The following is a 57,671-nucleotide window of genomic DNA, read 5'->3' as shown; positions in this document are numbered from 1 at the left end:
GAGGGGAAAACATCGCTGGTGCTGTGCCCCAATTCCAATTTGTTTATAGAAGATCGTCTCCCGGATGTGGAAATGCTCCGCTCCAACGGCCTGAACATCTGCCTGGGAACCGACAGTCTGTCGTCCAATCATTCGCTGTCGGTACTCGACGAAATGATTACCCTTCACCAGTATTTCCCGGACATACCATTCGGTGAACTGGTGCAATGGGCCACCGGAAATGGAGCCCGGGCACTCCGAATGGACGGAAAACTGGGCACTATTAAACCCGGGAAAAAACCCGGCCTGAATCTCATCACCGGCATGGATTTGCAACAACTGAAATTACTGCCCGGATCGCGGGTAAAACGGCTAATCTAAATTGACGAAGAATTTCCCATCTTTGTAGCAAATTATTACCATGTCCACATTTCTTTTCGACCAAACTATTTTCGGCCCCGTCAAAAGTCGGCGACTGGGGGTTTCGCTCGGCATCAACCTGCTACCCAACGACACCAAAGTCTGTTCGTTCGACTGCATCTACTGCGAGTGCGGATGGACTCCACACAAACGGGAAAAGAAAGCCGAACTACCTTCACGGAAAACCGTTGCACAACTGCTGCGCAAAAAGCTGGAGGAGATGAGAAATGCAGGAGAAGCTCCCGACGTGTTTACCTTTGCAGGAAACGGAGAACCGACACTTCATCCCGCTTTTGCTGATATTATCGATGACACCATCGTCATCCGGAACGAATACTTTCCGAATGCCCGAATAGCAGTGCTATCCAATTCGACCATGTTGCACAAACCGAAAGTGGTAGAAGCACTGAAAAAAGTGGACGACAACATCCTGAAGCTCGATTCGGCTATCCCCGACACCATTCAACTGCTCGATTGTCCGCTGGGTCGTTTTCACTTGGTGGAAGTCGTGAATAACATGAAGAAATTCGAAGGAAAGCTCACCATTCAGACCATGTTCATCCGGGGAGAATTTTCCGGACATCGAATTGACAATACCACCGAAGAAGAGCTTTCGGCCTGGTTGAAACTACTAGCAGAAATTAGCCCCGAACGCGTGATGATATACACCATTGCCCGCGATACGCCCACCCAGAATCTCTCGAAAGTGACGACTGACGATTTGGAAAAAATTGCCACTCGCGTGAAAAATGAATTGGGTATCGACGTGCAGGTAAGCGGCTGAAACAGGCATAAAAAAACCTGCCGAGGATCGACAGGTTAGGTTCGTTTATCTTTCGGGGAAATCAATCCCGTTTCATGATACCATAATTGATGATGCGGACAATCGCGTCCACACTTTTCTCCAGGTCAGTTGATTTGTAAGGGCCGGCCGAAAGCGGCATTTCCAGTCCGCGAATAGCAGTGGTAATCCCGATAGCCACCAGCGTAAAATCGCGTACGGCAAATTTCCCACGACGGGCCCCTTCCAGCAAAATACGCTTCATCATCCGAATTTCTTCCTGGTCATATTGCGACTTGATTTTATCCACAAACTCCACCGCAGCCAAATCGTTTTCAATGGCGTTGTAGAAATTGGCCAGCTGCCGGTAGGTGGTAATTTTGGTCATGATATAGTCCTTCAGCTTCTCTTCAGGACTGATATTCTTCAAGAGCACCTTCGATAATTCAGCCCGGAGTATGTCGGCTTCCTTCTGCACCACTTCCTGGAACAAATCCTCTTTACTGCTGAAATAATAATACAGGGAGCTTTTACCTTTCCTGACGGCGTTGGCTATGTCGTCAAGTGTGGTTTTTTTGTAACCGTATTTACTAAAAATCTCCTGTGCAATGGTCAGAATGTTTTCCCGAACGGCATCGCGCTTTGAACTTCCGTTTTCAGTACTCATTTCTATTTTACTTACTATTGGGCCAAATATAGATGATTTTTTCGAACTTTCGCCCCGACTGTTCACCACAAGATAATGAAAACACCTGTAAACCAACCCAAACCACGGGTAATTTCATGGAATAACGAAAAAAATATGTTATTCACCATCTTCTACCAAACGAAAATCCATTTGTTTCTTCTGTAGGTTGGTACGAACAATTTCCACATTTACTTCATCGCCCAGTTGGTAGCGTTTGTGCGTATGACTTCCGATAATGCAATAGTTTTTCTCGTCAAACTCGTAAAAATCGTCGGTCAAATCGCGTAGAGGAACCATACCCTCGCATTTGTTTTCTTCCAATTCAACGTAAATCCCCCAGTCAGTTACACCGGAAATAACGCCTTTGAATTCTTCTCCAACATGGTCACTCATGAACTCAACCTGCTTGTATTTCACCGACGACCGCTCGGCATTACTGGCCCGCACTTCCATATCGGACGAATGTTTACACATCTCTTCCCATTTCTGGGCCACTACCGAACGACCACCATCGAGATAACGGGCCAGGAGGCGATGCACCATCATATCCGGATAACGGCGAATAGGCGAGGTAAAATGCGTGTAGTACTCGAAAGACAAACCATAGTGACCGATGTTCCGGGTTGAATATTCGGCCCTAGCCATGGTACGAATGGCCAATGTTTCGATCACATTCTGTTCTTTCTTCCCTTCGACATTTGTCAGGAGTTTGTTCATCGAATCGGAAACAGCTTTCGGATTATTGGTTTGAATACCATAACCAAAACGTTTGATGAAATGGTTGAACGAATCGAGCTTATCCGGATCGGGCTTATCGTGAATACGATACACGAACGTTTTCGCTTTTTTGTTCGGCGTTGGCTTTCCAATGAATTCCGCCACATATTTGTTGGCCAGCAACATGAACTCTTCGATGAGTTTGTTGGCATCTTTTGATACTTTGAAAATAATGCCCAGCGGTTTTCCGTCCTCATCGATATCGAATTTCACCTCGATGCGATCGAACGAAATGGAACCGTTCTGGAACCGTTGATTCCGCAACTCTTTCGCCAATCGGTCGAGCGTCAGGATTTCCTCTTTCATATCTCCTTCGCCCGTTTCGATCACTTCCTGCGCCTCTTCGTAAGCAAAGCGCCGGTCGGAATGAATGACCGTCCGTCCAAACCACCGGTGATGAACTTTCGCGTTATCGTCCAACTGGAAAACGGCCGAAAAGCAAAGCTTATCCTCGTTGGGCCGCAGCGAACAAACGCCGTTCGAGAGTCTTTCGGGCAACATGGGCACCACGCGATCGACCAGGTAAACCGAAGTTGCCCGGTTGTACGCTTCTTCCTCGAGAATCGAATTCGGTTGCACGTAATGCGTCACATCAGCAATGTGCACCCCGACCTCCCAGAAACCGTTGTCAAGCTTTTGAACCGAGAGCGCATCGTCGAAATCCTTGGCGTCAGCCGGGTCGATGGTAAAAGTTGGAACCTTGCGGAAATCGCGCCGGTTGGCATATTCCTCTTTCGGGATTTCCAAGGGAATTTGCTCAGCTGCTTTCTCCACCTTACCGGGAAATTTATACGGCAAGTCAAACTCCGCCAGGATAGCGTGCATTTCCGTTTCATTTTCGCCCACATCTCCCAGCACTTCTACAATTTCGGCATACGGATTTTTAGCACGTTCGGGCCACTCCAGAATTTTCGCAATAGCTTTTTGTCCGTTTTTCGCACCGTTTAGTTTTTCTTTCGGAATAAAAAGATCGAACGGCGTCTTTTGTGTCGGAATCAGGAAAGCATGAAATTTCGAAACTTCGACCGTTCCCACGAAAGTGGTTTTGGCCCGTTCCAAAATCTCGACCACTTCGCCTTCCGGGTTGTGTTTCTTCCGTCGGGCATAAAGGTAAACCTTCACCTTGTCGCCATGCATTGCCCTTTTCAGGTTGGCTGCCGAAACGAATACATCCTGATCGATTTCATCGGAAATCACAAAACCAAAGCCTTGCTGCGTCAGTTCGACCACTCCGTTAATGTAACCGCCTTTCGAGCGCAGCTTATATTTACCCCGACTAATTTCCTCGAGGTTTTCATTATCTCTCAACTCCTCCAGCACGACATGAATCAGCTTTTTGGTCGGCATATCGCGGATGAAAAGTTCAGCTGATAGCTGTTTGTAGTTGAAAGTCTTTTTCGGGTTGGCGTAAAAAATATCAAGCACCGCCTTTTTCAGGCCGGCTTTATTGAATCTTAGTTTCTTCTTCTTTTTTTTCTTCTTGACCATATATGGGTTATGATTTTAACGAATGAAGTTAACGGAAATTTCCTAATTCTGTTATCATAAAATGAAAAAGGAAAGGCAAACCTTCATTCTCCATTTTCAACAGTTTTTTTTGAGGTTCGCGGTTTTTCCAGGAAACAGAATCACGGTAGTAGAAAAACGCTGTTTTCATGACCTTCCGGATACTTCTCACTCAAACACTAAAGCTCTTCGTTGAGTTTTCAATCGGATATTAACAAAACCATAAATCGTTCAACAGGCGATCATTTTTCAGGCAACAGATCCTACCTTCATCACGGTAATTATCCGCAACAATGAATACAACAACATCTATAGATCTTCGTGCCATGACACAGGAAGATTGGCCGGAAGTCGCCCGCATTTACGCTGAAGGCCTCGAAACCGGAAACGCCACCTTCCAGCAAACCGTTCCAACCTGGGAAGAATGGAATAGCGGACACATTCAATCCTGTCGGCTTATTGCCTCTGTTGGAAAAACAGTTGCCGGATGGGCTGCATTATCGTCTGTTTCGTCAAGGCCGGTTTATGCTGGTGTAGCCGAAGTGAGTGTTTATATCAGGAAAAATTTCCGCGGCCGGGGAGTTGGAAACCGACTTATGCAGAACCTCATCGAAGCAAGTGAGAAAGCAGGATTCTGGACGCTGCAATCGAGCATTTTTCGGGAAAACGAAGCCAGTATCAAACTTCACGAAAAGTATGATTTTCGCACCGTGGGCTATCGCGAAAAAGTGGGCAAAATGAATGGCATTTGGCGCGACACAGTGATCATGGAACGACGCAGCAAAGTGATCGGAGTGGATTAAAAATAGCCTGCCTCCAAACAAGAGACAGGCTACCTGTTCGAATATTTTTTAGTCGTCAGAATACCGCTTTGGCAATTTGCCGTGTATTATCAGAGATTCCGTATGTGTACACATGCAAGCATGGCGCGTTGTGGGCAATCAAATCCTTTGCCTGGTGAATGGCCCATTCGGTTCCCACTTCACGGGCTTCATCATTGTTTTTACACTTCCTCACTTCTTTGGCGAACTCTTCCGGAATATCGATGCTGAAGATTCCCGGCAACACCGACACCTGGTTCTTCCTTGAAAGAGGTTTTATGCCCGGAATAATCGGAACCGTAATACCGGCTGCCCGGCACTTATCGACAAAATCGTAGTATTTCTGATTATCAAAAAACATCTGGGTAACAATGTAATCGGCACCAGCTTCTACCTTCCTTTTCAGGTTCAGCAAATCCACATCCGGGTTGGTTGCTTCCGCATGTTTTTCGGGGTAACCCGCCACGCCAATACAGAAATCCATGGGAGTGTTGTTTTTCAATTCCGGGTCAAGGTATTTTCCATGCCGCAAATCGACAATCTGCTTCACCAAATCGCTGGCGTAAGCATGACCTTCCGGCTCCGGCTTAAATATATTCTCCGACTTCAGTTTATCACCCCGAAGAGCCAACACATTTTTAACGCCCATAAAATTGAGGTCGATAAGCATATTCTCGGTTTCTTCCTTCGTGAATCCACCACAAACCACATGCGGAACAACCGGCACGCCATACTTATACTGGATGGAAGCAGCAATAGCTACCGTTCCCGGTCTTTTCCGGATGGTCCGCCTTTCATGCAATCCGTTGGGCAATGTGCGGTATTCCATCTCATCGCGATGGGTGGTAATGTTGATATATTTGGGGTCAAACTCCAGCAAATCTTCGATAGTTCGATAAAGTTTATCGGCATTCTGTCCTTTCAGCGGCGGCAAAAGTTCAAAAGAAAAAACCGTTTTATCAGACTGGGTGATAATGTCGCTTACGTTCATTCAAAAATTATTTTTTCGTCCACACAAAAACCATCTTAATCTGATGATCTCCTTCTTTCAGTTCTTCATTAGTATCTCCTTACAAAATTACAAATTGCAATGAAGTGAAGCGACTCAATAGGATAACAAATGCATAAGTTAGTATTATAATAACATTTTGTTTGACTGGAATTTTCTATATTTAGCCGTTCTATGATGTAACTGACATATTGTATATGAGGTACCTTTTTTCCCTTGCCTTTACCTTGCTTTTTACCTCATATTCTTACTCACAATCCTTGACGATGTCCGTATCAGGCGGAGAAAAGCATCAGGGAAGCACTGTTATGCATTGGAGAATCGGTGGCTTTTCAGGAAGCAATGCAACCGGTTTTCAGCTGTTGGGATATCCAATCCCGGCAATGAAAACACAAGCAAATTTCGTTGACGAAAAAGTAAAATCAAAAAACCGGTTTTATCCAAATCCGTTTAGCGAAACGCTGAACATCAAGCTGGTCAACAACCTTGCCCCCGTGGACATTACCATTTACGACATAACCGGCATGGCCATTTCAACTATTTCCAACGTAACCAATAGTCAGGAATTAAATCTCTCGGGGCTAGCCGATGGAATATATCTTCTTCGATGCGTCGACAGACAGACACATCAGGTTGTCGATACGCGAAAACTCATAAAGAAACATTAATCCCTATCCTTTTCCTCATGTTGAAATCAAAGCTCACATTATTGCTTTTCTTGTTAGTGATATCAATATCGCAGGCACAGGAAAGGCCCGGATTTCTTTATCAGACACAATTAACCGATGAGAACAACCAACCGGTGATCAATCAAAATATTGATTGCCAAATTGAATTAACGCAAGGCGAAAATTCGTCCACTCCGATTTATTCAGAATCACAAAATCTAACGACGTCACCAACCGGGATGCTTGAACTCGTTGTCGGAAATGGCACAGATGCCAGTGGCAGTCTTAACGACATTGACTGGACACAGGGAACAGTATTCATACAAATCTCCATCGATATGAAAGATGGTAACGGATACCGTGTTTTTAAGAAAGAACCCATCCATGCGGTTCCTTTTGCACTTGCTGCCGGCAACTCCAATCCCGGATGGAAGTTGCAAAGTAACCAACTTTCCTATACTGCCGGGAATGTAGGAATCGGTACAGACAAACCGGAAGAGGCTCTCGATTTCGGTGTAAACAAAGCGGTTCGTTTTAAAACAACCTTGACCCGCCTGAATGAGAGCGCCATGATAAAACTCAAATGGAAATCCGACTCCGCCAAACCCGCCATTATGTGGGTGGATAAGAACGATAATCCCCGGGCAGCGCTTTATACTTACCGTTTGGGCATCAACGGAGAACCCGACAGCGTATTTTGCATCGCAACCTCCGATTCGAAAGGAAACCTGATTCCCCGTTTTAACATTCCATGGGGATACAATAAAGTGGAACTCTCTACCACCAACAGTGAATTCAAGGTGAGCGGCAGTAAAAAATTCATCGTCGGAACGAGTGGTAGTCCCGGCCAAACCGCATTTTACGGTGACGTATACATTGGTGCAGGGAAAAAGCTGGGAATTGGTGACAAGGACTGGGAAAATACGGGAGTAGAGGAATATGCCGAAATGGAAATATACCAGGAATCAAAAAATGCGCAACTGCTCCTCAACCAGGCAACCGGAAGTGCACCAGCTGCTATTTTGCTTAAAAAAGGAGACAATACCTGGAAAATTGAGAATAACGACAACCTGCATATTTTCTATAATGACCAGGATGTAATAACCATGGCACAAAATGGTAACCTGGGAATTGGCATCGTCGCTCCGACTGAAAAAGTAGATGTAGCAGGAAATGTAAAAGTTTCTGTTGGAAACAGTTTTATTTCAGGAACCAGAGGCACCGCATCCTATATGACATTATCTGGCAGTTGTCCGGCCGGAGATTTGGTTGGACTAAATCCAGCAACCGGAGAACTGAGAGATTACCAGGCAGGAGATGAGTTCATCGGTGTGGCTACCGAAAACGCTGCTTTTATTGCCAACCATCAAAACTCCACCGGAGATATTCTGGTAGGCACGCATGGTCAATTTACAGTCAACTCGGGCGCTATTCAAATCGACGGACACAAGGCTCTCACCCCAGACGGGAAACTCATTGGTTATATTCTCAGTAACGGAAACCTATTCATCCGCTAAGCTATGCAGAAGACAATCGTTATTATCGCCATGTTTCTGTTACCATTCTTAGCAATGGCACAGTCGCCTTACTATCTCCCGTTTGAAGGAATAATACAAAATGATGATGGTACGGTTCCTGCTAACGAATCGCTGGAAATGGATTTCCAACTTGTTTCTGCTGTCGACCATTCGCAAGTTGTGTACGAAGAACAACAAACCGTAACAACTAATCAGGCAGGATATTTCTACGCATCCATCGGAGCAGGCACACCGGTTACCGGGAGTTTCGAAAATATCGACTGGAGTCAGTCCCAAAACTACGTGTTTCATATAACAGCCCATTCGGTGAGCGACCGAAATACTTTTGACCTGGGTTATGCCGATCTCCATCCGGTTCCAATTGCTTTACATGCGAAAACCGTTATTGATAGTTCCAACTGGCAGGTTTCAGGAAACAATCTTTATACACAAAGAAAAGTATCGATTGGCTCGGCAGATTCAACCTTTGCATTGGAGATAAGAGATAACGGAAGAATGCGTTTACAGACCGATCAGTCGCATTTGCCGGAATCGGCGCTTATTAAAATGAAATGGCCAGCCGATACAGCGAAAACAGCTGTGGTGTGGTACAACAAACATGATGATGGCAAAATAGCCATGGTCGCACACTATTATCTGCATTACCCAACCCGTTTGCATCAACATTTTTCCATTGAAAGTGAAGATTCTTCAGGCTTCATTCAAACCCGTTTTGAGTTTCCGTGGGGGAACGATACTGCCCGCATCGAAACGCACAGTGCTGACCTGCAGATTAACGGCAAATTCTCTACCGGATCTCCCTCTACACCATCGGAAAATGACATCTATGCGGACACATGGATTCACGGTAAAGCCTCGGAATTGAACATGGGCACGGCACAATTACACACCGGAAACTATCCGGTCACCATTCAATCAGACAATGGTCCTGCCAATATCCTCATACAGTCTGTTGCCACCGGTAAACGTTCCATTTTAATGTTGAAGAAGGGCGATAATGAATGGGATGTGGATAATAACAACAATCTGTTCCGCATCACCAATACGAATTCAGGCAACTTTCTGCATCTGACGACCTCCGGAAAGTTCACCTTCGATGCAGAATCTGACACCTCTGAAGTTTTCAATATCAACGAAAATATCACGGTTAACCAACATGCATTTATCAGTGCCGGCCCAGGTTCTTACGCTGAATACATGCCCGCTGAAGGAACCCTGTCAGTAGGCGACATTGCCGGAATCGATCCATCGACAGGTAAAATCAGGACATACCAGGCCGGGGATTTTCTGGCCGGTGTTGTTAGTTCCACCGCCACAAGAATTGGCAATGCTAAGCCAGACTATGTTGGAAGCCCCGATTATGCTTTGGTTGTCATAACCGGAACAGCGAATTATAACAGCAATCAGGTGACAACTTCGGGAAGAGTAGTGTACACCACCGACAATCAGAAAATCGGTGTTGAAATTACAGCCGGGAAAGTATTATTGAAATAAGAGGGAACCTTTCTTTGATTCCCTCTCTTCATCTCAATCTTATTTGTAATTCAAATTCACCGGAAGGAATTTCTCGATGAATTCAACCGATTCGTTCTTCCTTCGGGCATAATCTTCCACCTGTTCTTTTCCGACTTTATCCACACCAAAATAGATCGAGTCGGGGTGCGAGAAGTACTGCCCGCTCACCGAAGCTGCCGGGTACATCGCATAGTGCTCCGTGAGCTTTATGCCGGTATTTTTCTCTACATCCATCAGGTTAAACAAATTGGCCTTTTCGGAATGTTCCGGGCAAGCCGGATAACCCAGTGCAGGTCGGATTCCCTGGTATTTCACCCGAATCAGCTCTTCATTGGTCAGGTTTTCATCGGGAGCGTACGCCCAAAACTCTTTCCGGACCCTTTCGTGCAGCCTTTCGGCGAAAGCCTCGGCCAAACGGTCGGCGAGTGCCTCAATCATAATGGCCTTGTAGTCATTGTGATCCTCCTTGTATTCTTTCACCCATTTCTCCAAACCGATTCCGGCAGTTACCGCAAATCCTCCGCAGTAATCTTTCACGCCGCTATCCTTGGGCGCTACAAAATCGCTGAGACAAAAGTTGGGCTTGCCCTTTTCCTTTTTGATGGTTTGCTGACGCAGATGATGGAAAGTTCCTACTTTTTCGGTCCGTGATTCATCGGTGTACAACTCGATATCTTCGCCTACCGAGTTGGCAGGCCACAAACCAAACACGCCGCTCGCCTTCAACATTTTCTTCTCTATAATTTCATCGAGCATGGCGTTGGCATCGGCAAACAACTTGCGCGCTTCTTTACCCATTTTCGGGTCGTCCAACACATCCGGGAAATGTGCCCGTAGCTCCCAGGCCAGGAAAAAGAAGGTCCAGTCGATATAATCGCGCAATTCTTCCAGCGGATAATCGTCAAAAACTTTCACACCTGTAAAATTGGGCGTGTAAACCGGTTGTGTTTTCCAGTCAGGGCGAAAGGCATTTTTCTTCGCCTGCTCAAAAGTGAGGTACGATTTTGGCTTTTTATTTCCATGGAACTCTCGAATTCCTTCGTACTCGGTTTTGATATCGTTGATGTATTTCTGTTCACGATTAACAAGACTCTGCACCACACCAACCGCACGTGAAGCGTCCTTCACATGAACAACCGGCTGACTGTATTCCGGCTCAATTTTTACTGCTGTATGAATTTTTGACGTTGTCGCCCCACCGATAATCAGCGGCATATTCATATTCCGGTTTTCCATTTCGCGGGCCACCAAAACCATCTCTTCCAGCGAAGGCGTAATCAAACCACTCAGGCCAATCAAATCCACCTTTTCCTCTTCGGCTTTCGCCAGAATGGTTTCCGTTGGGACCATTACGCCCAGGTCAATCACCTCGATGTTGTTACAGGCCAGTACCACCCCGACAATGTTTTTACCAATGTCGTGTACATCACCTTTCACCGTAGCCAGCAGAACTTTGGTGCGGTTCTTCGCTTCTCCTCCGTTTAGCGCCTTTTCCCGCTCGATATGGGGTTGTAGCCAGGCAACCGCTTTTTTCATCACACGGGCCGATTTAATCACCTGTGGAAGGAACATTTTCCCATCACCAAACAGGTCGCCCACTATGTTCATCCCGTCCATCAACGGACCTTCGATGATATTCAGTGCCGCATCAAACTTCGGTAGAATTTCTTCGAGATCTTCTTCCACATGATCCGGAAGTCCTTTCACCAGCGAATGTTCCAATCGTTTTTCTACGGGAAGTTCGCGCCATTCGTCTTTCTTCTCCTCTTTCTGTCCGGTGCCTTTTACCTTCTCGGCAAATTCCAGCAACCGCTCCGTAGCATCCGGACGACGGTTCAGCAATACATCTTCCACGTGTTCCAGGAGGTCTTTCGGAACTTCGTCGTATATCTGCAGCATTCCCGGGTTGACGATCCCCATGTCCATACCAGCTTTGATCGCATGATACAGAAATGCCGAGTGCATCGCTTCCCGGACTACATTGTTTCCGCGGAAAGCGAACGACACGTTGGACACACCGCCACTTACCCTTGCTTCCGGCAGATTTTCCTTAATCCATTTCGTTGCCCGGATATAATCGATCGCATAATTATTGTGCTCATCAATACCAGTTCCAACCGTCAGAATATTGGGATCGAAAATAATGTCCGTTGCCGGGAATTGAACGTCTTCCGTAAGGATACGATAAGCCCGCTCACATATTTGAATTCGGCGTTCGTAGGAGTCAGCCTGACCTTCTTCATCGAAAGCCATGACAACCACTGCGGCTCCGTACTGCTTTATTTTATGGGCATGTGCTTTAAATTCTTCCTCGCCTTCTTTCAAGCTAATGGAGTTGACTATCGCTTTCCCTTGCAAACACTGCAGCCCAGCTTCAATCACCTCCCACTTGGAAGAGTCGATCATGATTGGCAGGCGTGCAATATCCGGTTCAGCCATCAACAGGTTCAGAAAGCGAACCATCTCTTTTTTGGCGTCCAACATGGCATCATCCAGGTTCACATCGATGACCTGGGCACCACCTTCCACCATTTCACGGGCAATGGAAAGCGCTTCCTCATACTTTTCTTCCCGAATCAAACGGGCAAATTTTCGTGAACCTGCTACATTACAACGCTCTCCCACGTTGATGAAATTCGCCATTTGATTCACCGTAAGGGGCTCCAATCCACTCAGGCGCATCGCTACTTCGGGATGTACTTTTTCATGTGGCTGGGCCTTTTCGGCCAGCTTCGCCAGTTCCCGAATGTGGTCTGGCGTGGTACCACAGCAACCGCCCACGATATTTACCGTGCTCTTGTCGAGAAAACCTTTCACCTGCTCGGCCATCATTTCCGGCGTTTCGTCGTATTCACCAAACTGGTTGGGTAAGCCGGCATTCGGGTACGCACTGATGTAAAACGGTGCTTTCCGCCCCAGCTCTTCCAGGTATGGACGCATGTCTTTCGCTCCCAGCGAGCAGTTCAGCCCGATGGTCAGCAAATCCATGTGTGAAACGGAGTTCAGGAATGCCTCAACCGTTTGCCCGGAAAGAGTTCGTCCGCTGGCGTCTGTAATTGTTCCGGAAACCATCACCGGCTTACGAATGCCACGTGCTTCCAACGCTTCATCAATCGCCATCAGCGCAGCTTTGGCGTTCAGGGTATCAAAAATCGTTTCTACCAGCAGCAGGTCAACACCGCCATCGAGGAGGCCTTCCACCTGTTCCCGGTAGGTTTCTTTCAAATCGTTGTAACTAACGGCACGAAAACCCGGATCATTCACATCGGGTGACATGGATGCCGTTTTGTTTGTCGGTCCCAGCGAACCTGCCACAAAACGAGGTTTATCCGGCGTTGAATACTTTTCGGCCGCTTCGCGGGCTACTTTCACCGAAGCGACATTCAGTTCGTAAACCAACTCTTCCATGCCGTAATCGGACTGGGAAATGCGGTTGGCATTGAACGTATTGGTCTCCAGAATGTCGGCACCCGCTTCCAGAAATTCTTCATGAATATCACGAATGATATCGGGGCGAACAATGGAAAGGAGGTCGTTATTTCCTCTCAACGACTGTTTCCAGTCGGCAAAACGGGTCCCCCGGAAGTCTTCCTCTTCCAGCTTGTATTTTTGAATCATCGTTCCCATGGCTCCATCGAGCACCAGGACACGCTTTTTAATTTCTTCCTGTATATTGTATTTGCTTGTCATATCGATTGTATCTATTCAGCTAAATCAAGTCTTTTCTTTGCTTTCACAAAACTATGAGTTTCAAAAAAACATCTCACAATTATGAGATTAAACCTCCCGAGGTCACTTCAACCATTTCCTTAACAGTGAACCCCCTGTCCGGTTCATTTTCCTGTGTGACAGGCGAAATCGAAACACCCAGCACATTGCTTCAAATAACAACATTGCACGAAAATCAAAAAGTACATAGTTGTAGCTTCAATTGGCTATTTCCGTGCTGTACACGAACAGTTGTCGGAGAAATCCGGGAGATGAGTAAATGGAGTAATAAACAGCGCTAATCAGCGCATGCACCGATTGGAGAAATGTATATGACTAACCATGAAAAGCCCATTCCCATGAGACCTCCGGGTGACTAGTTCCTGGTTTTCGATGCTTATTCTTTCAATCATTTGGAAGACAGAAAAAGATTTGTTTCAGATCATCAGTTTTTAAACTGAATAAAAAATAATTTCGCGCAAATATAGCATATTGTCCAATAGTTTACAACAATCAAAATTACCATGAAGGAGCCATCTGCATTAACGCAAAAACCGTTTTACAAAGTTGCATAAAAAATGCCGCATCCTCCCGAACGCGGCATTTTCATTTTTTGCAGTCTTACTTCTGAAGTAAGTAGCCTTCACAAACCAACGATGAAGGTAACTACTGCGTATCCTTGCTTTTTTACCTGTCGGCAATTAATACATTCCTGAACAAACAGAAAAAAATTTTTGACGAACGGCCGATTTTATGTGGTGAACGGCACGATCTGTTCATTAAACGGAAAAATCAATTGCAAATTCCAGCCAAAAAATCATACAATTTTTAGTCACTCCTGGTTAATATTTCATCACTTTCCGGGTTTCCACATTGCCGGAAGTGGTAATTACTTTTACAATATAAGTTCCCTGCGGCCAACCATCGGATTGAATCGCTACGGATGTTTTTCCGTACCCGGGAAAGCTTTTATCGAGCAATACCCGTCCGGTAATGGAATATACGGTTACACGATTCATATCTTCATCTGCAGACAAATTCAAGCTGTTCTGAACCGGATTGGGCCACACCTGCAATGGGTTATCATTAGCCGAAACAGTCGGTACATCGGTTACAATATGGTCCTTCGTAAATTTCTCTGTTGAATACAACCGGTACTCGCCGGGCGCCAGATGAGCCATGTACGAATTGCTGGTCAGATCGATGGAATCGCCGGTAAAATATTCATACCACTTTCCGGTAACCGGAAAATCAACAGACAGATCGGCATCGGTCAAACCAAAGTTTCCCTCGACCACTACGTGCTGATTGTTTTTATTCAGCTTTATCCACTTCGTCACACCATTCAATGAATACGTAAAATCGGTGGTTGAGAAGATGTCGTAATTGCGCTTCAGATAAAATAATTTGGCATATGTCTGGAAAACATCGGTACGATTGGGATCGTCCACGTAGCTCCACAAAGGTTCTTTTTCACCGGTACGACTCGGGACATTAATATCCTTGTCGTTACCCAACTCATCAAACATGTAGAACATTTTCGGGCCGGGAATAGTGAAAAATAGTGCGGCATTCAACTCGATTCGTTTCAACGCCGTAGGAACGTCTTTTATATTGTAATCGCCATTTGCCAAACCTGAGGTTTCGGCAACATAAGCCACCCGCTGCTCATCATGGCTTTCCATATAACCAACCAGTCTCGATTTATTCCAACCGCGTTGTGTATAGGAGCCCCACGAAAAATCTGCCTGGTTATTTTCAACGTTACCTTTTGCAGCATTTTGAGCCGCACCCGACATATTACCCCAAAGAAGAATCCCTTTGTTGTAGTCAGCCAAAACGGTCTCTTCACTATTGTCAGCCAAATGCTCGAAAATAACCAGCGCATCCGACTTCCGTTTCCATATCTGATCGGCCATTCTTTCCAATATGCGAATCCGATCAGCATCGTATTTACTTCCCCACGGATCGGTTGCCAACGGTTTGAAATTATTCGAAAAACCTTTTGTAAAGTCGAAACGGAATCCATCGACTTTATACTGACTCATCCAAAAGGAATTGATACTGTCGACCAGCTCCTGGGTAGCCGGGCTTTCGTGGTTGAAATCGTATCCCCACTGAGCATCCGGATTTTCGAAGTTACTTTGCTGATTATACCAGGGATTTTGGGCAGTTGGTTTCCCGTCTTTGAAATAAAGCTGAACAAACGGACTCTGACCATACGAATGGTTCAGGACCAAATCAATAACAACAGCCATTCCTCTTTTATGGCATTCGTCAACCAGCTTTTTCAGTTCATTCTTCGGACCGTAATATTTATCCGGAGCAAAATAGAAATCGGGATTATACCCCCAACTGCTGTTTCCTTCAAATTCATTTACCGGCATTAATTCCACAACATTCACGTTCAAATCCTGTAAATAGTCGAGGTGGTCAATCACTCCCTGAAAAGAATGTGATGCATCGAAATCCCTAACTAATAACTCATAAATGACTAAAGAATCAGCTGCTGGCGGTGTAAAATTAGTCACCTGCCAGTTATAAGGTGTCTGTGCCGTTTGAAAACTGGAGGTAATTCCGGTCGTTTTCCCGGTAGGATATGCAATTAGATTGGGATAAGTTGTACTGGAGATGTACTGGTCATTCCACGGATCGCTTACCTTCTCTGTATAAGGATCTGCAATCTTGATGGAATCGTCAACCAGGTATTGATACAGATACTCTTTCCCTTTTTCAACATTTAAGGTAATCCAATAATAGTCACTATCCTTGTGCATTTGATAAGCCGCCTTCGGCTGCCAGTTATCAAAATCACCCAACACGTAAACATTGTGCTTATACGGAGCCCAAAGCACCAACCCAACAGTCGTATCATTCACATAGTTAATTCCTTTTTTATATCCGTCCGGAAGCAGTCCGGTCAAATCCTGTCGAATGGTAACAAATGTTGAATCATAAGAAGTCTGAGTGGCAGTTACAGCTTTTGATATCAGCCAGTGGTCACCCGACTGTGGCAATGTAACCGTGTCCGATAGTGTGACACTATGAGCCATTTTCAATTCCGTATTATCCAGGAACAGATAAATATCGGCCGTATCGCTGGTTGATACAGTGACCGGAAGCTTTTCACCTGCTGTTCCAATGTAAGGCGATGTAACGGAATTTTGAATTTGTAAAACTCCTTCCGGCGAAACATCCAACATGTGGTCCGGATAGGTTTTCTTTTCTCCCGAGCCCGTATCTGAGCCATCTTTTGCCTTCGCAATCACACCAATAGTCTTGATGGTTGTCGGATCCACATTAGGCCAAAGCGCCGAAGGGGTGAAGGTGAATGAATACTGATTATTTCCATCGTTTGTCATCTTGTAGGCATCAGCAGTATTCGACCAGGTTCCCTGATCGGAGGGATTTCCATCATTCGGGTCCGAAAGCCAAATCCATAAATAAACATCTCCCCATTGGTTGGGAGTGTCGAATCCCTTCAAATCGAAGGTTACTTTTACCTGCTGATTGGCCGTGAAAAACGTTGGATCAGTAGTAACAGAATAGTCTGTTACCGTTTGTGCTCCTGCTGTCAGACTGACAAACAGGGCCGCTATCAGGAATAGTGTTTTCTTCATCAGTGTCATCTGGTTCTCAGTATTATGATTGGTAAAAATTTTCTATTGTTTATGAAGTTTATCGACCGGTACATATAGGGATATACCTCTTGAAGGTGCTTTTAGTTCCACAAATCCATCGTTAGATACATTCACTTCATCACCGGGGTGGAGCAAATTAATGAGCTTTTTACCAGCCCAATTAGAGTAGCCTTTTGCTTTCGTGTCAGCCATGCAACTTAGCTCTCGTGAATCATTATTATTTAAAACTAAAATGGCACCGGAGTTCTCTTCTCCACCTTCCCGTCTTGCCACAAACAGATTATTTGCAGAAGCACACTGACTAAATTGCAATGTCTTCATCGAGCCACCGAGGTAGTCTGCCCGAATGTTAATCATTTTATCGATAAAGGCTCGTAGCGTATCGGATGCCTGTACTGAAAATTCCTTATGGTTGAAGTCGTGTTGTTTCACACCGTAATAATGCGGATAGAAAATGCAAGGCCTTTCAGGCGCAAACAAAATGTATGCATAAGCCATTCGCCAGTCTTTCACAATCCATTTATCGTGTTCTTTTCCGGTATCGTGATTCTCGGCAAAGCTGACAACCGATGATGCCGGGAGTTCATATTTCCCATTATCACTCATCGAAGCCGTTGCCAGGCGCTTCATCGAAAAAGACTTCCCATCGCCGTTACACATGTCGGTCAAGGCTTTCTTCAGCGGAAAATCAAAAGCCGTCACATTCGGATGTTTTCCTTGAAAATGGTAATTATTAACACGGTTCACCCAATCAAATATCCTATCGGGATAATTGGTGAAATATTCGCTGACAATGAACGGCTGTTTTCCTGTTCTGTCCGGAGGCAGGTTGGTCACCCATTTAGCCACCATTTCCGGTTGGTAACCCTGGACAAAATCGAGCCGATAACCATCGAAACCAATGGAATCGGCCAACCATTTGCCCCAATCCATCAACCTTTGCTGAACTTCAGGATTCAGGGTATTCAAATCGTTCCCAAACCACTTCACATTCGTCATCAGGGTGTCACGGTTTCCCGGAAAACCGAGTGAATCAGTTGCATCGGACGGGTGAAAATCGGAGTAGTGCCATTTCAGGTTCGGAAGGTTTCCGTGATCGACATAGTGGATACCGGTATGCGTCAGCGCAAACAGTGAGTCGTTAACCGATTTTCCTGCCAAAGTAACATCAGCAACATAATAGGCATTGGTTTGGTCGATCCACTGAAAGTTCTTGCCATCAGGACTCTTTTGCGCAGTCAAACGAATTTCGACCGTTTGGTTTATCTTATCTGCAGGCACATCAACCTGAAATTCCTGTTCACTTTCAGGTGATTGAATTGTCCTGTAATATTTTTTTTGAGGTGTTTCCTCAACTCCATTTCCGGCTCGTGCCGGAAGATTACATTCCAGTTGAAAAAAACGTTCCGATGCAGGCGCATCAAAGTTCAGATGAAATCCACGAATGTGGAAAATATAGTTGCCGGGCCGGGAAGGAACAAATTGCCAGACAATCTCATTGGTTGGGTAGGGAGCATGTGCTTTTCCATTTATTACAGCCTGTTCCTGCATGTATTTCTTCACAACAGGATTTCGCTCCAAATCTTTTTTCTGTGTAGAATACATATGGTTCATGACAATGTCAGCATAAATGTCCATTCGCTGACCTTTCGAGGTATCATGAGCCACTTGCAAAAGGTTCATCAATTCGGCCTTCGAACCGAAACGGGTTTCCACCGTACCACATTGGTTAAAATTACCGAGGTCGTAATGATCATAAATGCCATAGCCCATATCGTAAATTCCCCAGTTCCCTTTACAGGGAGAAGGAATCCATAGCGCTTTTATTCCGGCAGCTTCCAACTCCGGTATTTCACCGGCCAGTTTATCCCACCAAATGCCATTCAGATGTGCCGCATCGACTGGCGGATCCCAGTAGAATGCCTGCATCATGACATCGGACTGAGCCTGGCAGGAAACTCTGATAAAAAGAAGCAATGATAATATGACCAGAAAACCTCTCATGAATCAAATGTCAAGATCCTTATTCGATCAAATATGTACGCTACCGACTTTTTTTCACATACATGCTTAAAAAGCAACACCGTGCATATATAAAAAATTTCAATAGACGTTTAACTCTATTGAATTACCATGAATTTTCAGATTTAAAGAAAAATAAGGGCTGTCCGGAAACCCAGACAGCCCTTGTAATATAAGAGGATTAATTTGCCGTAAGTGTATACGTGCCATTAACAAGATCCAATGTGATAGTATAATTACCATCAGCAGGAACTGTAATGTTGGCACCACCCCAGGACAGTTCACTTGGAGTTCCACCCAAGTTGTAATCCCAGCCGTGATTAGCCCGGAACTTAAACTCGCCTGCTGTCAAATTAGCAGTAACGCTCCAGGTATTGTTGGCTCCAGGAGTCAAATCGATATCAGTACTCCAGTCACCTCCAGGCGTTGAACTACCAATAATGCTCCATGTAGTAAGTGCATACGTATAAACCAGTGGCTGAGAAAGATTCAGCATAACACTATAAGTACCAGCAGTAGAAAGAGTGAGATTGCCTGCCGATGGATCGCTGCTTAAAGTGTCCGCAGCTGCACCAGCTCCCAAATTCATCACATCCCATGATGAGTTTGCACGGAACTTATATTCTCCAGCAGTCATTGGAATGGTAGCGAACCACCGCTTCAGTAAGGGACTATAGGTCATTGGTTGATCTGAGTTCCAGGCATCGGCTGTTGCAGTACCAATAACACCCCAGGTCGTCTTGGTTGCGGTATAAGTCATGTCTGCCAAATTCAACTCAAAATAATAATAACCTGCTTCCGGCACATTCAAATTACCTGCATTTGCATCTGTACTTAAGGTACCAGCAGTCGCACCGGCTCCATAGTTAGGACCATCCCAGTTGCGCTGACTGGTAAACTTGAATCCATTAGTATTTGAGATATAAACAAATCCCCGAACTATTGAATTAGCCTGATCATTCATTATTGAATCAGTTGCAGCAGCTGGATCCCATCCCTGGAAATCACCGGCAGCATACAAGGTCACGAGTGCCTCAGGCGTAGTGAACGAAACTTCATTACCATAGGCTGTACCCGCACTGTTGGTTGCATAAGCACGAACGTAATAAGTAGTTTTACCACTCAGGCCCGACAGTGAACTGGTAAAGTCACCCATGCCATCACCATCCGTTGTTTTATCATTGGAAATTGTCGGATTGTGTTGCGTACTGTAACAAACACCGCGTACAGTAACGGCTGCTCCACCATTATTGGTAATACTACCACCACCTGTTGCTGATGTACCTGAAGTTGCGGTAAAATCAGCTGTGGTAACGGTCGGAACAACTGGCAGAGTAGTAAATGTCAATTGCTCTCCATAGATCGTTCCGGAAGCAGTGACACCATATGCCCTTGCATAATACTTGGTAGCATAATCCAAACCACCAATCTTCACGGTAAAAGCTGCAGTATTCTCATTACCGGAATAAACCGCTTTATTATCGTCAACTGTAGGAAGAGAATCTGTACTGTAACAGATACCCTTTTCAGTGATTCCCTGACCTTCTGACACGATAAATCCAACAACGGTTGCCGAATCAGAAGTGACGTTCATCTTTTCAGTTGTAGTCAGCTTTGCGTTCAAACGCACATCTGACATCTCCTTTGTACAGGCGGCAAAAACGACTGCCGCTGTAACAAAGGATGCTATCATCATATAAATTGATTTTCTTTTCATAGATAATCTCTTAAATACGTTTCACGCTAATTATTTTTCACAATGGTGTAAGTACCTGTTTCAGAACCCACCGGAGTTGCATTTGTAATGGTCAGCGAAATGGTGTAATTACCAGCCGTAACAGCAATGTTATCACCATTGTGAACCAGATTGTCCGGAGTTCCACCCAGGTTCCATGCCCAACCATCGTTCAAGCGGAATTTAATATCACCATCAACCAGGTCAATCGTGATATTCCAGGTACCGGTCTTAGCATCATAATCCATTTTCTGGTCCGGTGCATCCCAACCGTTAGGTGTTGCTGAACCTACCAAACCAATCATATACGGATCTAATTTGTAAGTAAGAGCATTCACATCAGCTGTCATTTCGTACCAACCACTTCCCGGATCACTTGGCACTGCAATAGGATTACCATCCACAGCAAGTGCGCCGCCGGCATCTCCGTAAGAAGTATTGGTATCCGGATCGCTCAACGTAAACGGATTGTTTACATTAAGTTTTACAAAACCACTGTAAACGCCGTCTCCCAGGACAGATTCAATTTTCTGATCGATACCTGAATTAATCAGGTTCAATCGTGGATAACCATAAGGAGTCACATTCACAGTTTTCACATCAGAGATGTAAGTCAGAGGCTTTGAGGTTGTACCCAAAGCACCGGTACCAGCGTCAACCACTAAATTAGCGCGTAGTCTCAAATCAACGGAAGTTGTTGCGTCCGCCGGGAACTTTTTCAAAAGTGCCGTATTTAAATCACTGACTTTAACTTTCATTACATCAGCCTGTACTCCGGAAAACAAAGTAACCGGATCGGCGAAGTCTGTCCCACTGGCGCAAGCTTCGAGGAAGTAGTTCGCTGATGCCTGGAAACCTGGATCAACAGCCGTTCCATTAAAAGTCAGCGTATCATTACCTGCTGTCCGCTGAAGGGTCAGATCAGGTACTGTTGTTAACGTAGGCGCAATTGGATTGTCCAGCATTACCACTTTCATGCCGTCGTTCTCACACGAGGTAAAAAGTCCGATCAATCCAATGAAAACCAATAATATTTTGAAATGCTTATTCATTGTTTCGAATTTTTAAGGATTAGTAACCTGGATTCTGCTGAATGTTCGGGTTAGCAGCCACCTCGTCACCCGGAATCGGGAAGAGATTCAAATGGCTATCTGTGCTGACACCTGCATAAGCGCCACCTTTCCAGGTCCAGTTATACGTACCGTCGGTAAACTGACCAAAACGAATCAAGTCGGTACGACGCTGACCTTCGTAGTAGAATTCACGTCCACGCTCATCCAACATAAATTTGTTGAATTTGGCAGGAGTATCAATATCAGCAGTACTGATATCACCACTATTATCACCGTAAGCACGTTCGCGAACGACATTGATGTCATTTACTGCATCCGCTGTGTTACCCAAACGGTAATTGGCTTCAGCTCTCATCAGGTAAGCGTCTGCCAGACGGAAAATCGGGAAGTCGGTACAAGCATAAGCCGGGTTGTAATCTGCCGGAAGTGTTCCATCATGATTGCGGGCTGTGAACTTATATACACCTACACCAAAGTCACCACTTGAAGAAGGACTTGGAATATTAATACTTCTCTTCTGTCTCAGGAATACGCGATGATCAGGACACTGAGCGAAAATGGTATCAGAAGCCGGAACCGGTTGATTACCATAAGTTGCGAGTGTATCGACCAAAACGTTCATGAAGTCTTTCCGGGTACGGTTACCGTTCCAGTTCGTGTTGGATGTTAATCCGTGATATTGCTCTGCCGGAATGTAAGTTGCATCACTACTTGACTCGATAATAAAAGTAGTTCCCACATAACCCTGTGTATGGATTCCATCTTGCTCGAAAGCAAAAATCATTTCCGGGTTATGGTTACCATCGTTGTCGGCACTAAAGTTCTGACGATAATCGGTAGCCAGTGAATACTGACCGCTGTTGAGCACTTTATCAGTATAAATCTTACAGCTATCCCATTTTGCTTGTCCGGTATAAACCTGGGCATTCAGGTAAACACGCGCCAGCAACATCCAGTCTGCAGCTTTATCGGCCTCAGGATACGAAAATCCGGGGTCGCCCAGTGTAGGCTCGATAGCGTGAAGCTCTGAGACAATGTAGTTGAACAAATCTGCCCGTTTAATTTGTTTGGGGAAGAATTTACCCACTCCATCTTTTTCGGTTGTAAAAGGCGGATTACCAAACAAGTCCATCTGGTAATAATAAGCCAAGGCTCTCAGAAAACGAGCTTCAGCGGTATACCGCTGTACTGTTGGATCGGTGTTACCTTCCGTTTTTGAAATAAAGTCATTGGCATAGGTAATACTCAAACTCAACCGTTGGTACAATGCTGTCAGGAACGGGTTACTCGGACTCCAGGTCTGGGTGTTCAGGTCGGCAATACCGATGTCACCCCAGGCACAAATAGCCTCGTCAGTCGTAATTTCCTGCAAGTTCCAGAGAGCTCGGGAAGTCGTGAAGAAGTTAGCATCCGACGCGCTGATATCAGCGTTGTCATTGCTCTGACCAGAAACGATGAAACTGGCGTAGATTTTTCCCAATACTTGCTTCATATAGACAGGATCGTCACCTAAGTTTCCCGCCATAATCGTATTGGGATCGATTGGCTTCACATTCAGATCTTTCACGCAAGACTGCATCAGCAGTGCGGAAAGAAATATTCCTAATATGATATGTATTTTCTTCATGTTACTTACTGTTCGTCGATTAATAAGTCAGGTTTACACCAAGAATAAAGGTACGTGCCCTGGGATAGAAATTGTTGTCAATTCCAGGTCTGCCATCGGAGTAAGGTACTTCAGGATCGACACCATCGTAATTGGTAATGGTAAACACGTTCTGAACGGTGAAACTTACCCTTGCACTCAATTTGTCAACCAGGTTATCCAACTGGTAGCCTGCGCTCACATTATCCAATTTTAAGAATGACGCATTCTGAACGAAATAATCACTGCTAAACTGGCGTTTCACGAAATTGGTATTATTCAAGGCTCTCGGGAAGTTTTTCCAGTAACCAATCTGCTGCATCTGATCCAGTGATGAACCAGCCTGCACCATGTTATAAACATAGTTACCAATGTTTGCCCTTGATGAAGCAGACAGATCAAACTTCTTGTAATTGAAACGCAGCGACAGTCCCATGGTGTAATCCGGAACCGGGTTGTGATAAATGTACTTGTCGTTGTTATTGCCACTTACTGTACCGCCGGCGCCTGAACGATCGACGTACAATCCTTCAATCGGGTTACCGTTGCTATCGTAAACCTGTTGATTTACGAAGAAGGAATATGCAGGATGTCCAACACGAGTCACCTGGTTTTGACCGGTCATTCCACTACCATACAAAATACCAAGATAGGTAGGATCATCTGTCAGCAACAGCTTGGTGATCTTGTTTTTATTATAGGTAAGGTTGAAGCCAACATTCAAAGACATGTCCTTTTTCGAAATAGGAACCAGGTTCAGTGAGAATTCTGCTCCTTTATTTTCAAGGCTACCTACGTTCGTCAACAACGTGTTGGAGAAGTTACTACCACTGGGAATGGTCACCTGGTTCAACAAGTTGTCGGTAACACGTTTGTAAACATCAATCGAACCATAAATACGGTTATCAAGGAAACCGAAATCAAGACCAATGTTTTGAGTAGTGGTCTGCTCCCATTTAATGTTCGGGTCATATGCATCCGGTCGCAAAGTTGGTAAGAACTCACCACCAATCGGATAATAATACCCCGCACTTGCCAACACATATTTTGCCTGAGCCGGGTAATCGCTACCGATATCCTGTTGACCGGTGATACCCCAACCTAAACGCAGTTTCATTTGAGAAATCGCATTTACATTTTTCAGGAATGACTCCTCTTTCATTTTCCAGGCAAAAGCAGCTGAAGGGAAGATACCCCACTGATTTCCTTTAGCAAACCTGGACGAACCATCATCACGAACAGTTACGGTAAGCAAGTATTTGTCAGCCAGTGTATAATTCAAACGACCGAAGAATGACACCAGGTAGTTTTCAGTAGCGAAAGCTGTACTGTCTACTTTCTGGTAAGGATGATCGGCATCCACAATACCGCGGGCATAATTAAAACTTTCGCGTTTGAAATGCTGCCAGGAATAACCACCGGTTACATCCACCTTACTATTGATAGACTCAATGTCCTTCGTGTAGTTCAGGTAAAAATCGAGCAGATTATTGTAATTCTTACCATTATAATCAGTCAACCGTCCCCACGTTGGATTTGTAAGTACCGAAGGTGCGGTCGTCGGGCGATTATTATGTCCCTCGCTTTTTGTGTAATCTGTTGCCACATTCAAATTGGCATGCATGTCAGGAAGGAACGGCAGCTTGTAGTCTGCCTGAATATTACCGACAAAACGTTTTACATTCGACTTGTTATCGACGGCCAAAGCTTGTTCCACCGGGTTAGGAGTACCCAGATTAGCACCGTAGTTGACCCATTGGAAATAACCTGCCGAACCTGTTTTTGTTGGGTCGTAAACCGACTGAGTCGGATCCATATTAATGGCCGAACCAATCGCTCCGGTATCACCGAAGTTATTATCAGTATTCATCCCCTTCGCACTCACGTTGAATTTCAAATCGCCATTCAGCAGCGTAGGATTAAGGTTGACGGCGGCTGTCATTCGCTTCAAACCGGTATTTTTCAGAATACCGTTTTGGTCGGTATAGCCTACCGATACACGGTAAGGCATGGATTTTACCGCACCGGATAAACTCAGGTTGTGTTCGTGAGAAATCGTAGTCCGAAAAATCTCTTTCTGCCAGTTGGTATTTTCCTGTCCCAGTTTACTCAGGGTCTCCGCACCAAACAAATCTATATGGTTGGCAGCGATTTGTCTCATCTCATCACCTGAATAAACGTCGACATATTTCTCGGGAGTCGCTACCGATACATTACCATCGTAGCTGATTTTCATCGGAGCACCGGCTTTCCCTTTTTTGGTTGTAATCAGGATAACACCATTCGATGCGCGGGAACCGTAAATAGCAGTAGCCGAGGCATCCTTCAACACAGTAAACGTCTCGATGTCATTCGGGTTGATGAACGACAGGAAGTTACCACTACCATCAATTTTATTGTTATCCAGCGGAACACCATCGACAATAATCAACGGATCGTTCGATGCGTTCAAAGAAGAACCACCACGAATACGAATGGTTGCGCCACTTCCGGGAGCACCACCGCCGGGAGTAATAACAACACCAGCACTTTTACCTACCAACAGGTCCTGCGGAGAGGTAATGGCCCCCTTATTGAAATCTTTCGAATCAACGGCGACTACCGAGCCGGTAGCATCGCTCTTTTTCACTTGACCATAACCAATTACAACGACTTCATCCAGGCCCTTGGTTTCAACTGAAAGGGCGACATCAAGTGTTTTTTGGTCACCTACAGTAATGGTTTGTGATTTGTAACCAATGAACGAGAATACCAGATTCTGTCCTTTGGCGACATTTAACCGGTAGTTACCATCAAAGTCGGTTGTTGTACCGCTTGTTGTTCCCTGGATCACAACTGTTACCCCCACCAAAGGCTCCTTGGTGGACGCGTCTGTGACCTTACCGGTAATTGTCATTTCTTGCGCAAATGACACGTTTGCCATGAGTAGTGCTGAGAACAGCAACAAAACATGCAATTTTCCAAAGACAAACTTCATAAGGATCAAATTATAGGTTCATAAAAACAGAATTAATACGATTGAAATAGTTCCTTTTTAGAAAGGAATTAAACAGTTGAAAATCATCCATTATTCTTTCCGGAAACAGAGCTGATCACACTAATTTCCGATTCAAATAAACATTTTTTAACCTTAAATAAATGTATGATTATGTTCATCAGGTCATGATTTCTTAACGCAAACGATTGCGATGACGTTTGCACTCAACATGTTTTACAACATATTCATTGAAAAATGCCCCTCTTCGTTAAAAAACCGAAAGGATATATTACAGCTCAGATGTTTTGGATTACTTTAAATTTTCTTTACTTTGACACAAGTAGTGCTTTTCATAATATTTGACCAGCGGAATAAAAAAAATGAAGGGTAGTCAGGTAACCATTAAAGACATAGCAAAAGAATTAGGTATTTCTGCATCGACAGTTTCCAGGGCACTGAAGGACCATCCCGATATCAGTGTGGAAACCAAGCGTATGGTAAACGATCTGGCTAAAAAGCTAAGGTACAAGCCGAACGCTGTTGCCCTGTCGTTGAAGAGTAGCCGCACCAACACCATTGGTGTTATCATTCCCGAAATCGTCCATTATTTCTTCTCTTCGGTCATTAGCGGGGTCGAAGATGTAGCCTACGAAGCCGGCTATAACGTCATGATATTCCAGTCGAACGAAAAGTACGAGCGGGAAGTAACCAATGCGCAGGCACTCCTGTCCAACCGCACTGAGGGCGTTATGGTTTCCGTATCGAAAGAGACCCACAATTTCGAACACCTTCACATGCTGGAAGACAGTGGCATACCACTGGTTTTTTTCGATCGGATAGCAACCGGTTTTACTTCCGATAAGGTTATTATTGATGATCACAAAGCCGCTTACACCGCAACACAACATCTGGTTAAAACAGGCTGCAAACGGATTGCTCACCTGGCAGCTCCGCAAAATCTGGCTATCGGTGAAAAACGCTTGGAAGGATACAAGAATGCATTGCGGGATGGAGGCCTTCCCTATAAAGAAGAATATGTTTACCCGGCCGATTCCGTCGAACTGGCCGAAAATGCCATTGAGTACCTGATGCATTTACCGGAGCCACCTGACGGAATATTCGCGAACAACGATTTAACGGCTATTGGTGCCATGAAGGCTCTCCAGCGCCGGGAATACCGGGTTCCGGAAGACGTCAGCATCATGGGATTTTCTGCAGGGCGGTTCTCGGATTTTACAACACCCAAATTAAGCTCGGTAGACCAGCATGGCTATGAGATGGGTGCCGAAGCCACTCGTATTTTATTGAAACGCATTGCTAATCCGAATTATAGCTACGGCGATACCAAGGTAGTCGATACCAACCTGGTGATTCGGGAGTCGACCCGCAGTATATAAAATCGCTATAAAACATGTTATGCATCGCAAACGATTGCAATAAGGTATCCTGAATAAGAAGACTATATTTTTTTGATATAAAAGCGGTTACCACTTGCAAAAAACGAGTGGCTTAACTATTTTTGAACCGAAAATCATTCCATTCTATTCTTTCCACTTAGCACGGAATTGCTTCCGGCGCAGAATTGATCTATCTACTTTCCAGGAACGAAACAACAGGCATTCTATGCTTTAGTGCATTGGTATGTTTTCCTGTTTCAATTATTAATTCAGACGATAATTATTAACGTATGGCAAAAAAACCACGCCTAAACTTTTGGCAGATCTGGAACGTAAGTTTCGGCTTTCTGGGAGTCCAAATCGGATTTTCTCTGCAAAATGCCAATGTCAGCCGTATTCTTTCAAATCTGGGTGCCGACTTGCATTCGCTTTCATTTTTCTGGCTGGCTGCTCCCCTCATGGGATTAATTGTCCAACCGATTGTTGGCGCTGCAAGTGACCGCACATGGAACCGGCTGGGACGGCGCGGTCCATACATCTTTGGAGGTGCGCTGGTAGCCACCATTGCCATGTGGCTTATGCCGAATGCATCGGCCCTGGTGGCCATCATACCTCCCATTATTTTCGGAGCCACGATGTTTGCCTTGATGGATGGTTCCTTTAACATTACCATGCAACCTTTCCGCGCATTGGTTGCAGATATGGTACCCGAAGGACAACGAACCCTGGGTTATTCCATCCAGAGTTTTCTCATCAATGCCGGAGCAATTTTCGGTTCCGTATTACCGTATTTCCTGACCAATATTTTGCATGTCCGGAATACGGCTCCCAGCGGCGAGGTTCCGCCTTCAGTTATCTGGTCGTTTTACATCGGAGGAAGTATTCTCCTGTTATCGGTCCTCTGGACGGTTTTCAGAACGAAGGAGTACCCGCCGGAAGTGTACTGCGAACAGAATGACTTGGATTATGAAACCTGGAATACTGACAAGACTGAAAAGAAATCTTTGGCGACCAGGCTGAAAGCTTTCTTTGAACTGTTTACCAAGATGCCCAAAACCATGGCGCAACTGGCAATCGTTCAATTCTTCTCCTGGTTTGCGCTCTATCTGATGTGGGTATATACTACGCCGGCAGTAGCGCAGCACATTTACGGAACGCCCATCGGGGATGCTTCCTCCGCTGCTTACAATGAAGCCGGAAACTGGGTCGGAATTTTATTTGGGGCATACAGCCTCTTCGCCGCCCTGTTCTCCATCGTTATGACCAAAATTGCCAGTCTCATCGGTAGAAAAGCGACCTATTCACTGGCACTGGCATTGGGCGGCTTAGGCTACATCTCCATGTATTTCCTGCATACACCCAACTCCCTGCTGATATCAATGGTCGGTATTGGGATTGCCTGGGCCGCTATTCTGGCCATGCCCTATTCCCTTCTGTCCGATGCACTTCCGGCAGATAAAATGGGTGTTTATATGGGAATTTTCAATTTCACGATTGCCGGTCCGCAAATCATTTCAGGAATTGTGGGAGCAACCCTCGTGCGCGACATTTTTGGCAACCATGCCATTTATATGATGATCATCTGCGGTGTATCCATGTTGTTGGGTGCTGCTTCCGTATTCTTTGTTAAAGTGAAAAAACACGAAGTTATAACCATCGAATAATTTTCATGACACAGATAAAAGCTTGTTTGTTCGACCTCGACGGGGTAGTTGTTGATACAGCTAAATACCATTTCATTGCCTGGAAAGAACTGGCAAACGAACTGGGATTCGATTTTACCGAAGCCGATAATGAGCGGCTGAAAGGAGTGAGCCGGGTACGTTCGCTGGAAATTCTGCTGGAAATTGGCGGTATTGAATTAGATGAGGAACGAAAAGAACAACTCGCAGCTCAGAAGAATGAAAACTACGTTAGTTATATCCGGAAAATGAAACCGGATGAAATCCTTCCCGGCGTGGAAGATTTTCTGAATCAATTAAGAAAAAACGGAATTCTAATTGCGCTCGGCTCGGCCAGTAAAAACGCGCCGTTAATCCTCAAACAGATTGGTTTGACGCATATGTTCGATGCCATCATCGATGGTAACAGCGTATCGAAAGCTAAACCGGATCCGGAAGTATTCCTGAAAGGTGCCGAAGCGCTTAACGTAAAGCCAACCGACTGTGTGGTTTTTGAAGATGCACAGGCAGGAATCGAAGCTGCACGCAATGCCGGAATGCATGTTATCGGTATCGGACATCCCGACAATCTAAAAAATGCCGATTTCGTTATGCCCGGATTTGAAGACATGAATATTGATAAATTGAATTTCAATTAAATATACTGGCTGCAACCGAACAAAGTAGCCATCCATATATAAAAGTGAATTAGGAGTTCGTCTGAGAATAGAGAAGACGAAGCCTGATAAAACCAAACGGAAGATGAAGAATTACCTGATCAATGACGAGTGGAAGATTGTAGAGGACAAATTTCACCCGGAATACAATAAAATATCAGAAAGTGTAATGAGCCTCGGTAACGGCCGGATGGGCCACCGGGCTAATTTCGAAGAGCAATATTCTGGTGAAACCCTCCAGGGTAATTACGTTGCGGGTATTTATTATCCCGACAAAACCCGCGTTGGATGGTGGAAAAACGGTTATCCAGAATATTTTGCCAAGGTATTGAACGCAGCCAACTGGCTGGGAATCGATGTTCGCATTAACAGTAACGTGCTCGATTTGGCTCAGGCCGACGTAAAAGCATTCCGGCGCGAACTAAACATGAAAGAAGGTCACCTCACCCGAACGGTAACAGCAGGTCTTTCTTCCGGTGAAGAGGTTTCCATTCATTCTCAGCGACTGCTCAGTATTGTCGATTCAGCCACCGGAGCCATCCGCTACACGCTGAAGGCAAATAACTTCTCAGGCGAAATTACGCTTCGTCCATACGTCGACTTCGATGTGATGAACGAAGACGCCAACTACGACGAGAAATTCTGGGATGAGGTAGGCAAAGAAGTAAAGGGCGGAGAAGGATATGTGACTGCCGAAGTTCGCAAGACTTTCTTCCACGTTACTTCAGGAATGAAATTCAGGGTACTGAAAAACGGCGAAGAAATCAAAGTTGAAGCAGCAACCGAAGAGCGGAATAAATACATCGCCAACACATTTACGGTAAACGTAGCAGAAGGAGATGAGATTACCATCGAAAAATTCGGTGTCAATCTCTCATCGGAATATCACCCGAAGCAAGGTCTTCAGGCGAAAGCCAAAGAGCTGCTGAACGGCGTTTATGCCAAAGGTTTCGACCAGATGATGAAAGAGCAGGCCGACGCCTGGGCTGTTAAATGGGAGACCAGCGATATCATCATCGAAGGTGATGTGTCGGCACAGCAGGGAATCCGCTTCAATATTTTCCAGCTGAATCAAACATACACTGGTGAAGATGAGCGTCTGAACATTGGACCGAAAGGATTCACCGGCGAAAAATACGGAGGTTCTACTTACTGGGATACCGAAGCGTACTGTGTGCCGTTTTATCTGGCCACCGCACCACAGGATGTATCGCGCAACCTGTTGCTCTACCGTCACAAACATCTGCAGAAAGCCATTGAAAACGCTGAAAAACTCGGATTCAAAAACGGTGCAGCCCTTTACCCGATGGTTACGATGAATGGTGAAGAGTGCCACAACGAATGGGAAATCACCTTCGAAGAGATTCACCGGAACGGGGCGATCGCTTTCGCCATTTATGATTACATCCGGTACACCGGCGATCAGGATTATCTGGCGCCCTATGGATTTGAAGTATTACTCGGCATCTCCCGTTTCTGGGCACAGCGCGTGAACTGGTCCGAAGCTAAACAGAAATATGTGATGCTCGGCGTTACCGGCCCGAACGAATACGAAAACAACGTCAACAATAACTTCCACACCAACCGCATGGCACAATGGACCCTGCGTTATACCCTGGAAGCAATTGATTTCCTGAAGAAAAATCATGCAGATACATATGCCGGATTAGTTAAGAAATGGAATCTTGATGAAACCGCAGAATTAACCAAGTGGGCCGACATTATCGAGAAGATGTACTTCCCATTTGATGAAGAACGCGGAGTATTTCTCCAACAGGATGGGTTCCTCGATAAAGATTTGACACCCGCTGCACAGCTTCCCGCAGAGGAACGTCCGCTGAACAAAAACTGGTCGTGGGATCGGATTTTGCGTTCATGCTACATCAAGCAGGCGGACACGTTGCAAAGCATTTTCCTGTACGAAAATGAGTTCGACAAAGAAACTATCAAGCGTCATTTCGATTTCTACGAGCCTATTACAGTTCACGAATCTTCGCTTTCGCCTTGCATCCATACCATTTTGGCTTCTACGTTAGGTAAGGAAGAAAAAGCCTACGAAATGTATTTGCGAACTGCCCGGCTGGATATCGACGATTACAACAGCGATACCGATGAAGGTTGTCACATCACTTCGATGGGCGGCACCTGGATGGCCTTTGTGATGGGCTTTGGCGGCATGCGTGTACGTGACGGCCGCGTAGTGCTCAATCCGTTCATCACGAAATCCTGGAAATCGTATGCATTCCGCATTAACTTCCGGGGTGCTTGGTTAGAAATCAAAGCCAGCCAGGGCAAAGTATACATCGAGAATCACTCAGCGACTGCTTGCCCGTTGACCATCTACGGACAAGATTACACGCTCGAGGGCAACCAGAATCTCGAAGTTGAACACCAAAGTCTAGTCACCAAATAATGAAAACAATGCCAAGGTATAAGAATCTACTAGCCATAATCACCCTGATGTTGCTGACGTCGTTAGCAACTCAGGCAGCCGTCAAGCCGAAACTTGACCGCGTTGAACCACCGAACTGGTGGGTCGGAATGAAAGACCCGCACCTGCAACTGATGGTGCACGGACAAAACATCTCGGATACGAAAGTAAAAATCGATTATCCGGGTGTTCGGGTAGAGGGTGTCACTTCCGTAGAAAATCCCAATTACCTGTTCATCGACCTGATGCTGGCCGATACCGTGAAAGCAGGCTCGTTTGACATCCTTTTCACGCAAAAAGGGAAGACGATTCAGAAGTACACCTATCAACTGGAAACCCGAAAAAAGGGTTCCGCCCAGCGAAAAGGTTTTTCCGATAGCGACGTAATCTACCTGATTATGCCCGACCGTTTTGCCAATGGCAATCCGTCGAATGACTCGATGGATGGAATGCTTGAAAAGGCAGACCGGAGCGATCCGAATGGCCGTCACGGAGGTGACATCCAGGGGGTAATCGATCACCTTGGTTACATTGCCAACCAGGGATACACCCAAATCTGGTTGAACCCCGTACTGGAAAATAATCAACCCAAATATTCCTACCACGGTTACTCAACCACCGATTTTTACAAGGTTGACCCGCGCATGGGAACCAACAAGGAATATTCAGAGCTTTCGGCGAAAGCCAAAGCAAAAGGGATTGGTCTTATCATGGATATGGTGTTCAACCACATTGGTTCCTCACACTGGTGGATGAAAGATATGCCGATGAAAGACTGGCTCAACGGTTATCCGAATTTTGAACTGTGCAACTTCCAGAAAACCGTAGCCCAGGACCCGCATGTATCGAAGGAAGATTACAACCAGATGTACGACGGCTGGTTCGTACCTTCGATGCCCGATTTGAATCAGAAAAACCCGTATGTGGCCAATTACCTGATTGAAAATTCCATCTGGTGGATTGAATATGCCGGACTAAGCGGCATCCGCATGGATACCTATTCTTTTCCCGATATGCATATGATGGCACGATGGACTTGCCGCATCATGAAAGAATATCCAAATTTCAATATCGTTGGAGAAGAATGGGACACTTCACCCGCCATCGTTTCCTACTGGCAGCGGGGCAAGAAAAATCCGAACGGTTACAAATCATGCCTTCCCAGCCTGATGGATTTCCCCATCCAGGATGCCCTCACCAAGTCGCTTACCGGCAACAGCTGGATGCCGCTTTACGGGACACTGGCTATGGACTTTTTGTACCCGGATCCGGACAACCTCGTGGTTTTTGCTGACAACCACGACACCGAACGTTTCTTCTCGAGCATCGGTAAAGATCTCGGCAAGTTTAAATTGGGAATGGCTTACATTTTAACAACCCGCGGCATTCCGCAGATTTACTACGGAACAGAAATCCTGAGTACCGGTGGTGCCAACGGTGAAGGTGACGGTTTCAAACGGAAAGATTTCCCGGGCGGTTGGGCCGGCGATAAAGTGAATGCCTTCACCGGCCAAGGATTGACAGCACAGCAAAAGACTGCACAGGAGTTTATCAAAAAATTACTCAACTGGCGGAAATCGAACGATATTGTGGAACACGGTAAACTGATGCACTTCATTCCGCACGATAACATTTATGTCTATTTCCGTTACAACGACAAAGGCACCATCATGGTCATTCTGAACAAGAATACCGAAGGCAAATTATTGTCGACGGCTCGTTTTGCTGAAATCATGAAGGGATTTACAAGCGGACATGATGTGGTTAGTGGTGAAAACATTACCGACTTGTCGACGATTACGGTACCGGCGATGTCGCCCATGATTATTGAACTGAAAAAGTAAGTAAACAGGACTAAAAACATATCGCAGTGAAGTATGTAAAACAACTTGCGGTTTTATTTTTACAGTTAGCTTTGATTTCTCCCCTCTTTGCAGGGGAGAATCCTTTTTTAAATCCACAGTATCGTTCATCGGTTTATTCCAACGGGCAACTGCAAATCAAGACTGATGAAGGCCTTCTTACGTTGACGCCTTTCGGCCCGGAAATGGTTCGGATTGCATTGACCGAAAACGGGGAGTTGCCACCATCGTATGCCGTCGTTGCTCATCCTGACACGACAGGTGTAACGGTCAGGGAAGACAAGAATTCTGTTACCATGAACCTGTCTTCGCTTCAGATTTCGGTCCTGAAGAACCCGCTTCAGATAGCTTTCATCCGCAAAGGAACAACCGATACCATCGCTGTACAGAAAGCCACTTTCTCGAAACAGGATACAGCTGGTTTTCGATTCCGGCTACAGCCAAGAGAAATGATTTTTGGCGGCGGAGAGCGGGCCATTTCCATGAATCGAAGAGGGTATCGTCTTCACCTCAACAACGAAGCGCACTATGGTTACGGCTGGGGTGAAGAGAATCTGAATTTCTCGGTTCCCTATTTTGTGTCGTCCAACGAATATGGCATCCTGTTCGATAATCCATCTATCGGCTATGCTGACTTGGGAAAGACAAATGCCGGCACCATGGAGTTGGGAGCAATAGGTGGTCAGTTGGTTTATTATTTCCTCGCGGGAAAAACCTTCGAAAACCTGCACCATTCATTGGCATATTTAACCGGAACGCAACCGATGCCTCCACGTTGGGCGTTAGGCAACCTGCAATCACGCTTCGGATACCAAACGGAGAAACAAGCACGCGATGTTGTTGACAGTATGCAACAGGCTGGTTATCCGCTCGACGGAATCATCCTCGACCTCTATTGGTTTGGGCAGGGCGAAAAAGACTGGCGCATGGGCGACCTTGACTGGTTCAGGAAGAACTGGCCGACACCGAAGAAGATGATCGCCGATTTCAAAAAGAAAGGCGTTCATACCATTTTGATTACCGAACCGTACATTCTGCAATCATCAAAAAACTTTCCGGAAGCCGACAGCCTGGGCATCCTGGCCGATGACGAAAGTGGCAAAACCGGTATCATCAAGAACTTCTATTTCGGAAAATCCGGTCTGATTGATATGTTCGATCCGGTAGCACAGGATTGGTTCTGGAAGAAATACAACAAGCAAATTAAAATTGGTGTTTCAGGCTGGTGGGGCGATTTGGGTGAACCCGAAACATTGCCATCCAACCTGGTATTTATTAACGGAAAGGCCAACAATGTAAAGAATGCGTTTGGTCTTGTGTGGAGCAAAATGCTACACGACAAATACGCAGCCAACTACCCGGATGTTCGGTTATTCCACCTCAATCGGGCTGGATTTGCCGGCTCACAGCGTTATTCCAGTTTCCCCTGGTCGGGAGACGTAGGGCACTCATGGGCCGGCTTGAAAGCTCAAGTTCCCATCATGCTGGGCATGAGTATGTGCCAGATTCCATACACCAGCTCCGATTTGGGTGGTTTCAGCATCGGGAAAAAGGACGAAGCATTGTATCGTCGCTGGTTGCAGTTTGGCGTATTCAATCCCATTTTCCGGCCACACTCGGGAACAGCACCGCCCGAACCCATCCACTATTCCGATTCAACGCAAACGATCGTGCGCAATTTCATTAAACTGCGCTACCGGTTGATGCCATACAATTATACCCTGGCGTGGCGACAGAGCGTAACCGGGGAACCACTGGCCTCCCCCGTTTTCTACAAATCGGCTTATCCGAAAAAATACTGGCCGAACAACGACCTGTATTACTGGGGCAACGCTTTCCTTGTAGCACCGGTGTTAAAAGCAGGAGTAAAATCGAAGGACATTTTGTTGCCTCGCGGAACATGGTTCGATTACTTCAGCGGAAAGGAATACGACGGCAATGGTTGGGTTCACTACAACCTGAATGACTCGACAATTCCCGTATTTGTCAAAGCCGGAAACTTCATTCCTTCGGTGCCGGTCTTCTATTCTACCAGCCAGTATTCAAGCCAAAAACTGACGGTTGATTATTACCATTCTCCGGAAGTAAAACAGGCTGAATATACGATGTACGAAGACGACGGTCACACGCGGAATGCCTACAAAAAAGGCGAGTATGAATTGCTGCACTTTACGCAGAAGTCAAACAAAAAAGGCATGACATTCCGCTTCACACGGGATGGAGGACATTATTCCGGTGCACCGGAAAACCGGGAGATGAAACTGGTTGTTCACCATGCAGAAGGCATACAAACCGTTCAAGTTGACAATGTTCAAATCCCGCTGAACGAAAACGCTGAGGGAACAGCCTATTCTGCCCAAATGAAAGAAAAGAATCTCGTTATTCGCTTCCCGTGGAAGATGAGTGATGAGGTGACCATACAACTGAATTAATCGTTATTCTAAAACAGAAAGTGATGCTTAGATTAAGAAACTTATTGGTATTGGCCCTGATGGCTGGCATGTTTTTTACGGCTTGCAACGGCACGTCGAAAAAGAAGGCCGAGAAAAAAGCTAATGAAAAAGAGGTTGCAGGTCCGGGCAAGGCAGAAGCCATCTTTCCAGATTGGTCTCGCGACGCGACCATTTACGAAGTAAATATTCGTCAGTACACCAAAGAGGGAACCTTCGCCGCATTTGAAAAAAGTCTTCCTCGCCTGAAAAAACTGGGTGTTGATATTCTCTGGATTATGCCGATTTATCCCATCAGTGAGAAGAACCGCAAAGGTACGCTGGGTTCGTATTATGCTGTCGCAGATTACAAGGGAGTTAATCCTGAATTCGGGAATCTGGCAGATTTCAAACACTTAGTGGACAAAGCGCATGAAATGGGCTTCCACGTACTACTCGACTGGGTGGCTAATCACACCGGCTGGGATAACAAATGGATTACTGAACATCCGGATTGGTACACACAGGATTCACTGGGTCACATCATTTCTCCGGTTCCGGACTGGACCGATGTTGCTGATTTGAACTACAACAATCCGAACATGCGCGCCGCTATGATCGACGCCATGAAATATTGGGTGAAAGAAGCCAACATCGACGGCTATCGCTGCGACGTTGCCGGTAGTGTTCCGGTTGACTTTTGGAACCAGGCACGTGCCGAGCTGGATGCCATCAAACCGGTGTACATGTTGGCGGAAGATGCCGATAATATGGATCTGCTGAAGAAGGCATTCAACGCTAATTATGGCTGGCCTTTCCTTCACATCATGAATGAGATATACAAAGGGAAAAAAACCTCAGCTGATATCGTCAATTACTTCGAGAAGACCTATGCTGCTTATCCGCAAGGTTCGTACCCAATGATGTTCACCACCAACCACGATGAGAACTCATGGAACGGCACCGCTTACGAGCGTCTGGGTGACGCAGTAAAAACATTCTCTGCACTCACGTTTGTTGTTCCGGGAATGCCACTGATTTACAGCGGTCAGGAAGCCGGTTTAAACAAGCGTCTCTCTTTCTTCGAAAAAGACGAGATCGATTGGAGCGACTTGTCGATGAGCACCTTCTTCCACAAACTGATTCAATTGAAAAAGGACAACAATGCGCTGTGGAACGGAAACTCAGGCGGCGACTTTGAGAACCTGCAGAATTCTGCTATGCCGAAAGTATTAACCTTCTCACGTAAGAACAATGGCAACGAGGTAGTATCGGTATTCAACCTTTCACCGGAAGCGGTGTCATTCGAAATTACCGGCTCCATTCCGGAAGGAACCTTCAAGGAAGCTTTCACCGGCCAGGAGCGTGAGCTCAACGGCATCTTCAAACTGAAACCGTGGGGCTACCAGATATTCGTAAAATAGTTTAGTTTGGTTTAGTTAGTTTTTATCGTTGAAGCATCTTCCTTTCGGGGAAGGTGCTTTTTTGTTTTCGAAAACTCAATCACAAATTTTTTCCCTTTCTAAATAAGATTGAACAACCAGTAATTTCAACGATTATACTGACCTGTAAGAAACTTCAGCCTGGCATTGAATCCTATGCTTCTTTTGTTTCTGGACGCTTCAGATTATCTTGTGAATTAAATAATTAAAGAGGAAGGATTCCCTTTGAGGTTATTCCGAATAGTGCAACGGATGATATGGATATTTACAAATTCCTGCGTCCCCTACAACCGACTGATTGGTTGCATTTTTATATATTGAAGCTGAAAAACCAACTAAACAATTAACAACATGTCAGAAGCTAAACTTGACCGCCGTCATTTTTTACGGCTGGGGGCTGCCGCTACGGCTGGATTAACAACTGCCGTTGCTTTCACTCCCGAAAATGCGAGGGCTTCATCAAAAGCCGACAAGAAAATCATTACCCGGAAACTAGGTAATACCGGAATAGAACTTCCCATTGTCAGTATGGGCGTTATGCGTGCTGACAATCCCAACATTCTGAAAGCCGCCTACCAGATTGGCATCAAACATTTCGACACAGCGCACGGCTACCAGGGAGGTCGCAATGAAGAGATGGTCGGTGAGTTTTTCAAAGACAAACCGCGCGATTCGTTCATCGTTTCCACGAAAATCCATCCAGACCGCGAAGGTATTTCCACTGAGAAATTCATGGAAATGCTGGACATCAGTCTGAAAAGACTGCAAATGGATCATGTCGATATTCTTTATCTGCATGCAGCCAGAGACAAAGACTATACACTCGATCCTCGCTATCTGGCCGCACTGAAACAAGCCAAAGCAGAAGGTAAGGCGAAACACCTGGGAGTGACCACACATTCCAACATGGCTGAGGTCATCAATGCAGCCGTAGACAGCAAGATTTACGAAGTTGTTTTGACTTCTTATAACTTCCGCCTGGCAAAGGATGAAGAGCTTCATAAAGCGTTAAAAAGAGCCAATGAAGCAGGCTTGGGGATTATCGGGATGAAAAATATGGCCGGAGGTTTTCTCGACAAGGAAAAACAGAAGCCGGTGAACTGCAAAGCGGCGTTAAAATGGGCGCTCACCAATCCGGATGTGCATACCTGTATCCCCGGCTTCACCACCTACGAGATGCTGATGGAGAACTGGTCGGTTGCTTCTGATATCAACCTGGACGCAAAAGAAATGAGCGACCTGCAACTGGCTTCCAACGAAGTAGGATTGTATTGCCAAGGTTGTCAAAGCTGTAACGGGCAGTGTCCGGAAAATCTGCCCATACCCGACCTGATGCGATCGTACATGTACAATTACGGCTACAGTTATCCGGCAAAAGCATACGAAACAGTAGCTGCACTTTCGTTACCGGAAAACCCGTGTGCCAACTGTGATGAATGCACTGTTACCTGTCCCAACGGTTTGAATGTTGGCGAACGGGTAGCCGATATTGCCAGAATCCGGAATATTCCGGGCGAGTTTCTGGTATAATCAATCAATTAATTAACCTTCACTATCCGGGGATGATTACCAAATCATTCCCGGAATTTTTAACACAAAACTTTCCAATTCATGTTCAAAAAATCATTGATTCTGCTCGTGCTACTGCTACCTGTTTTTGCTTTCGCTGAAGATGTCAAATTCCCGAAGATGGAGGGATGGCAACAGGACGGTGAAGTGAAAACCTACAACCGCGACAACCTGTTCGAACGCATTGACGGAGCTTCGGAGTTTTACTTCAGCTACGCGTTCGAAAAACTATACGTTGCCGAATACAAAAAGGGAGATGCCGAGCTGACCATCGAAATTTACGACCAGCACGACCCGGTTCATGCGTACGGAATTTACAGCATGGAACGTCCGCCATCCGCCGATACAAAACCAATCGGCCTCGAAGGTTATTACGACGATGCCACCCTGAATTTCACGACCGGAAAATACTACGTGAAAATGAATACTTACCATGTAGAAAATGCCGGGGAAACTCTTCTGACAAAAGTCGCTCAGCAACTGGCTCCCACTTTGTGCGCCGATCCAAAGTTGCCCGCTCAATATGCTGCTTTTCCGCAAGAAAACATGGTTCCGCATTCACAGCAGTATGTCTCCACCAATTTCATGGGACTAAGCATGATGGGATCTGCTTTCAGGGCAAAATACACCGGTAGTGAAGGCGATTTCACGCTTTTTATTATGCATAAAAAAGATCGGGATGCTGCAGCCGAAACCATGAAAAAATACCAGGAGTTCAGTCAGGCTGAAACCATCGGAACCAAAGAGGGAGAATACACCATCGACGATCCGTTCAACGGCACCATTTACCTACTGTGGAAAGGGAATTACCTGGTGGGCACTTCGGGTAAAGTAACACCGAAAAAAGCCTTCGTGTTAGCCAAAGAAACCATGGCAAATTTGAAACAGGAATAAATATTCATTAGAAGAAAATATCTGGCAACGAGAAAGATCATCCAAGAGGTGGTCTTTCTTTTTTTATTTCAAAACACACGAAAAGAGCCTTATACTCCGTTATCTATTGAACACCAACAACCTTAAAACCCTTGAGTGGGGATGCTGAACTCTATTATCATTGGAAGGTGGCTTTGGCTACCGCGGCATCGTGAACGTTGGATTATTTGCGGCATTTTGAGAACCTGCTTTCACATACTTCAAACAAAAAGGCTGCCTGTTATGGGCAGCCTTTCTCATATGTTATGAAGTAAATTCTTAGTGAGCAGATTTGAATTGATTCAGGAAGCGCACGTCATTCTCGAAATAGAGGCGCAAGTCGTTGATACCGTATTTCAACATGGCGATGCGCTCGATTCCCATTCCGAAGGCAAAACCGGTGTATTTGTTGCTATCGATGCCCGATGATTCCAATACATTGGGATCGACCATACCGCAACCGAGAATTTCCAGCCAGCCGGTGTGCTTACAAACGTTACATCCTTCGCCGCCACAGATAGAGCACGAAACATCCATCTCAGCCGATGGTTCGGTGAACGGGAAGTACGATGGACGCATACGGATTTTTGTTTCCTCGCCGAAAAGTTCCTGTGCAAAGTAAAGCAGGGTCTGTTTCAGGTCGGCAAACGAAACATTCTCATCGATGTACAATCCCTCAATCTGGTGGAACATACAATGTGCCCGGGCCGAAATGGCCTCGTTCCGGAAAACGCGTCCCGGAGTGACCGTACGAATCGGCGGCTCCATCTCTTCCATGTCGTGCACCTGCACCGAAGAAGTATGCGTACGCAGCAAAATATCCGGATTACGCTGAATAAAGAATGTATCCTGCATATCGCGGGCCGGGTGTTCTTCCGGGAAATTCAACGCTGAGAAAACATGCCAGTCATCTTCAATTTCCGGTCCTTCCGTCACCACGAAACCCAACCGCTTGAAGATATCGAGAATCTCATTTCGTACGATGGAAAGCGGGTGACGGGTACCCAGTTTCATCGATTCTCCCGGAAGGGTAAAATCGATACCGGCTGCACTGTCTTTCTGCTCCTGCAAACCGCTGCGCAATACTTCCAAACGCTCCTGTGCAAAATCTCTGAGCGTATTGATCGCTTGTCCTACTTCACGCTTCTGTTCGGCCGGAACATTCCGAAACTCGGCGAAAAGCTTCGACACCTCACCCTTTTTACTCAGGTACTTAATACGCAGCTGCTCTACTTCTTCAGCCGATTGAGCCGCCACGGCCTCAATCTCTTTCTTCAGTTGTTCGATTTTATCTAGCATTCCTTCCGGATTTTTTTCTGAATGGCAAATTTATAAAATAATCAGCATAATCGCCGGACCTTCATGACGAAGAGAGAAAAAGGAAACAGTAAATTTATATCCTTGCGGATGAAAATCTACATCCAAGCAACCATTCCGCTAAGCCGATAGTCTGTTCCGCTGACTGTCCTGTTCGTTCCGCTCTCCCCGAAGTAGTTTCCGCTCATCGCCTTGTTCGTTCCGCTGCGGCGGAAGTAGTTTCCGCTCTCACGAATGCTCATTCCGTTGAGGAGGATTGTCGTTTTGTTGAGACGGGTTATCGTTTCGTTGAGACAGGCTGAAAGTCCGGCAGTCGCGACTGACCTTCCGGCAACTCACGAGTGGTTTCCGCTCATCATGTTCATGTTTTCGTTGAGTTCAAAGTCGTTTTCGCCGGCAGCACAGTTCATCCAATTCACCGGAATAGCCTTCCAACCAACCCCGGAGTAGTTCCAACTGATCGCAAAGTGGTTCCAACCAACGGCCGACATGTTCCAACGACTCGCGGAGTAGTTCCAACGCCCGGGGAAGTACTTCCAACACCTCTCCGGGTTCGTCCAACCTACCGGAAAGTGGTTCCAACGGCTGCATGAGTTGTTCCAACGACCCGCTGACTTCGTCCAATGCATGACGGAGTAGTTCCAACACCTGTCGCAGTAGTTCCAACGGGTAGCGGAGTAGTTCCAACCAACCGCTGACATCTTCCAACGACGAACGGAGTTGTTCCAACCAGTAAAACCGGTCGTTTCAGCCAATCTGATCTGTCCGGTACAACCATCCGGCTCCGTCGTTAAACCCTGCCTTCTTTCTGACTCTTTCCACATTTGAAAAGTTTTGCCGGTAATACATCAGATGACTATCTTCGGCACCGTACCATGCTTTTCCAGGCATATACCTGACCAATAAATGAAAATAAGCTATTCCGATTTCAACTGAAGCGGCTGGTGTGGATGCTTCCGCTAATGTTTTTCCTTGCTTCGTGCCAAAAGGATGACAGCCCGGTAACGCCGCCTCAACCCACAACCGTTGAAAGTCCCATCATCATCGCCGGCTATTTGCCCGATTACAGCTTCAGCAGTTTCGATTTCGACGCCCTGAATTTACTGTCACGCGTTTATTTTTTCTCGGTAGCTCCTGACAAATCAGGCAACTTCACCATTTCTCCGGAAATGACGGCGCACATCCGCGAGGTCAAATCGGCTATTGGCAACCAGAATATCGAGCTCTTCCTGGTACTGGGCGGTTGGTACGAATCAGAAAACATTTTCCCAATGGCGGCTTCCGCCGAAAAAAGAGCGCAGTATGTAGCCGATATCACCAACTTCTGCGTAAGCGAAAAGCTCGCAGGAGTGGACCTCGACTGGGAAGACTACCCGCAAACCATCCCACAGCAGGACTACGAAGCACTCTGCTCGGATCTATCAGCATCTCTGCACAATCAGAAGCTGATGTTCTCGGTGGCGGCAACTACTTACAATGTACAGCGCTCCGTCGCGATAGCCAATTACGTCGATTTCCTCAACCTGATGATTTACGACTCGTTTGACAACAGCGGCAACCAGGCTACTGCCAGTCAGTTTGTCGATGCCCTCACAACATTCAGTGAAGCAGGTGTTCCCAAATCGAAACTCATAGGCGGTGTGCCGTTTTACGGACGACGGGTGCCCGGAGCTTCCACCGATGAGCCGTCGGCACTCACCTATCGCCAGATTGTTGCCCGGTATCAGCCCGGCGTGAACATGAACAAGGCCGGCGACTACTCATACAATGGCCCTGATTTGCTGGCGCTGAAGACCCGCTATCTTATCGACAAAAGCTATGCAGGAATTATGGCGTGGGAACTAACCCAGGATGTTGCTCCGGGAGCCGCCACATCTCTTCTTCGGGCTATTCATACCGAAGCCACCACCGCCCGGTAGGCTTTATCTCTGCTCTTAGCCTTAACATAGCCAGTACAATGTTATCCCTGTTTTAACAAGCAGTGCAATAGGTTAAGGATTCTTTATAATCCCGCTATCGACATATCCAGACAGCTCCATTTTTATATATTTGCGGCCCTAAATCGAATCAATAGAGCCAACCATCCGACCTGTAAGTAAGAGGGAAATTTCATTTTTGAATAGGTATAATACGGTCTGTTCTGCAGACAGTGAGAGGAGTTGATTGAGAAATGAGCATGAAATACATCATTGTAGGAGGAGTAGCCGGTGGTGCCACCACAGCAGCCCGGCTCAGGAGAGTGGACGAAGAAGCTGAAATCATCATGTGTGAGAAGGGACCGCATATTTCGTATGCGAACTGCGGACTACCTTACTACATCGGAGGTGTGATTAAAGAACGCGACAAACTGTTGGTGCAAACCCCGGAAAGCTTCGGCAACCGCTTCAACATCGATGTGCGTATTCACACCGAAGTGAAAGACATCGATGCAGCCAGCAAAAAAGTAAAAATATACAATTCCCAAACCGGCGAAACATATTACGAGACATACGATAAACTGGTACTGTCGCCCGGAGCGTCTCCGGTAAGACCCCCCATTCCGGGCATCGATTCACCCAATATTTTCACCTTACGGAATGTGCAGGACACCGACCGCATTAAAGCTTTCGTCGATGACAATGAGCCCCATTCTGCTATCGTTATCGGCGCCGGATTCATCGGGTTGGAAATGGCCGAAAACCTGCACCGCCGGGGCGTGAAAGTGACGGTAGTGGAAGCCGCCGAGCAGGTGATGAACATGATGGACCCCGAAATGGCGGCCCAGTTGCATCAGCACTTTAAAGAGATGGAAGTAGCGCTTTACCTGAAAGATGCGGTGCAGGAATTTGCTCCCGATGGCCACCAGCTTAAAGTGAGCCTGAGTAGTGGGAAGAAGCTGAAAGCCGATTTCATTATTCTCTCTATCGGCGTGAAGCCCGATACGCGACTGGCCCAAAAGGCCGGCATTGAAACCGGCGAACGCGGCGGAATTATTGTCAATGAATATCTCGAAACCTCTGTCAAAGACATTTACGCAGTAGGCGACGGTATCGAGTTTCCGCATCCGGTTACCGGAAAGCCGTCGCTGGCATTCCTGGCCGGACCGGCGAACAAACAGGGACGCATCCTGGCCGACAACATGGTGTACGGCAATGTACGAAAGTACCGTGGCTCCATCGGGACAGCCATTGCCAAAGTATTCGACAAAACAGCCGGTATCACCGGTTTGAGCGACAAAGCGCTGGAAGCAGCCGGTTTGCCTTTCCAATCCACTATCGTGAATGCGGGATCGCACGCAGGTTACTATCCCGGCGCGATGCAGATGGTGTTGAAAATCTCGTTCCATCCCGAAACCGGAAAGTTGTACGGCGGGCAAATTGTCGGCTACAAAGGCGTCGATAAACGCCTCGACATGCTGGCAGCTGTTATCAAAAATGGTGGTGACATTTACGATCTGCAGGAGCTCGAGCACGCCTATGCACCACCTTTCAGCTCAGCGAAAGACCCGGTCAACCAGGCTGGCTTCAATGCCGAGAACATCATTAAGGGATTGTTCAAACCGCTATCGCCGTACAAATTTCACTCACGAGAAAAGGAAAATACATTCGTGTTGGATGTGCGCACTCCCGATGAATTTGAACTGGATCACCTCGATGATGCAACCAACATCGAAGTCGACAGCCTCCGGGATAACCTCGACCGTATTCCGAAAGACAAAAAAATATACATCTATTGCGGCGTTGGATTGCGCGGTTATGTAGCTGCCCGTATTCTTCGTCAAAAAGGATTTAAAGAGGTCTACAACCTTTCGGGTGGATTGAAAGTATGCAAGGATGCCATTGCCGAGCAATCCAATCCTATTAATTACCACGAAGACGTTTACATCCACGAAAGTGAATACACCGAAAGCGCCAAAACGCATTTCAATGTGAAAACCATGGAAGTGGATGCCTGCGGACTGCAGTGCCCGGGCCCGATTCTGAAGTTAAAAGAAGACATCGAAAAAATACAGCCGGGCGAGCGTATGCGTGTGCTGGCTACCGATGCCGGCTTCTACAAAGATGTAGAATCGTGGTGTAACGTCACCGGAAACCGCCTGGTAGCGCGTTCGCGTGAAAACGGCGAAATCAGGGCTATCATTGAAAAAGCCGAACCGGCAGAGGGTGTGAAGGTGATGAACCAGGGCGGAAACAAAACCCTCATCGTATTCAGCGACGACCTCGACAAAGCACTGGCTTCGTTTGTCATTGCCAACGGTGCCGCCTCGATGGGCAAAAAAGTAACCATGTTCTTTACCTTCTGGGGACTGAACGTGATTAAGAAACAAGACAAGCCCAGGGTAAAGAAAGATTTCATGGGACAGATGTTTGGCAAGATGATGCCGGGCAACGCCAAAAAACTGAAGCTGTCGAACATGAACATGGGCGGTATCGGCTCGAAAATGATGCGCCAACGCATGAAAGAAAAGAACGTGGATGCGCTGGAGCGGATGATTGACAAAGCCGCCGAAATGGGCGTGAACATGATTGCCTGCCAGATGAGCATGGATATCATGGGCGTTACCCAAGAGGAACTGCTCAACAACGTAAACATTGGTGGAGTGGCTAACTACCTCGAAGAAGCCGAGCAGTCGAATGTCAATCTGTTTGTCTGACTTTTTTTAAACCTGCACATAAGTCTATCATCAGTTAAAGAAAAAGGGCGTCCCGGTTTGGGATGCCCTTTTCATTTATAGTGTAGTGTGATTACTCTTTCAATCCACTTCTTTCCAGCAATGCATCAACAGTCGGTTCCTGTCCGCGAAAAGCTTTGTACAGTTCCATTGGGTGTTGTGTTCCACCTTTTTCCAGGATGTTCTTGCGGAACGATTCGGCAGTAGCTTTGTCGAAAATACCGTTCTTCTTGAACATTGAGAAGGCATCGGCATCGAGTACTTCGGCCCACTTGTAACCGTAGTAACCGGCTGCATAACCACCGGCAAAAATGTGCGAGAAAGCAGTGTTAAAACAGCTGCCGTCAACATGCGGGAACAGTTCTGTTTTGTCCATCACGCGACGCTCGAATGAAATCACGTCTTCGGTGACCGGCTTGGTAATCGAGTGCCATGCCATGTCGTCCATTCCGAAACTCAACTGGCGTTCGCTCAGGTAACCGGACTGGAAGTTACGGGCTTTGATCAGTTTATCGACCAACTCAGCCGGAATCTTTTCCCCCGTTTGGTAATGTACAGCAAACAGATCGAGCCACTCTTTTTCAGTCGCCCAGTTCTCCATGATCTGAGAGGGGAGCTCCACGAAATCGCGGTACACGCCGGTTCCCGACATGCTCGGGTAAACCGTATTAGCCAGCATGCCGTGCAACGAGTGACCAAATTCGTGCAGGAAGGTCTCCACCTCGTCAAATGTCAGCAGCGACGGCTTGGTTTCCGTCGGTTTGGTAAAGTTGGTCACAACCGTAATGATTGGACGTTCCATCTTACCGTTGATATTGCTTTGCGCACGGAAGTCGTTCATCCAGGCACCGCCGCGCTTCCCTTCCCGCGGGAAGAAATCGAGGTACAATACAGATAAGAACGAACCATCCTCGTTAAACACATCGTAAGCTGTCACATCCGGATGGTAAACCTGGATGTCTTTATTCTCTTTAAAGTTTAATCCGTACAAACGGTGAGCCAGCTCAAAAACACCTTCACGCACTTTTTCCAACTGGAAATATGGCTTCACTTCCTCTTCGTCGAACCCGAATTTTTCCGTTTTCAACTTTTCCGAATAATAGGCCCAGTCCCAACGTTGCAATTCGCCTTTCAGTCCATTTGCTTTCGCAAAATCGGTCACTTCCTTAAATTCCTTCTCGGCATAAGGTTTCGATGCTTCGTGCAACTCTTCCAGGAAGCTGTTCACCTTTTCAGGAGTCTCGGCCATTCGTTCTGAAAGCACATAATCGGCATGGCTTTTAAAGCCGAGCAAATTGGCTTTCTCCAGACGGAGATTCACAATCTTGTGAATGATCTCTTCGTTATTGTAATCGTTGTCTTTGAAGGCGCGCGAAGTATAAGTCCGGTACATTTTCTCCCGCAGTTCGCGGTTGTCGGCATACTTCATAAACGGCAGGTAACTTGGATATTGCAGGTTGAACATCCAGCCTTCCTTACCTTTCGACTTCGCCAGCTGTTGCGCCGCCTCACGAACCGCTTCCGGCAGACCGGAAAGGTCTTTTTCGTCGGTAATCAACAGCTCAAATGCGTTGGTTTCCTCCAGCACGTTTTCACCAAATTTCAGCGAAAGCTGAGCCAGCTCCGTAGTGATTTCCGCATACCGCTTTTTTGCTTCCCCCTGAAGATTGGCTCCGCGGCGAACAAAACCTTTGTAGGAATTCTCCAGCAACTTGGCTTGCTCAGGCGTCAAATCCAGCGATTCGCGTTTATCGTAAACCGCCTTTACGCGCTTGAACAGATCTTCGTTCAGCGAAACATAGTTGCCAAATTCTGACAGTTTCGGTGAAACTTCGCGGGCAACGGCCTGCAATTCTTTGTTGGTTTCGGCTGAATTCAGATTGAAGAGCACACCAGTTACCCGGTCGAGTTGCTCGCCGGAAACCTCGAGTGCTTCAATGGTATTCTGAAAAGTTGCCGGCTCCGGATTATTGATAATCGCATCAACGTCTTTGCGCGCTTCAGCAAGTGCGACATCGATAGCCGGGACAAAATTTTCGGTTTTGATTAAATTGAAAGGTGCCGTTTCGTGCGGCGTATTCCACTTCATTAACAGCGGATTGCTTTCCGTTCCGTCGGAAGCTCCCTGCGAAGAAGCTATGCTAAATAGGATCATCATCGACAATACAATTGTTTTCTTCATGATTAAAAATGGTTAGTTACTCTGGTTATTATTATTTTTCCTTTTAAGTCTTCATAACGTCTTTTTTATTACATGAACTGGCAAACATCCTGATTAAAAATCATTAACCGGACGCAATTTCATAGTAACAGAAGGACTACGGAATAGTTTAAATGAAAGATTTTTCTGAGAATTACTTCTTCCCGCCGCCTGATTTTCCCTTCTGCCTGGCCAGACGTTTTTTCGTTTTGGGCTTCATCACGCTGTAGCCGAACCGCCCTACTTCTTTCCCAAGTGAGTAATAATGCCCATGCGAGTAAGCTATCGGTTTTGAGCGAATCAAACTGAACGCATCCGTTTCCGGGTCGATATAGCGATCATCAGCAATCACGTTCACCACTTCAGCCATAAACATGTCGTGGCTACCCAGTGGCTTGATTTCCGTCACGCGGCACTCGATGCTCACCGGCGCTTCCTCCACAATGGGACATTTCACCACCGATGCCTCGGCTGGTGTTAATCCGGTCTCTTTAAACTTGTCGTAATCGCGGCCCGAACGAACACCACACCAGTCGGTCACGTTGGCCATTTCTTCGGTCGTCAGGTTAATAACAAACTCGCCGGTACGTTTAATGATATCGTAGGAATGTCTTCCCGGGCGAACCGAGATGTAACACATGGGCGGATCGGAGCAGATAGTTCCGGTCCAGGCAATCGTAATCAGGTTGTATTCTTCCGGGGTATGTCCGCAGCTCACCAGGGCGGCCGGCAACGGATAAACCATGTTTCCGGGTTTCCAGTTTTGTTTTCCCATATCTTCGAAAATTTAGGCTAAAGTACGAAAAAGAGGGCGATATAGCCTGTTGTTACCAACCCGTAAGCCCCAGACTCCAAACCAGAAAATGCTGACGAATAGCCGGATTATAATGCCAGGCCGCTTCGACAGGCATTTGCAGTTTTTTACCTACCGGAATAGCATATTCACCTTTTACTCCAAGATTCAACCACGAAGCTTCAGATGTGTAGTAACCTTTAAATGGCGTCATTCCGGCAAAGAACTGAAAGTTGATTTTCTGAACCGCCTGTTCCCAGCGTCCTTCGATGTAAGTACTGTAAAAAGGTCGCCCTGTTTCATCGTTGTCGCCAGTCAGGAAAGTTGCTCCGAAAAGGCTGAAATGGTCGATGGCTGATATTTCAGCGGACGCTTCCACTGAATGCCGTTGTTGGTCGCCATTCCACTGCAAAAACCGGTTGGTTTCTCCTCTGACCGGATTATAATAGTCGTAGAGCGTGAACTCGACGAAAGGTATTTTCCATGAAAGGATGAGATCGAACTCATTATAGTTTCCATCGAAAGACCGGGCCGCCCACGAAGTAAATGCCCAGTTTCCTTTACTAACGGTCAATTCGGGTTCGAAGCAATAATCCATGCTCACCGGAATTCCTCTCCAGATATGAGAAGAACGCACCAACAACGTTCCGGCAATGGAAAAATCATCCTCTGCCGTTGCATTTTCAGCACCGAATCCATTTCCTGGTAAGAGAAACAGGAAAAAAGACGAGACAATGAGCCACTTTTTCATACGGCGAAGAAAAGCAACCAGAAAAACATCAAACAGGATTTTTATCAATGCTGCTGAAAGTCATATCAGAGAGAAAGGCAACGCCATGTTGTGTAAAATACAGATTGCATATTTCCTATTCTTCTTGCTACCTTTAACCAACTAATCGTAAAACAAAAATCAAATGAACTATTTACCGGCATCCGATCGATACGACAACAAAATCCCGTACAACCGCTGCGGGCGTAGTGGACTGAAACTTCCTGCTATATCGCTGGGGCTTTGGCATAACTTCGGGGGAGTAGACGTGATGGAAAATGGCCGCGCCATGTTGCGCTACGCTTTCGACCACGGTGTGACGCACTTCGATTTGGCCAACAATTACGGCCCGCCTCCCGGCTCGGCTGAAGAAAACTTCGGAGTAATCATGAAAAAAGATTTCATGCCCTACCGGGATGAACTGATTATTTCCACCAAAGCCGGCTACCTGATGTGGGACGGCCCTTACGGGGAATGGGGGTCGCGCAAATATGTTCTTTCCAGTTTGGATCAAAGCCTGAAACGGATGGATTTGGACTACGTCGACATTTTCTATTCGCACCGCTTCGATCCAGAAACACCACTGGAAGAAACCATGGGCGCACTTGATTATGCCGTTCGTTCAGGAAAAGCATTGTATGCCGGCATCTCCAACTACCCAAAAGAAGCCACCAAAGAAGCGTCCCGGATTCTAAAGGAACTGGGAACTCCCTGCCTGATTCACCAGGCAAAATATTCGATGTTCGAACGTTGGGTAGAAGATGGCCTCACCGATACGCTGGAAGAAGAAGGAATTGGTTTGATTGCATTCTCTCCGTTGGCCCAGGGACTCTTAACCGATCGCTATCTTCACGGTATTCCGGAAGATTCCCGTGCGGCTAAGTCCTGGGGATTCTTGCAAAAAGATGCGGTAGAACCGGCATTGGAAAAAGTGAGAAAACTAAACCAACTGGCAGAAGAACGCGGCCAGTCGTTGGCGCAAATGGCTATCGCCTGGTTACTGCGTGACCCAAGGACAACTTCCGTACTAATTGGCTCCAGTTCGGTTAAACAGTTGCAGAACAACCTGTCGGCATTGAAGAACCTGGAATTTAGTGATTCAGAGTTGAAGCAGATTGAAAAGATTCTGAAATAGATAAGAAATTCGATAGCTGACGGCATAACTCTGACTATTCGTCCAGGGACGCCGTTAGCCTTTGAGGAAATAAAATAGTAAGCGGGGAAGCAACCACTCTTCCCCGCTTTGGCTTTACGACTACCTAATGCATACAATCATCTATGATGATAATATCTTAGATAGCTCACACACTTTTCTCTCGGTTCTCTTTCCGCTGGTACTCCAGACGATCAGCCCAATGGTGAACTAATGCCTTGTCGATATATACCAATACATGCTTTCGGAAAAAGAATAAAGTAAACTGCCCCGGGAAACAGGGCAGTTAACCACCTAAACTCAAAAGAAAAAATTTAATACTTACAATCACACAAACCGGGTATCCGGCCGCCGCAAATATAGGGCAGTACACTGCAAACCAGTTGCAGTAAGCCGGATTTTATAAACTTTAACGATTTTTAACAAACGAAAAAAGCCCGTTATTCGGGCTCAAACTTGATCATCATTTTTCCGGGATATTTATAGTAGTAGGTTTCCCGGACACGGCTATATTCTATCGGTGCTCCTCTGTCACGAAGAAAATGCAAATAATTATAAAGCGTGCGGGTGGAAATCCCCAAACGTCTTGCAAATTCGTCGGGCGCTCCTGTACTAGCCTGGTGAATGGATTCTTCCATCCGCTCAAGCACATCAACCATTTTCATTAGCTCATCCAGTTACTCAGGTTACAGACTAACAATTTTACAAAATGGTAAAGGATAATGCAAGTATGATGCCATACCAATTTGGGGAATATGCCTTTTGCTTTCGGAAAATATAAACTTATTATGCCTCATTTCGTTTGATAAAAGCAGCGATACAAACGAAAACTTAGTGGAGGAGGAAAATGAAAACCGATTCAAGTCAACCTGAATTCAGCAACGAACTCATCAATGAAACCAGTCCATATCTGCTGCAGCATGCTCACAATCCGGTTGACTGGTATCCGTGGGGTGGCAAAGCGTTGGAAAAAGCTAAATCGGAAAACAAGCTGCTTCTGATTAGCATTGGTTATTCAGCTTGCCACTGGTGCCACGTAATGGAGCACGAAAGTTTCGAAGACACCGAAGTCGCGGAACTAATGAACCGCAATTATGTATGCATTAAAGTGGACCGGGAGGAAAGGCCGGACATTGACAAAATATACATGACAGCTGTTCAGTTGCTAACGCGACAAGGTGGGTGGCCGTTAAACTGTATCGCTCTTCCCGATGGACGTCCCATTTGGGGAGGCACCTACTTCCCGAAAGAACAATGGACGCACTACCTCAATACTATTGCTGGATTTTATCGCGATAACCGGCAGAAAACAGTTGAATACGCCGAGCAACTCAATCAGGGCATTATTCAGACGTCGCTGGCCTCAGAACCGGCAGACAAAGAGACGTTCACGAAAAAAGAATGGAGTGTGGTCCTGAAAAACGTTATCGACGATATTGACCACGAATACGGAGGGAGCAAAGGAGCACCCAAATTCCCGATGCCGGTTAACCTTAGCTTTCAGTTGCAGGCTTCTCATCTGTTGCGAAACGAAGAAGTTCTTCGCCAGTTCGAAAACACTTTGCAAAAAATGGCGTTTGGTGGAATTTACGACCAGGTAGGAGGAGGTTTTGCCCGCTATTCTGTAGACGAAATCTGGAAGGTGCCCCATTTCGAAAAAATGCTGTACGATAATGCGCAATTGATAGGCGTATATGCCGAAGCTTTTCAGAAAACGGGAAAAGAGTTGTACCGGCAGGTGGTTTACGAGTCTGTAGAATTTATCAGCCGCGAAATGACTTCTCCGGAAGGTGCATTTTATTCTGCCCTCGATGCGGACAGCGAAGGAGAGGAGGGCCGCTTTTATATTTGGTCGAAAGAGGAACTAAAGCAGATTATCGGAGACGATTTCATGCTCTTTTCCGACTACTACAATGTCAATAAAACAGGTAATTGGGAGGATGGAAATTATATTCTTTTCCGGACGGAAAGTGATGAGCTATTTACGAAGGAAAAGAATATTGAATTATCTGTTTTACAGGATAAAATAAAGAATTGGAAATCGAAGCTTCTGGAAGCCAGAAGCCAACGCGAACGACCGGGATTGGACGATAAAACACTAACTTCCTGGAATGCGCTGATGATATCCGGGCTGGTCAAAGCTTACCGGGCATTCGGAGAAAAGGAATTTCTAAAACTCGCTTTGCAAAACGGCGAATTTCTGTTCACAAATCAGCTTTCGCCAGAAGGAAATTTGCTAAGAAATTACAAGAACGGCACCAGCAACATTGATGGTTTTCTGGATGACTACGCCATGCTGGCGGAAGCAAGTATTTCGCTGTTCGAAGTGACCGGCGAATCGATTTGGCTGACACGAGCAGAACAACTCACGCAAACCGGTTTTGCCAAATTCTATAACGAAAACGACAACCTTTTCTACTATTCACCAGGCGGCGAACAAGCTTTTGTCACCAATTCGTATGAAACGTATGATAATGTAATTCCGGCAGCCAATTCAGTGATGGCACATGTGCTTTTCCGTTTAGGGCATTTGCTCGAAAACAGTGACTGGATCGACACGGCTTCACGTATGGCGCTCCAACATCAAAAGCTGTTTACGAAAATTCCGGGAGCGTTTGCCAACTGGGGAAGACTACTTCTCAACCTGGCCAATCCCTATTACGAAATAGCGATTTCGGGACCTAATGCGTTAGCTCTTTCAAACGAAATTAATCTGCACTATCTGCCCAATGCAGTCATTTGTCCGGGAAACGAACGTAGCGAATTGCCGCTTCTGAAAAACCGATTGGAAGAAGATAAAACGAGGATATATGTCTGTGTCAATCAGGCATGTCAACTTCCGGTAGAAGAAGTTGCAGATGCACTAGAAATGATAAAATAGTTTACCGCTTCATTTGATACCGGATAAAAACCAAGCGGATAATCATCGCCAGCGAAAGCGTTGCGAAGACTTTTAAAGCCCTAAGCAAAACAAACTCGACGTTGTAGGGTGTAAACTCAATATTCAACCGAATGATTAGCACCGACGCGCCGAAAAGAACCAACAAGCGAAACAAAAGTTGGAAAAGACCATGTTTGATAAAGTTTCGTGCGGGATAATCACTTAAAACGAATGTGAACAGTAGAATGCAAAATACTTCAACGGTTTGAATACAGGCATATCCGGGATTATAAGGTGTAGCTTCCCAATTGACAAAAACCACTGCCAGAGATAGAGTGAATAAATATGCCAACAAAAGCAATAAATGTTCCTGCTTCAATGAAGATGCATCTTTTCTAACCATTTTGAAAATCTGTTAATTGGCCAATAAATACAAATAACTTCCTTTAAGGTGATATTACAGTATCCCCCAAACAATAGACTTTCCGGGCTGCTGCAACAACACCAAAACACTTCAACAGGCAAATAAATGCTCTGCTCTAATTGATTGTATTTATCCAGGTATTATCCGTCTTTCTATCCCGAAATTATCCTTAAAAATTGATTATTCCAAACGGAGGGAGAAACAAACACTCTTCGCTAGTCACAAATTCTAACTTAAAAAAGAACCAATGCATTATTCGGCAGGATTGTCTTCAAAAACTTTCGAAAAATAACGAATAGCACAATCCTGAAGTGTTTTCTGCTTTCGTTCTTCGGTCCAGTTGGTTAAAAGAGATTTTTCGCGGAACATTGGCCATCCGTCCCGGTCGGTTCCCAACTCTTCTACCATCCCAATTTCCTTATATAAAACACAACTGCCCAAATTAATCAGGCTCCATTTCTCAAATTTGGTAAACTTCCGAAGAGTCAATCCGCGCTCCCTAACTCCCACCAGGTACAATACGCCGTTCAGGTCAACATCCATCCCGAACATATCACTCAGTCGGTCACACAACTCATTCCAATTCTGCGGTGCACTCATTTTATTACTTGTTTTTTGCAAAGGTAAAAAAAGACATTAACGTCGGCTATGCAGATTTACCACCACTCTGTCCCCTGACAATTAAAAAGATTTAAAGTTGAGGTCACCCTGTAAAAGACAAAAATCTTACTTTTGTAGTTCTGTTCAATCAGCTATAAAAATTTTTTAAAATGAAGAAGAATCAAATTATTGACATTCTGAAATCGGGCCAGGTTGGCGCCGAAATTACAGTGAAAGGTTGGGTTAGAACCCGTCGCGGCAGTAAAAATGTAAGTTTCATCGCTTTAAATGACGGCTCAACCATCAATAATTTGCAGGTGGTAGCTGATGCAGAAAACTTTGCAGAAGAGATTCTGAAGCACATTAATACAGGCGCGGCCATTGCTGCAACGGGAAAATTGGTAGAGTCGGCAGGAAGCGGTCAGTCGGTTGAACTGCAGGCGGAAAAAATTGAAATCATTGGTAAAGCCGATCCGGATAAATATCCGATTCAGCCCAAGCGTCATACGCTCGAATTTTTGCGCGATGTAGCGCACCTGCGTCCACGGACCGCAACTTACAGCGCCATTTTCCGTATCCGTCACAAACTGATTTTTGCTATCCACAACTTCTTCAACGAACGTGGATTTTACAATATTCATACACCCATCGTCACCAGTTCCGATGCTGAAGGAGCCGGCGAAATGTTCCGGGTTACCACTTTGCCCATGAACGATCTGCCGAAAACGGAAGATGGGGAAATTGACTACAGCGAAGATTTCTTTGGCAAGTCGACTAACCTAACGGTTTCGGGGCAGTTAGAAGGCGAGTTATTTGCTATGGCGATGTCGCGCATTTACACGTTTGGTCCTACATTCCGTGCCGAAAACTCCAACACTTCGCGCCACCTGGCCGAGTTCTGGATGATTGAGCCGGAAGTTGCTTTCTTCGACCTGAACGACAACATGGATTTGGCCGAAGAGTTCCTGCAATACCTCATCCGTTATGCGCTGGATAATTGCATCGACGACTTGCAGTTCCTCAGCAAACGGCTTCAGGAAGAAGAGAAGAATAAACCGGCCGACCAACGTTCGATGGAATTAATCGAGAAGCTGAAGTTTGTGGCCGACAACGAATTTGTTCGTTTGACGTATACCGAAGCCATCGACATTCTGAAGAATTCGAAACAGAACAAGAAAGGTAAATTCCAGTATCCAATCGAAGGATTTGGAACCGACCTGCAGAGCGAGCACGAACGCTACCTGGTAGAGAAGAAATTCCAGAAGCCCGTTATTCTGACCGATTATCCGAAAGAAATCAAAGCATTCTACATGCGTATGAATGACGATAATCAAACAGTTGCCGCCATGGACGTTCTTTTCCCGCAGATTGGTGAAATCATTGGTGGCTCGCAACGTGAAGAACGCTTAGAGGTGCTGGAAAGCCGCATGGCAGAAATGAACATTCCGGCCGACGAAATGCAGTGGTACCTGGATACCCGTCGTTTTGGCGGATGCCAGCACGCAGGATTCGGATTGGGCTTTGAACGTCTCGTTCAATTCGTAACCGGAATGGGTAACATTCGCGACGTCATTCCATTCCCACGCACGCCGAAAAACTGTGAATTTTAATTAAGTTAAAAACATAAAATACGTGAACCCCGTTAATTATTGCATTAGCGGGGTTTTATTTTCACTGAAGTTTGTTCTTTATTTTATAAATTTCGGACAGATTAAAATCAGCCAGAGATGCAAAAACTAAGTCTTCAACAAAAATTGCTGCAAAAGCTTTCTCCACAGCAGATACAAGTTATCAAGCTGTTGGAGATTCCTACGATGCAGTTGGAGCAACGCATCAAGAAAGAGCTGGAAGAAAACCCGGTACTGGATATGGACAATGATAATTCCGAGTACCAGGAAGAGGAGTACGACAACGATCTGAAGTCGAATGAAGATAAGGACAATGATGAATTCTCGGTAGACGATTATCTGAACGACGAAGATTATCCTTCATACAAATAC

The 57,671-nt window shown here is 45.9% G+C and carries 41 protein-coding genes (2 of these 41 only partly in view); 21 read left to right on the top strand and 20 right to left on the bottom strand.

Features of this window, described 5'->3' with window-relative positions; genetic code table 11:
* Positions 1 to 360: the final stretch of an amidohydrolase family protein gene (locus CLV93_RS04850; protein WP_106541048.1), read on the top strand. 840 nt of this gene lie to the left of the window's left edge; 360 of the gene's 1,200 nt are visible here — the last part of the coding sequence; the start codon falls outside the window, past its left edge; the stop codon is at positions 358 to 360.
* Positions 361 to 400: 40 nt separating this feature from the next.
* The gene (locus tag CLV93_RS04845; protein WP_106541047.1) at positions 401 to 1,183 is read left to right on the top strand and encodes a radical SAM protein; all 783 of its coding nucleotides are present in this window, start codon (positions 401 to 403) and stop codon (positions 1,181 to 1,183) included.
* A gap of 61 nt (positions 1,184 to 1,244) precedes the next feature.
* On the opposite strand, the gene CLV93_RS04840 is transcribed toward CLV93_RS04845, so the two are convergent.
* Positions 1,245 to 1,847, bottom strand: coding sequence for a TetR/AcrR family transcriptional regulator (locus CLV93_RS04840; RefSeq protein WP_106541046.1), 603 nt, complete (start codon positions 1,845 to 1,847; stop codon positions 1,245 to 1,247).
* A 138-nt stretch (positions 1,848 to 1,985) separates the two neighbouring features.
* Complete coding sequence (gene rnr, locus CLV93_RS04835; protein WP_106541045.1) at positions 1,986 to 4,133, bottom strand: ribonuclease R; 2,148 nt, start codon at positions 4,131 to 4,133, stop codon at positions 1,986 to 1,988.
* 311 nt (positions 4,134 to 4,444) lie between these two features.
* Between rnr and CLV93_RS04830 the strand changes: the two genes are divergently transcribed.
* Positions 4,445 to 4,954 carry a GNAT family N-acetyltransferase gene (locus tag CLV93_RS04830; RefSeq protein WP_174821576.1) on the top strand — a complete coding sequence of 170 codons (510 nt, stop codon included), beginning with the start codon at positions 4,445 to 4,447 and terminating at the stop codon, positions 4,952 to 4,954.
* Between the two features lie 55 nt (positions 4,955 to 5,009).
* Here the strand turns inward: CLV93_RS04830 and metF are convergent, their stop codons facing one another.
* Positions 5,010 to 5,963: a methylenetetrahydrofolate reductase [NAD(P)H] gene (gene metF, locus CLV93_RS04825; protein ID WP_106541043.1), complete on the bottom strand. Its 954-nt coding sequence runs from the start codon at positions 5,961 to 5,963 to the stop codon at positions 5,010 to 5,012.
* Between the two features lie 326 nt (positions 5,964 to 6,289).
* Between metF and CLV93_RS04820 the strand changes: the two genes are divergently transcribed.
* The 3 genes from CLV93_RS04820 to CLV93_RS04810 are packed head-to-tail and all read left to right on the top strand — an operon-like array spanning position 6,290 to position 9,681.
* Positions 6,290 to 6,649: a T9SS type A sorting domain-containing protein gene (locus CLV93_RS04820; RefSeq protein ID WP_170288139.1), complete on the top strand. Its 360-nt coding sequence runs from the start codon at positions 6,290 to 6,292 to the stop codon at positions 6,647 to 6,649.
* Between the two features lie 17 nt (positions 6,650 to 6,666).
* Entirely contained in the window at positions 6,667 to 8,166 is a 1,500-nt protein-coding gene (locus CLV93_RS04815) for a hypothetical protein (protein WP_106541041.1), read from the top strand.
* 3 nt (positions 8,167 to 8,169) lie between these two features.
* Positions 8,170 to 9,681, top strand: a complete 1,512-nt coding sequence (locus CLV93_RS04810) for a hypothetical protein (protein WP_106541040.1) — start codon at positions 8,170 to 8,172, stop codon at positions 9,679 to 9,681.
* 39 nt (positions 9,682 to 9,720) lie between these two features.
* On the opposite strand, the gene metH is transcribed toward CLV93_RS04810, so the two are convergent.
* The 7 genes from metH to CLV93_RS04775 form a co-directional block, all read right to left on the bottom strand.
* Positions 9,721 to 13,392, bottom strand: a complete 3,672-nt coding sequence (metH, locus tag CLV93_RS04805; RefSeq protein WP_106541039.1) for a methionine synthase — start codon at positions 13,390 to 13,392, stop codon at positions 9,721 to 9,723.
* Positions 13,393 to 14,252: 860 nt separating this feature from the next.
* On the bottom strand, positions 14,253 to 17,030 hold the full coding sequence (locus CLV93_RS04800) for an alpha-amylase family glycosyl hydrolase (protein ID WP_170108865.1): 2,778 nt from the start codon (positions 17,028 to 17,030) through the stop codon (positions 14,253 to 14,255).
* A 42-nt stretch (positions 17,031 to 17,072) separates the two neighbouring features.
* Complete coding sequence (locus CLV93_RS04795; protein WP_106541037.1) at positions 17,073 to 19,055, bottom strand: alpha-amylase family protein; 1,983 nt, start codon at positions 19,053 to 19,055, stop codon at positions 17,073 to 17,075.
* A gap of 199 nt (positions 19,056 to 19,254) precedes the next feature.
* Positions 19,255 to 20,769, bottom strand: coding sequence for a cadherin repeat domain-containing protein (locus tag CLV93_RS04790; protein WP_170108864.1), 1,515 nt, complete (start codon positions 20,767 to 20,769; stop codon positions 19,255 to 19,257).
* A gap of 47 nt (positions 20,770 to 20,816) precedes the next feature.
* Complete coding sequence (locus CLV93_RS04785; RefSeq protein WP_106541035.1) at positions 20,817 to 21,860, bottom strand: SusE domain-containing protein; 1,044 nt, start codon at positions 21,858 to 21,860, stop codon at positions 20,817 to 20,819.
* 19 nt (positions 21,861 to 21,879) lie between these two features.
* Positions 21,880 to 23,508 (bottom strand): RagB/SusD family nutrient uptake outer membrane protein, encoded by a 1,629-nt coding sequence (locus tag CLV93_RS04780; protein ID WP_106541034.1) that lies wholly within the window; start codon positions 23,506 to 23,508, stop codon positions 21,880 to 21,882.
* A 19-nt stretch (positions 23,509 to 23,527) separates the two neighbouring features.
* Positions 23,528 to 26,503, bottom strand: coding sequence for a SusC/RagA family TonB-linked outer membrane protein (locus tag CLV93_RS04775; protein WP_106541033.1), 2,976 nt, complete (start codon positions 26,501 to 26,503; stop codon positions 23,528 to 23,530).
* Positions 26,504 to 26,883: 380 nt separating this feature from the next.
* Between CLV93_RS04775 and CLV93_RS04770 the strand changes: the two genes are divergently transcribed.
* From CLV93_RS04770 to CLV93_RS04730, 9 genes are all read left to right on the top strand, one after another.
* Complete coding sequence (locus CLV93_RS04770) at positions 26,884 to 27,900, top strand: LacI family DNA-binding transcriptional regulator (RefSeq protein WP_106541032.1); 1,017 nt, start codon at positions 26,884 to 26,886, stop codon at positions 27,898 to 27,900.
* A 290-nt stretch (positions 27,901 to 28,190) separates the two neighbouring features.
* Complete coding sequence (locus CLV93_RS04765) at positions 28,191 to 29,564, top strand: MFS transporter (protein ID WP_106541031.1); 1,374 nt, start codon at positions 28,191 to 28,193, stop codon at positions 29,562 to 29,564.
* Positions 29,565 to 29,569: 5 nt separating this feature from the next.
* The gene (pgmB, locus tag CLV93_RS04760; protein WP_106541030.1) at positions 29,570 to 30,220 is read left to right on the top strand and encodes a beta-phosphoglucomutase; all 651 of its coding nucleotides are present in this window, start codon (positions 29,570 to 29,572) and stop codon (positions 30,218 to 30,220) included.
* 103 nt (positions 30,221 to 30,323) lie between these two features.
* The gene (locus CLV93_RS04755) at positions 30,324 to 32,651 is read left to right on the top strand and encodes a family 65 glycosyl hydrolase domain-containing protein (protein ID WP_106541029.1); all 2,328 of its coding nucleotides are present in this window, start codon (positions 30,324 to 30,326) and stop codon (positions 32,649 to 32,651) included.
* An 8-nt stretch (positions 32,652 to 32,659) separates the two neighbouring features.
* A complete protein-coding gene (locus CLV93_RS04750) occupies positions 32,660 to 34,513 on the top strand; it encodes a glycoside hydrolase family 13 protein (protein WP_106541028.1) in 1,854 nt (617 codons plus the stop codon).
* A gap of 26 nt (positions 34,514 to 34,539) precedes the next feature.
* Positions 34,540 to 36,963, top strand: coding sequence for a glycoside hydrolase family 31 protein (locus CLV93_RS04745; protein WP_106541027.1), 2,424 nt, complete (start codon positions 34,540 to 34,542; stop codon positions 36,961 to 36,963).
* Between the two features lie 23 nt (positions 36,964 to 36,986).
* Positions 36,987 to 38,384, top strand: a complete 1,398-nt coding sequence (locus CLV93_RS04740) for an alpha-amylase family glycosyl hydrolase (protein ID WP_174821575.1) — start codon at positions 36,987 to 36,989, stop codon at positions 38,382 to 38,384.
* Between the two features lie 369 nt (positions 38,385 to 38,753).
* Positions 38,754 to 39,932 carry an aldo/keto reductase gene (locus CLV93_RS04735; RefSeq protein WP_106541025.1) on the top strand — a complete coding sequence of 393 codons (1,179 nt, stop codon included), beginning with the start codon at positions 38,754 to 38,756 and terminating at the stop codon, positions 39,930 to 39,932.
* An 81-nt stretch (positions 39,933 to 40,013) separates the two neighbouring features.
* Positions 40,014 to 40,865 carry a DUF6599 family protein gene (locus tag CLV93_RS04730; protein WP_106541024.1) on the top strand — a complete coding sequence of 284 codons (852 nt, stop codon included), beginning with the start codon at positions 40,014 to 40,016 and terminating at the stop codon, positions 40,863 to 40,865.
* A gap of 297 nt (positions 40,866 to 41,162) precedes the next feature.
* Here CLV93_RS04730 and CLV93_RS04725 read toward each other — a convergent pair whose 3' ends face one another.
* The 4 genes from CLV93_RS04725 to CLV93_RS20220 form a co-directional block, all read right to left on the bottom strand.
* A complete protein-coding gene (locus tag CLV93_RS04725) occupies positions 41,163 to 42,182 on the bottom strand; it encodes a phenylalanine--tRNA ligase subunit alpha (RefSeq protein WP_106541023.1) in 1,020 nt (339 codons plus the stop codon).
* 116 nt (positions 42,183 to 42,298) lie between these two features.
* Positions 42,299 to 42,442 carry a hypothetical protein gene (locus tag CLV93_RS20225; RefSeq protein WP_153637031.1) on the bottom strand — a complete coding sequence of 48 codons (144 nt, stop codon included), beginning with the start codon at positions 42,440 to 42,442 and terminating at the stop codon, positions 42,299 to 42,301.
* A 136-nt stretch (positions 42,443 to 42,578) separates the two neighbouring features.
* A complete protein-coding gene (locus CLV93_RS04720) occupies positions 42,579 to 42,929 on the bottom strand; it encodes a hypothetical protein (protein ID WP_106541022.1) in 351 nt (116 codons plus the stop codon).
* An 18-nt stretch (positions 42,930 to 42,947) separates the two neighbouring features.
* Positions 42,948 to 43,091 (bottom strand): hypothetical protein, encoded by a 144-nt coding sequence (locus CLV93_RS20220; RefSeq protein ID WP_153637030.1) that lies wholly within the window; start codon positions 43,089 to 43,091, stop codon positions 42,948 to 42,950.
* Positions 43,092 to 43,162: 71 nt separating this feature from the next.
* On the opposite strand from CLV93_RS20220, the gene CLV93_RS04715 reads away from it, so the two are divergent.
* Both CLV93_RS04715 and CLV93_RS04710 read left to right on the top strand, forming a co-directional pair.
* Positions 43,163 to 44,119: a glycoside hydrolase family 18 protein gene (locus CLV93_RS04715; protein WP_170108863.1), complete on the top strand. Its 957-nt coding sequence runs from the start codon at positions 43,163 to 43,165 to the stop codon at positions 44,117 to 44,119.
* Positions 44,120 to 44,376: 257 nt separating this feature from the next.
* Positions 44,377 to 46,833, top strand: coding sequence for an FAD-dependent oxidoreductase (locus CLV93_RS04710; RefSeq protein WP_106541020.1), 2,457 nt, complete (start codon positions 44,377 to 44,379; stop codon positions 46,831 to 46,833).
* Positions 46,834 to 46,924: 91 nt separating this feature from the next.
* Here the strand turns inward: CLV93_RS04710 and CLV93_RS04705 are convergent, their stop codons facing one another.
* The 3 genes from CLV93_RS04705 to CLV93_RS04695 all read right to left on the bottom strand — a co-directional run bounded on the left by CLV93_RS04705 (position 46,925) and on the right by CLV93_RS04695 (position 50,595).
* Positions 46,925 to 49,033 (bottom strand): M3 family metallopeptidase, encoded by a 2,109-nt coding sequence (locus CLV93_RS04705; protein WP_106541019.1) that lies wholly within the window; start codon positions 49,031 to 49,033, stop codon positions 46,925 to 46,927.
* A 172-nt stretch (positions 49,034 to 49,205) separates the two neighbouring features.
* Positions 49,206 to 49,826 carry a flavin reductase family protein gene (locus CLV93_RS04700; RefSeq protein WP_106541018.1) on the bottom strand — a complete coding sequence of 207 codons (621 nt, stop codon included), beginning with the start codon at positions 49,824 to 49,826 and terminating at the stop codon, positions 49,206 to 49,208.
* Between the two features lie 52 nt (positions 49,827 to 49,878).
* Positions 49,879 to 50,595 (bottom strand): hypothetical protein, encoded by a 717-nt coding sequence (locus CLV93_RS04695; RefSeq protein ID WP_146141950.1) that lies wholly within the window; start codon positions 50,593 to 50,595, stop codon positions 49,879 to 49,881.
* A gap of 163 nt (positions 50,596 to 50,758) precedes the next feature.
* Here CLV93_RS04695 and mgrA point away from each other — a divergent pair, with 163 nt between their 5' ends.
* On the top strand, positions 50,759 to 51,748 hold the full coding sequence (mgrA, locus tag CLV93_RS04690; RefSeq protein WP_106541016.1) for an L-glyceraldehyde 3-phosphate reductase: 990 nt from the start codon (positions 50,759 to 50,761) through the stop codon (positions 51,746 to 51,748).
* 458 nt (positions 51,749 to 52,206) lie between these two features.
* Here the strand turns inward: mgrA and CLV93_RS04685 are convergent, their stop codons facing one another.
* Complete coding sequence (locus CLV93_RS04685) at positions 52,207 to 52,431, bottom strand: HTH domain-containing protein (protein WP_106541015.1); 225 nt, start codon at positions 52,429 to 52,431, stop codon at positions 52,207 to 52,209.
* A gap of 182 nt (positions 52,432 to 52,613) precedes the next feature.
* Between CLV93_RS04685 and CLV93_RS04680 the strand changes: the two genes are divergently transcribed.
* Positions 52,614 to 54,647 carry a thioredoxin domain-containing protein gene (locus tag CLV93_RS04680; RefSeq protein WP_106541014.1) on the top strand — a complete coding sequence of 678 codons (2,034 nt, stop codon included), beginning with the start codon at positions 52,614 to 52,616 and terminating at the stop codon, positions 54,645 to 54,647.
* A 1-nt stretch (position 54,648) separates the two neighbouring features.
* Here the strand turns inward: CLV93_RS04680 and CLV93_RS04675 are convergent, their stop codons facing one another.
* Positions 54,649 to 55,050, bottom strand: coding sequence for a hypothetical protein (locus CLV93_RS04675; RefSeq protein ID WP_106541013.1), 402 nt, complete (start codon positions 55,048 to 55,050; stop codon positions 54,649 to 54,651).
* 273 nt (positions 55,051 to 55,323) lie between these two features.
* Positions 55,324 to 55,671 (bottom strand): hypothetical protein, encoded by a 348-nt coding sequence (locus CLV93_RS04670; protein ID WP_106541012.1) that lies wholly within the window; start codon positions 55,669 to 55,671, stop codon positions 55,324 to 55,326.
* A 170-nt stretch (positions 55,672 to 55,841) separates the two neighbouring features.
* Here CLV93_RS04670 and asnS point away from each other — a divergent pair, with 170 nt between their 5' ends.
* Positions 55,842 to 57,281 (top strand): asparagine--tRNA ligase, encoded by a 1,440-nt coding sequence (gene asnS / locus CLV93_RS04665; RefSeq protein ID WP_106541011.1) that lies wholly within the window; start codon positions 55,842 to 55,844, stop codon positions 57,279 to 57,281.
* Positions 57,282 to 57,398: 117 nt separating this feature from the next.
* On the top strand, positions 57,399 to 57,671 hold the 5' portion of the coding sequence (rpoN, locus tag CLV93_RS04660) for an RNA polymerase factor sigma-54 (RefSeq protein ID WP_106541010.1). 1,185 nt of this gene lie beyond the right edge of the window; 273 of the gene's 1,458 nt are visible here — the first part of the coding sequence; it begins with the start codon at positions 57,399 to 57,401; its stop codon lies beyond the right edge, outside the window.

The organism is Prolixibacter denitrificans, from assembly GCF_003014495.1.
Taxonomy (GTDB): Bacteria; Bacteroidota; Bacteroidia; order Bacteroidales; family Prolixibacteraceae; genus Prolixibacter; species Prolixibacter denitrificans.
The sequence above is the reverse complement of the archived record's forward strand: the minus strand, read 5'-3'. Positions and strand labels throughout refer to the sequence as shown.

Bases quoted from the DNA above. Each gene is read 5' to 3' on its own strand.
- CLV93_RS04710 (WP_106541020.1), top strand. From the start codon at position 44,377: ATGAAATACATCATTGTAGGAGGAGTAGCCGGTGGTGCCACCACAGCA.
- CLV93_RS04775 (WP_106541033.1), bottom strand. From the start codon at position 26,503: ATGAAGTTTGTCTTTGGAAAATTGCATGTTTTGTTGCTGTTCTCAGCA.
- CLV93_RS04750 (WP_106541028.1), top strand. From the start codon at position 32,660: ATGCCAAGGTATAAGAATCTACTAGCCATAATCACCCTGATGTTGCTG.
- CLV93_RS04820 (WP_170288139.1), top strand. From the start codon at position 6,290: ATGCATTGGAGAATCGGTGGCTTTTCAGGAAGCAATGCAACCGGTTTT.
- CLV93_RS04735 (WP_106541025.1), top strand. From the start codon at position 38,754: ATGTCAGAAGCTAAACTTGACCGCCGTCATTTTTTACGGCTGGGGGCT.
- CLV93_RS04810 (WP_106541040.1), top strand. From the start codon at position 8,170: ATGCAGAAGACAATCGTTATTATCGCCATGTTTCTGTTACCATTCTTA.
- CLV93_RS04765 (WP_106541031.1), top strand. From the start codon at position 28,191: ATGGCAAAAAAACCACGCCTAAACTTTTGGCAGATCTGGAACGTAAGT.
- CLV93_RS04785 (WP_106541035.1), bottom strand. From the start codon at position 21,860: ATGAATAAGCATTTCAAAATATTATTGGTTTTCATTGGATTGATCGGA.
- CLV93_RS04695 (WP_146141950.1), bottom strand. From the start codon at position 50,595: ATGAAAAAGTGGCTCATTGTCTCGTCTTTTTTCCTGTTTCTCTTACCA.
- pgmB (WP_106541030.1), top strand. From the start codon at position 29,570: ATGACACAGATAAAAGCTTGTTTGTTCGACCTCGACGGGGTAGTTGTT.
- CLV93_RS04740 (WP_174821575.1), top strand. From the start codon at position 36,987: ATGCTTAGATTAAGAAACTTATTGGTATTGGCCCTGATGGCTGGCATG.
- CLV93_RS20225 (WP_153637031.1), bottom strand. From the start codon at position 42,442: ATGAGCATTCGTGAGAGCGGAAACTACTTCCGCCGCAGCGGAACGAAC.
- CLV93_RS20220 (WP_153637030.1), bottom strand. From the start codon at position 43,091: ATGCCTGGAAAAGCATGGTACGGTGCCGAAGATAGTCATCTGATGTAT.
- CLV93_RS04795 (WP_106541037.1), bottom strand. From the start codon at position 19,055: ATGAGAGGTTTTCTGGTCATATTATCATTGCTTCTTTTTATCAGAGTT.
- CLV93_RS04770 (WP_106541032.1), top strand. From the start codon at position 26,884: ATGAAGGGTAGTCAGGTAACCATTAAAGACATAGCAAAAGAATTAGGT.
- CLV93_RS04780 (WP_106541034.1), bottom strand. From the start codon at position 23,508: ATGAAGAAAATACATATCATATTAGGAATATTTCTTTCCGCACTGCTG.
- CLV93_RS04685 (WP_106541015.1), bottom strand. From the start codon at position 52,431: ATGAAAATGGTTGATGTGCTTGAGCGGATGGAAGAATCCATTCACCAG.
- asnS (WP_106541011.1), top strand. From the start codon at position 55,842: ATGAAGAAGAATCAAATTATTGACATTCTGAAATCGGGCCAGGTTGGC.
- CLV93_RS04845 (WP_106541047.1), top strand. From the start codon at position 401: ATGTCCACATTTCTTTTCGACCAAACTATTTTCGGCCCCGTCAAAAGT.
- metH (WP_106541039.1), bottom strand. From the start codon at position 13,392: ATGACAAGCAAATACAATATACAGGAAGAAATTAAAAAGCGTGTCCTG.
- CLV93_RS04700 (WP_106541018.1), bottom strand. From the start codon at position 49,826: ATGGGAAAACAAAACTGGAAACCCGGAAACATGGTTTATCCGTTGCCG.
- CLV93_RS04790 (WP_170108864.1), bottom strand. From the start codon at position 20,769: ATGATGATAGCATCCTTTGTTACAGCGGCAGTCGTTTTTGCCGCCTGT.
- metF (WP_106541043.1), bottom strand. From the start codon at position 5,963: ATGAACGTAAGCGACATTATCACCCAGTCTGATAAAACGGTTTTTTCT.
- CLV93_RS04840 (WP_106541046.1), bottom strand. From the start codon at position 1,847: ATGAGTACTGAAAACGGAAGTTCAAAGCGCGATGCCGTTCGGGAAAAC.
- CLV93_RS04730 (WP_106541024.1), top strand. From the start codon at position 40,014: ATGTTCAAAAAATCATTGATTCTGCTCGTGCTACTGCTACCTGTTTTT.
- CLV93_RS04675 (WP_106541013.1), bottom strand. From the start codon at position 55,050: ATGGTTAGAAAAGATGCATCTTCATTGAAGCAGGAACATTTATTGCTT.
- rnr (WP_106541045.1), bottom strand. From the start codon at position 4,133: ATGGTCAAGAAGAAAAAAAAGAAGAAGAAACTAAGATTCAATAAAGCC.
- CLV93_RS04815 (WP_106541041.1), top strand. From the start codon at position 6,667: ATGTTGAAATCAAAGCTCACATTATTGCTTTTCTTGTTAGTGATATCA.
- CLV93_RS04755 (WP_106541029.1), top strand. From the start codon at position 30,324: ATGAAGAATTACCTGATCAATGACGAGTGGAAGATTGTAGAGGACAAA.
- CLV93_RS04715 (WP_170108863.1), top strand. From the start codon at position 43,163: ATGTTTTTCCTTGCTTCGTGCCAAAAGGATGACAGCCCGGTAACGCCG.
- CLV93_RS04680 (WP_106541014.1), top strand. From the start codon at position 52,614: ATGAAAACCGATTCAAGTCAACCTGAATTCAGCAACGAACTCATCAAT.
- CLV93_RS04725 (WP_106541023.1), bottom strand. From the start codon at position 42,182: ATGCTAGATAAAATCGAACAACTGAAGAAAGAGATTGAGGCCGTGGCG.
- CLV93_RS04705 (WP_106541019.1), bottom strand. From the start codon at position 49,033: ATGAAGAAAACAATTGTATTGTCGATGATGATCCTATTTAGCATAGCT.
- CLV93_RS04670 (WP_106541012.1), bottom strand. From the start codon at position 55,671: ATGAGTGCACCGCAGAATTGGAATGAGTTGTGTGACCGACTGAGTGAT.
- mgrA (WP_106541016.1), top strand. From the start codon at position 50,759: ATGAACTATTTACCGGCATCCGATCGATACGACAACAAAATCCCGTAC.
- CLV93_RS04800 (WP_170108865.1), bottom strand. From the start codon at position 17,030: ATGAAGAAAACACTATTCCTGATAGCGGCCCTGTTTGTCAGTCTGACA.
- CLV93_RS04830 (WP_174821576.1), top strand. From the start codon at position 4,445: ATGAATACAACAACATCTATAGATCTTCGTGCCATGACACAGGAAGAT.